We start from the raw sequence: 57,671 nt of genomic DNA, 5'->3' as shown, positions 1-57,671 counted from the left end.
GTACCCAAATGGTCGGTCCGAGGATCATCAGTACCACCGCCGTGATCAGCCCCAGCCAGCCACCCACCATTGCGCCGCGCGTAGTCAGCTTTGACCAGTACATCGACAGCAAAATGATCGGGAAGTTACAGCTGGCCGCAATCGAGAATGCCAGACCGACCATGAAGGCGATGTTCTGCTTCTCAAAGGCAATGCCCAGCACAATTGCCACCACACCAAGCACCAGCACGGTAATCTTCGATACCCGCAGTTCGTCTCGTTCTGTCGCCTGACCTTTACGGAGCACGCTGGCGTAAAGATCGTGCGAAACCGCCGAAGCCCCCGCCAACGTCAGACCCGCCACCACCGCCAGAATCGTGGCGAAGGCCACTGCCGAGATAAAGCCGAGGAACAGACTGCCGCCGACCGCGTTCGCCAGATGGACCGCCGCCATATTGGTGCCGCCAATCAGTACACCGCTGGCATCTTTAAAGGCGGGATTCGCTCCCACCAGCAGAATGGCGCCAAAGCCGATAATAAAGGTCAGGAAGTAGAAGTAACCCATAAAGCCGGTGGCCCAGAACACGCTTTTACGCGCTTCACGCGCATCCGCCACGGTGAAGAAACGCATCAAAATATGCGGTAAACCGGCGGTGCCGAACATCAACCCCAGGCCAAGCGACAGTGCAGAAATCGGATCTTTCACCAAACCACCGGGCTGCATAATCGCCGCGCCTTTCGGGTGGACAGCCATGGCTTCGGTGAACAGCGTATTGAAGCTAAATCCGGTGGCTTTCATCACCATAATGGCCATAAAACTGGCGCCAAACAGCAGCAATACTGCTTTGATGATCTGCACCCACGTGGTGGCCAGCATGCCGCCAAACAGCACATACATCACCATCAAAATACCGACCAGCACCACCGCGATGTGGTAATCCAGACCAAATAACAGTTGGATGAGCTTGCCCGCGCCGACCATCTGCGCAATCAGATACAGCGCCACAACGACTAGCGAGCCACAGGCGGAGAGGGTACGAATCGGTTTTTGCTGTAAGCGATACGAAGCCACATCGGCAAAGGTGTAGCGCCCAAGGTTACGCAAACGTTCTGCGATTAAGAACAGAATCATCGGCCAACCCACAAGGAAGCCAAGTGAGTAGATCAGCCCGTCGTAGCCAGAGGTATACACCAAGGCGGAAATGCCGAGGAAGGATGCCGCAGACATAAAGTCACCGGCCATCGCCAGGCCGTTCTGGAAGCCGGTGATGTTGCCACCCGCAGTGTAGTAATCACTGCGTGAGCGAGTGCGTTTTGAGGCCCAGTAGGTGATGCCGAGTGTTGCTGCGACAAACACCACGAACATGATGATGGCTTCATAGTTGGTCGCCTGTTTTTGCACCGCACCGGTAATGGCATCGGCGGCAAATACGCTGGCGGGCACAATCGCTAATAACGCAGAAAACAGGCGCTTCATGATTTCACCTCGCTCAGGATCTGCTTCGTCAGGCGGTCGAACTCGCCATTGGCACGCCAGACATAAATGCCCGTCAGCACGAATGACACTACGATTAAGCCGACACCAATCGGGATGCCGCGCGTGACATTGGTTCCTTCATGCAGTGGCGTTCCCAGCCAGCCGGGGGCGAAGGCAATCAGCAAAATAAAGCCGACGTACAACACCAACATGATGATACTGAGCAGCAGCGCAAAGGACTGGCGTTTGTGCACCAGCTCCTGAAAACGCGGATTGCTCTCGATTTGTTGCCAGACTGCTTCCTGTTGATTTAGGGCTTCGTTCATCACAGTTTCTCCAGAGGAAAGGCAGGCAGATAACTCACGGTTAAGTGATTTAAGTTTCTGAATTTTATAATTATATATACCCTTCATCTTTCGAGCAGCAGGTGCGTTGGCTGCGTATGTTCATCCCAGTCACTGACTTCAGTAAGCTCCTGGAATTCTCATTCTTGCCGCCTTCCTGCAGCTCGAATTATTTTGGGTACAGGGTTTTCTATGGTGAAAAGCGTACGGCGTAAGGAGGGGGTAACGGAGAGTAGCCTGCCGTGGACAGGCTGACACTCTCCGTCGCGTCGATGCCGGTTAAGGCATGGTGATGGATTGTTTCTCCTCCAGCAATTTCTCAACCACGCCCGGATCGGCCAGCGTTGAGGTATCGCCGAGATTACTGGTATCGCCTGCGGCGATTTTGCGCAGAATACGACGCATAATCTTGCCGGAGCGGGTTTTCGGCAGCGAGTCAGTCCAGTGCAGGACATCCGGCGTGGCAATCGGGCCAATCTCTTTACGTACCCAGTTGCGCACTTCGGTATACAGCTCTGGCGACGGCTCTTCGCCGTGGTTCAGCGTAATATAAGCATAGATTGCCTGGCCTTTAATGCTGTGGGGAATACCCACCACGGCAGCTTCTGCAATCTTCGGATGTGACACCAGCGCCGATTCAATCTCAGCGGTACCCAGACGGTGGCCAGAGACGTTCAACACGTCATCGACGCGGCCCGTAATCCAGTAATAGCCATCTTCATCACGGCGTGCGCCGTCACCGCTGAAGTAGCGATTTTTGAAGGTGGAGAAGTAGGTTTGTTCAAAGCGCTCGTGATCGCCAAACAGCGTACGCGCCTGACCTGGCCAGGAGTCGTTGATCACCAGGTTGCCTTCTGTGGCGCCTTCCAGCGGATTGCCTTCGTTATCCACCAGCGCGGGTTGCACGCCAAAGAACGGCTTGGTCGCGGAGCCGGCTTTCAGCTCAATCGCACCCGGCAGTGGGGTAATCATGAAGCCACCGGTTTCGGTCTGCCACCAGGTATCCACGATCGGGCAACGGCTGTCGCCAATCTTTTTGTAATACCACTCCCAGGCTTCCGGGTTAATCGGCTCGCCCACCGATCCCATGATGCGCAGGCTACTGCGGCTGGTACCTTCAATCGCTTTATCGCCTTCGGCCATCAGGGCGCGAATGGCGGTTGGCGCGGTGTACAGCAACGTCACTTTATGTTTGTCGACCACTTCCGCCATGCGGCTCGGCTTCGGCCAGTTCGGTACGCCTTCAAACATCAGGGTGGTGGCACCGCACGCTAACGGGCCGTAAATCAAATAGCTGTGACCGGTGATCCAGCCCACATCGGCGGTGCACCAGTACACATCATCTGGATGGTAATCAAACACATATTTGAAGGTGCTGGCCGCGTACACCAGATAGCCGCCAGTGGTGTGTAGCACCCCTTTCGGCTTACCGGTGGAACCTGAGGTATAAAGGATAAACAGCGGATGCTCGGCTTCGACCGCCACCGGTTCGTGCTGATCGCTGGCCTTGGCCACCAGATCATGCCACCACAGATCGCGTCCTTCGCGCCAGCCGGTGTCTTTACCGGTGCGTTTAAACACCACCACGTTTTTCACGCTGGTGACGCTTGGGTTATTCAGCGCATCGTCGACGTTTTTCTTCAGTGGAATGCTGCGTCCTGCGCGCACCCCTTCGTCGGCAGTGATCACCAGTTTGGCGTTGGAATCGACCACGCGACCGGCGACCGCTTCGGGTGAGAAGCCACCGAAGATCACCGAATGCACGGCACCAATGCGCGCACACGCCAGCATCGCTACTGCGGCTTCCGGCACCATCGGCATATAAATAGCGACCACGTCGCCTTTCTTCACGCCGAGGCTCAGCAGCACATTGGCAAAGCGGCATACATCGCCATGCAGTTCGCGGAACGTAATGGTTTTGCTTTCGCTGGCGTCATCGCCTTCCCAGATAATGGCGGGGTGATCGCCACGCGTCTGTAAATGGCGATCAAGGCAGTTGGCGGCGAGGTTCAGCGCACCGTCTTCATACCAGCGAATCGAAATATTGCCTGGGGCAAATGAGGTGTTTTTCACCTTGCTGTAGGGCTTAATCCAGTCAAGGATTTTGCCTTGTTCACCCCAAAAGGCGTCGGGATCGTCAACCGATTGTTGATACAGCGCCGCATACTGATCGGCGTTAATCAGGGCATTCGCTGCGACGGCAGCGGGTACAGGATGCTTATGTATTTGGCTCATGGCTGACCTCCTTGAAGATGTTAATCATATGTCAATCAAAGGTTAATTAAAGAGCGCGACCTGGCTTTGTTTCTGTTTTGTAGTCTGGATCACGACCTTTTGTATGCCTGAAAAGTGCCCGAATTCATACTGTTCATCACCGAAACAAATGAGACCCAATCTGTTGCTTTTCGCGGAATCAGACGTTGTTGCTGGTTAAATAATCAGCAAACGCGCCGGAGGGTTTTTTGCCCGATATTGAATAGCTATGCGGAAAATTATCGAATTAACACTTTTCATAACAGCGAGTTATGACTAAAAGTAAATGCCAGCATTTTATGCTACTCACCTGCACAGGAAATACGCTAAGCCCCCAGGGGTTGCAATTACCGCAGTGAAAATGGTACTTATCTCGCCCCTGTTCAGCAGGTATCCACTCAGGCTGCATCATCGCGCAGGCGCAAAATGCCGCGCACAGTGGTTAAGGATGCAGTCCAATATAACCCTCTATTTTATCGGGCTTTTGCTCACTTCCCTGTGTGTCAAATCTTCTGCACCATCGCAGCAGAGCAAAGGGGTTTTTACTGAGGAAAATAACGCGTTATGAAAGGTTTTAAGCTCACCCTTGCCTGGCAAATTTTGATTGCCCTGATTCTCGGCATCGTAATCGGAACCGTGCTGCATAATCAGCCAGACGATCGTGAATGGTTAATCACTAACATTCTTACTCCTGCAGGCGACATTTTCATTCATCTGATCAAGATGATTGTGGTGCCGATTGTGATTTCCTCCCTGATTGTCGGCATTGCTGGCGTCGGTGATGCGAAAAAGCTCGGACGTATTGGTGTCAAAACCATCATCTATTTTGAAGTGATCACCACCATTGCCATTGTGGTCGGCATCACGCTGGCCAACGTATTCCAACCCGGCAGCGGCATTGATATGTCAACGCTGGCAACGGTGGACATCTCTAAATACGAAGCCACAACCGAAGCGGTACAAGGTGCCCCTCACGGCCTGGTGACAACCATCCTGTCACTGATCCCGCAGAACATCTTTGCCTCATTGGTGAAGGGTGACATGCTGCCGATCATCTTCTTCTCGGTACTGTTTGGTATGGGCTTATCAGCGCTGCCATCTGAGCATCGCGATCCGCTGGTCACCGTGTTCCGTTCGATTTCTGAAACCATGTTTAAAGTGACGCACATGATCATGCGTTATGCGCCGGTGGGTGTATTTGCGCTGATCGCGGTGACCATTGCCAACTTTGGTTTTGCCTCGCTTTATCCGTTGGCCAAGCTGGTATTACTGGTTTACGTGGCGATTCTGTTCTTTGCCTTTGTGGTGCTGGGCGGCGTGGCGCGCTTCTGTAAGCTGCGAATTACCACGTTGATGCGCATTCTAAAAGATGAGCTGATTCTGGCTTACTCCACCTCCAGTTCTGAGACCGTGCTGCCACGCATCATGCAGAAAATGGAAGCCTACGGTGCGCCAAAAGCCATCACCAGTTTCGTGGTGCCAACCGGATATTCCTTCAACCTTGACGGTTCAACGCTGTATCAGAGCATCGCGGCGATCTTTATCGCACAGCTGTATGGTATCGACTTGTCACTGACCGATGAGATCATCTTGGTGCTGACGCTGATGGTGACCTCAAAAGGGATCGCTGGCGTGCCAGGCGTCTCATTTGTTGTGCTGTTGGCAACGCTGGGAAGCGTCGGTATTCCGCTGGAAGGTTTGGCGTTTATCGCCGGTGTTGACCGTATCATGGACATGGCGCGTACCGCACTGAACGTGATTGGTAATGCACTGGCAGTGCTGGTGATCGCGCGCTGGGAAAACCAGTTCGACACCCAGCAAGCCGAGGCTTACGAGCTGCAACTGCGCACGCAAAAAGCCAGTTAATGCCTTAGGTCGCCATTACGGTGTCATTATCTAAACCCGCCTTTTGGCGGGTTTTTTAATGCAATCCAAGCTCAATATTGGCGCACCAAACTAAACCCGCCTTTTGGCGTAATGCTTGCCAGTTAAGAACTCAGGCTGCTTATTAGAAAGTGGCCTGTCTTTTTAGTGCGGGCTCTGCCGCCACTACTGCCCCCTCTGGGCCGTCCTCGCGCCGCTAAAGCGGTGCCTTCGACTTCCACGTCGTGCCGGACGGACCGTTCGCGGATGACCATCCATGGTCTGCCGCGAACTGCCCCACGCCTCCCCGCGTGGGGCTCCTGGCCCAACGTAAAAGTCTCAGCGCTGCGGATAGCCCAGAGGGGGCAGCAGAGGCGTCATAGCCTCAGGCAATGTGCCCTTTTTGACAACACGCACTGAAGCTGATGAGCAGGCTGGGGCCGCACCGGGGCAGGCATCCGCAGCGCTGAACGGCGTGAGTATGCCAGGAGAGCCCGCAGGACGCGGGCGAAAGGTGGCGCTGGAACATGGATGTTCCATCGGCACCGGTCCGTAAGGCAGACGAGTGAAGTGAAGGTACCGCGCAGCGGCGCGAGGACCGCCAGCCCCGGTGCGGCTCCAGACGGCGTTAACGTCTGTCGCTTAACTGATAAGCATTAGCCGTTTGGCGGGTTTTTTATACCCGCTTGCGCAGAATCACAAAAATCGGTGTCACCCGGAAGGAATTAACAATTCTAAATGGTGTATAGTTTTCAGAATAAATTATTCTTTCACAGGAGTGCATGATGCAGATCGACCTCAGCCAGATGATCACCGAAGGCCGTAACCCCGCAAGCCAGAATATTGATGAACTCTCCACCGAAGCGATGCTACGCGTCATCAATGACGAAGATAAGAAAGTGGCGTTGGCGGTAGAAGCAATCGTCCCGCAGATTGCACAAGTGGTGGATGCCATCACACTGGCCTTCAGTAAAGGTGGCCGCTTGATCTATTGCGGTGCCGGCACATCTGGCCGTTTGGGCATTCTTGATGCCAGCGAATGCCCGCCCACGTTCGGCACGCCGCGCTCGCAGGTGGTGGGGCTGATTGCGGGTGGTCACACTGCGATTTTGCAGGCAGTGGAAAATGCGGAAGATAACCACGAACAGGGGGCGCAGGATCTCAAGGATATCGATTTCCATGCCCATGATGTGTTAGTCGGTATTGCTGCCAGCGGGCGCACGCCCTACGTGCTGGGTGCATTGGCCTATGCGAAACAGCAGGGCGCATTCAGCGCTGCTTTGACTTGCAACCCAAATAGCCCGATGTCACAAGCCGCCGATGTGGCACTGACGCCGGTGGTCGGGCCGGAAGTGGTGACGGGTTCATCGCGGATGAAAGCGGGCACGGCACAGAAGCTGGTGCTCAATATGCTGACCACCGGTGCGATGATCCGCAGCGGCAAGGTGTATGGCAATCTGATGGTGGATGTCGAAGCCACTAACCAGAAGCTGGTTCAGCGCCAGATCAATATCGTCAAACAAGCCACTGACTGCGATGATGCCACCGCACAGCAGGCGCTGACCGCGTGTCAGGGGCACTGTAAAACAGCAATTGTCATGGTGCTGGCGGGGCTGGAAGCCAGCGAAGCGAAGGCGCTGCTCAACCAGAACAGCGGCTTCATTCGTCGCGCGTTGCGTGAAGCAGGAGCCGAATAATGGCCGCCATCACCGAAGGTTTATTGCAGGATATCTTGCAGGCGGTAGGTGGCGCACCGAATGTGGTGCAGTGTGGTCATTGCATGACGCGTCTGCGTCTGACGCTTGCGGATGCCTCGCGAGTGGATCACGCGCGGTTGAAAACGCTGCCCGGTGTGCTGGGTGTCATTGACAGTAATGCGCAACTACAGATTGTGCTCGGCCCCGGCAAAGCACAAACGGGGGCAGAGAAAATGCAATTGCTATTGAATCGCAATGAGCCCGCTGCGCCAGGCGATTTGAGCCAGATTGCGGCGGCGCAGAAACAGCAAATGAAAGCGAAACAGACCAGCGCGCTGCACCGTTTTCTCTCCTGCTTTGCCACCATTTTTACTCCGCTCATTCCCGGCTTTATTGGCGCAGGTTTGCTGCTGGGGTTTGCTACGCTGATTGAGCAGATATTTCATCTCAATCAGCCGGGCGATCATGCGCAGTGGCTGCTGGATACCGTGGCCTACATGAAAGTGTTCGGCAAGGGGCTGTTCACCTTCCTGAGCATTCTGATTGGCTACAACGCGCAGAAAGCGTTTGGTGGCTCCGGTGTGAATGGCGCGATTATCGCCTCGCTGTTTGTGCTGGGTTATGTACCAAAAGCCACGGTAGGATATTACAGTGGCATGTCGGACTTTTTCGGCATGGCAATTGACCCACGAGGCAATATTATTGGCGTATTACTGGCTGCGATATTTGGAGCCTGGATAGAGAAACAGTTGCGTAAGATTATCCCGGATAATCTCGATATGATTCTGACATCATTACTCACGTTATTAATTACCGGTGCGGTGACCTTTATGGTGATTATGCCCATCGGCGGTGAGTTATTTAAGGGCATGTCGTGGCTGTTTATCCATCTGAATAACAATCCATTCGGTTGCGCCATTTTGGCCGGATTATTTTTAATTGCGGTCATGTTCGGTATTCATCAAGGCTTTATTCCGGTCTATTTCGCGCTGATGGAAACGCAGGGCTTCAACTCATTATTCCCTATTCTGGCGATGGCGGGAGCCGGGCAAGTAGGTGCATCCATCGCGTTGTGGTGTAAAGCTGATAAACACTCCTTACTGCGAAAACAGATCAAAGGCGCGATCGTCCCCGGCTTGTTAGGTGTCGGTGAGCCGCTGATTTATGGCGTCACGCTGCCGCGCTTGAAGCCGTTTATTACCGCCTGCTGTGGCGGTGCAATGGGCGGATTCTTCATTGGGCTGGTGGCATGGCTGGGCTTGCCAGTGGGGATGAATACCGTGTTTGGTCCATCAGGATTAGTGACGCTGCCTTTGATGACCTCGTCGCAAGGTATCTTTGCCGGGATGGCAGTGTATCTGGTGGGGTTAATCGTCGCGTGGGTGGGCGGCTTCGCCTTTACCTGGTGGGCGGGCAGCAAGGATGTGGATCTGAGTTAATCCCTTAGCGGTGCGAGTTATGGCGTAAGGTTTGTCAGTTAAGCGCTTTACGGCCGCCATCAATGGCAACCCTACGACGATCGTGCGCGGTTTTCGTAGGGTGCGCACTTTTGGCCTCGAAGAAAGGATGTGCGATAAATCATGCCGCTTCAGGAGTGCCTGATTTGCGCCAATGAAGTGTGATGCAGGTCACACTTTTGCATTTCGCCGTATCGTTTACCTTGGCACGATCGACCTGCGTCTTGCCGTGCCAATCGTAAATAAAACGCTAAGAAAAAATAAAGAAATTATTAACAACTTAGCGTGCTAACAGTTGATTATCTGCGGAATTAAATATTGCCAATAATTTATCCCGCCTCGCATTTATTTCCTCATTGTGACAATAGGTTAGCTTCAATTGCCTTTTGCTTCTCATGGCAGAAAAGTCTATACCTAAAGCCAATTAATCTATAACAACAGTTCTGTCTCTTTTTCGCTGCGCCGTACTTTCTTCACACAGTGGTTCTCAGAAATTAATTGCTCATCGGGGTTGGTGTTATTCCTGCCGCTTTATCCCCTCGCGATGAATTTAACGCTGTTGCAATAACAGCGTGGACGCTGCACGCCCACCGGAGGAAGTATGAAGTTCAAATTAAATCCGATCGCCATCGGAATATTAGCGGCACAGGCACTGTTTTATCCCTATATCAGTGCACAAGCCATAACATTGGGGAGCTATTCACCGCAGGTCAATGACAACCTCTTTGGTGAGCAGAATATTGATGTGAATGGCACGAGCGAAACCCTGACCGGTAACCCGGATTTTGCACCGGGTACCGACGGATCAGTGAGTTCAAGCCTGGCTCAGGTGAATATCACCTCGGGTGCGCAGTTCCTCAACCAGACGCGCCTCAATCCAGGGCCGCAGAACTTTGCCATTACGGTGCCTGACCCCACTACAGGCGGTAATACCACCTTCCAGGTTTACAACTCAGCCAGCCTGGTGGCACAAGCGCCCGTGACCTCAGACACTGCCGTGCCCGATGTGGTGAATGTGAACGGCGATCAATACATCAACGCACGGGTCGCGGATGTCTCTAATGGTGGTTCACTTGATGTGAACATCGGCCAGCCTAACGCTGCTAGCAGCGCCAGCACCAACAGTTGGAGCATGGCTGCCAAACAGACCACGCTGTTTCAGGTAGGTAGCGACAGCACGCTGAACTGGAATTCCAACAATCGCATCAGCTTCTTTGGCACTGCCGCCACCCCTGACGGCGCAGGGGCCACGCAAACGTTTCAGGTGCAAAATCTCGCGACGTACAACGGCAGTTTCAGCGTGCAAACGCTGGATGGCGCCAACCACACCTTCTCCGTCACCAGCGCCAGTGAGCTGCAAACCTATAACAACTGGCTGATCAGCCAACTGCAATCAGGCAATCTCGATAAAGCCAACTATCTGACTGACTTCAATAAGGCCGTCACCGTGACCAACGGCAGTATTGTTTATGACGTGAGTGCCACGCCCCCGGATGAGGTGACTCAGCCGATAGGCAATCGCATCGTAGTGAATGCCGATGGCGCAAACGCGCGCGTCAATCTGGCGGCGGGTAAAACGCTGGAGGTGGTCGGCTCGACGGGCGGCGCAATTAAAGCGTCAAATGGTGCGCAGGCGGTGATTGATGGCAAGCTCGCCAGTCGAGGCACTATAGCTAACAACGGTACAGCGCTGGTGCTGGCGGGCGGCAGCAACGGCAGCACCAGCGCCACTGGCGTGATTAACGGTGGTTTTCTGAATCGTCAGGATGGTACCGGCATTGGCTCTACCGGCTATGGCGCTAACGGCGTGCTGGTGCAGAGCGGCAGTGAGTTCAACAATAATGGCATCGTCAACCTGGCCACCATCGGTAGCAATTCGCAGTACGGTGTGGCGGGGATTCGATTGGAGGATAACGCCACATCCAACAACAGCGGCAACATCAACGTTGGCGTTAATGGTTCCAGTGCCAGCGGTACCGCCTCTGGGGTGTTGTTGACCACCCCAACGTCCACGTTTACCAATACGGCCGATGGGCAGATTTATATCGGCCGGGGTCCACAGAACAGCCTGACGGATAACGTCGCGGATACGGCGATGAATCAGAGCGGCCTGACCAGTGGCATCGCGTTGGTGGCCAACGGCAGCGCCACCAACAACGGCAACATTGTTATCGGTTCAAAAGTACAGAATGCAGCAGGCATGTCGGCCTCAGGTGCCAACAATGTCACGATGCTGAACAACGGCACCATTGATGTGAACGGTGCCGCAGCAACGGTACCGCGTGAAAACGTCGGCATGTCGGTGACCAATAGCAGCGGAAATATCGACAACAGCGGCACCATCAATCTCAACGGCGTCAACGGTACCGGCGTGAAAGTGGTGGCGACCAATGGCAACAGCGCATCGGCCAACTCCACGGGCACCATTAACGTTGCGGGTGGGGCCGATCCGGCGAGCGGAACGCGCAACTTTGGCGTCTGGGTTGAAGGTCAGGGAACCGGCCAAGCCAGCGCAGACATTGATGGTCCGGTGAACCTCAGTGGTAACGGCGCGATTGGCGTGCATGCGCGCGGCAATGCCACGGTGAACGTGGCGGCAAATGCCATTCCCTCCTTTAGCAATGGCAGCAATCAGATCGCCTTCTTCGCCTATGGCCCCAATGCGCTGATCAACGTCGCGGGCAATAATCCCTTCAATGTCACCACCGCCAATTCAACCCTGTTCCGCGTCGAGCAGGGTGCAGATTTTGATGGTACCGACCTGTCTCTCACCGCATCAGGCGCGGGTTCGGTGGCGGTGAATGGCAGCGGCACGGGGGGCACGGAGGTGAATACGCGCAACGCCACGCTTAATGTCAGCGGCGCGGGTGCCACGGGGGTCAATATCGAAGGCGGAGCCACCGGCACTATCGACAATGCCACCACCATCAATCTGACCGGCAACAATGCCATCGGCGCGATTGTGGATGGGCAAAAACATACCCTGGCGGGCAGTAACAGTGGTGCTCCCGTTACCGGCACCCGCCTGAGTTCAGCCGCCGCACTCAGCTCATCACAAACCGGATTGGTGGGTTATCTGGCGCGCAATCGTGCGCAACTCAATAACACCGGTGACATCAATTTCAGCGGGGCAAACGCCACCGGTATTCGGGTAGAGAGCGGTGCCACTGGCAGCAACAGCGGTAACATCAGCATCAATGATGGTGGTACTGGTATTGCGGTCAACAGCAGCGGCAGCACGGCGAATACCACCGCCAATAACAGCGGCAACATCAATGTCAACGGTGGCAGCACCACGAATCGTAGCCGGGGTGTCAGCGCCAGCGGCAGCCGGGCCATTGCCAATCTTAACAGCGGCACCTTGAACCTTAACGGCACGGGCGCGATAGGCGCAGAGGCGATCAATGGCGCGCAGGTGAATATTGCGGCAGGCTCCACGCCGATTTTCAATAATACCGATCAGATTGCTTATCACGCCGCAGGCAGTGGTTCACGCATCAACTCGGCTGCGAACGCACTGGATGTGAACACGCAAAACTCAACCGGATATCGCATTGATGATGGTGCAGCCTTGAGCTTTAGTAGCCCAACGGCACTGACCACCAGCGGCGTGAACAGCACGGGCGTGATTGTTTCGGGGAGTGGTAGCACCCTGAACAGCGCCAATGCCCGTTTCACCGCCAGCGGACAGGGCAGCACCGCGGTGCGGGTCGAAGGGGGCGCAGCTGCCACTCTGGCCAGCGGCAGCACGCTCAATCTCAGCGGCAGTAATACGGTGGGAGTGCTGGTGAATAATCTGCGCACTGACCTGAGCAATGCGCTGAATGGCAGCTCGGCACCCACTACCGTCACCAGCAATGGCAATCTGAGCGGCGCAGGCAGCAATGCCATCGGCTTTGATGTCACCAACGGTGCCGAGCTGGTGAACAATGGTGCGCTGAATCTCACCGGCAGCGATAACATCGGTATTCGCTCGCGTGCCGGCAGCACCTTAACCAACAACGGCACGGTGAATGTGGCGAGTGGCACCGGGCTGGATGTCTCCGGCAGCGGCAGCACCCTGGCTAAGGGCGGCGTAATCAACGTGGATAACGGTACAGCGGGCGTGCGCATCAGTGATGGCGCGCAGTTGGCGCTCACCGGCAGTGACACGGTGATCACGACACGCGGCAATGCGCACGGCATTTTGCTGGATACCGGTGCAACTGCACTGAGCGCCAGCGATGCCACGGTCAACGTGCTCGGCAGCGGCAACGGTATCGAAAACCGTGCAGAACTCAGCAATGTCAGCCTGAGCAATCTCACCCTCAACGTTGGCAACGGTAACGGGATCCGCACTGCCGTGGCCTTTGATCCCGCCTCCACCGTGACCACTAATGTGTCGGGCAGCGGCACCGGGCTGAACATCGCCAATGCGGATGGATCGACCACCCGTGGCGATTTAACGCTGGGATCGGGCTATCAGTTCAATGTGACCGGCGCAGGCGGCACAGGGATCCGTGCCAACACCAGCGGTAATGTGACCACCGCAGCTGACGTGAATATTGATAACCCGGCAGGTGGCTCGGCACTGGTTTCCAGCACGGCGGGCACCATCACCAATACCGGTACTTTTACCTCCAACAGCCTGACGTCTCCGGTGGTGGATTTGCGTGGCGGTAAAACCATATTTGAGAACTATGGATCGATCATTACGGCCAATCCCCAGACGGTGGCGGTGGCCGGAAGCAATGCCGATGATGAAGTGCTGTTGACCGAGGGGGAGGTGCGCGGCGATATCAATCCCGGCGGCGGATCTGATGTATTTCGTTGGACGGGGGGCACGCTTAACGGCAGCCTGACGATGGGGAATGACAACAACAACAGCGCGCAAGTCAGCAACGTTGATCTGGGTACGACTTATCACCTCACCAGCGGCAGCGGTACTGGCAACACCCTGACTTTCAACCAGATTGATTCACGCGGCGGCAGCTTTAGTGCAGACGATCTCAACAAAGGGGTGAATCTGGGCAGCGGCTGGAGCACTATCAACTTCGCCAACACCCAGTGGACGTTGACCGATAACCTCAATCTGGCACACAGCACCATCAATGTGGATGCGGATTCGACACTGTACGCCGGTAATAATGTGCACCCGACGCTGGCAGGTGGCACGGCGGACTCACTCACGGTGAATAATGCGGGGACGTTGGATCTGACTAACGGCGCAGGTTCGCCAGGCAACACGCTCAATATCAACGGTTCGCTGGCATCCAGCGGTGGTCAGCTTAACCTGATCACCGACCTCAACGAAGGGGGCGCACTGAGCAACCAGTTCACTGACCATCTCAACGTGACGGGTAACGCCAGCGGCACCACGCTGGTGAATGTGAAACTGACGGACAGCAGTACTGGGGCGCTTACCGATCTCAACCGCAACGGCGGGATTGAAGGCAACGAAGGGATATCCCTGGCCCAGGTGGCGGGTAACGCCAGTCCGGAGAGTTTTGCACTGAAAGACGGCTATCTCGGTGCCGGGCCGTGGCAGTATCGGCTCTACACCTTTGCGCCGGGCAGCACTGACCCCAGCCAGCGTTTGGTCAGCGGTAGTGGCAACAATTACTGGGATTATCGACTGGCAAATTATTACGTCTGCGAAGACGGCGCCAGCTGCCCATCGACCTTTATCACCGATGCGTTCGGTAGCGGTCAAAGCTACGATGCGCGTGCTGCCGTGGTGCCGCAGGTGCCTTCGTATATCTCTGCGCCGGTCGGGCTGGCGTATTACACCTCGGCGATCATTGACGATCTGCATAAACGTCTTGGCGAATTGCGCCATGAGCAGACGCGGCCAGAGGGCGAGGGCGGCGAGATGTTCCTGCGCTATATCGGTTCAAACCTGAAATACAAAAGTGACCAGCGTTTTACTGATTACGGTTACGACTTTGATTTGGATTACAGTGCGGTGCAGGTGGGCGGTAACCTCTTGCGCCTCGACGGGGAGAAAGACAGCCTGCGCGGTGGTTTGGCCTACACGCGCGGTAACACCCGTATTCGCCCAGATGCGGCGGATGGTTACAGCAGCACCACCTTTGACAGCGATAGCCTGGCGTTTTACGGCACCTGGCAGCGTCAAAGCGGTTTCTATCTGGACGGCGTGCTCTCGTTTGACTGGCATCGCGGCGAAACGGCTATTGCGCGACAGCAGCAAGAGGCGAAGTTGAAGGCGCACGGTTGGACCGCCTCACTGGAGAGCGGCTATCCGTTCGACCTGGGCGATGGCTATAAACTGGAGCCGCAGGCGCAGTTGATGTATATGAAGCTCAACATGAATGACTTTACCGATCAGGATGGCAATAAAGTGCGCTATGGCGATTACCACCAGACCATCGGACGTCTGGGCGCACGGCTCGATCGTACCTGGACGGATGACAGCCAACGTCAGTACACCCCCTATCTGCGCGCGAATTTCTATAAAGGCTGGGGCGGTACGGCAGAGACCAACGTCTCTTCAGTGGATAACCCTGCGTTGGGGGCAACCTTCACCAGCGGTCACTTTGGTCAGATGTGGGAAGTGGGCGCAGGCGGCACCGCCACGCTGCAAAAGGATGTGTCGCTGTATGCCGAAGCTGATTATCGCAAAGAGATTAACGGCAACGGGGCCAAAGGTTGGCGCTACAACGTGGGCGTAAGGTGGCAGTTTTAACCGAGTCTGATTATGTGGCCGTCATCAATGGCGTAATGTTTTTCAGTTAAGTACTCAGGCTGCTTATTGATAAGTGGCCTGTCTTTTCTGTGCGGGCTCTGCCGCCACTACTGCCCCCTCTGGGCCGTCCTCGCGCCGCTGAAGCGGTACCTTCGACTTCCACGTCGTGCCGGACGGACCGTTCGCGGATGACCATCCATGGTCGGCCGCGAACTGCCCCACGCCTCCCCGCGTGCGGCTCCAGACGGCGTTATCGTCAGTCGCTCAACTGACAAGCATTACGCGGCCCTACTGGGATGCTGCGGTTTTCATCGGGTGCGCACTCTGCTCATCAAGCTAAACAATGATTTCATTTACCCTAAATGAAATTTTATTGATTCTTTTCCACTATAAAAAACAGGGACATTACCCGTTTGGCCTTTAATTCAGGATGAAAATTAATTATTCGTGCTAAAGCCCGCTCCTTGCGCTGCCGAAAAGGTAAAAAAGTATTATCGATTTTTCCTTTAGCCTGCATCTTGCAAGGACAACACACATGCGGAACAACCAGCCCATCACTCAGCGTGAGTTTATTTTTGACGACGACGCCACGCTGATGTCGACCACCGATCTCAACAGTTACATCACCTATGCCAACGATGCTTTTATTGAGGTCAGCGGGTTCGAGCCGGATGAGGTCAATGGCCAACCGCATAATATGGTGCGTCATCCGGATATGCCGCCGGAAGCCTTCGCCGATATGTGGGCGACGCTGAAACAGGGTGAACCCTGGACCGCACTGGTTAAAAATCGCCGTAAGAACGGCGACCACTACTGGGTGCGTGCCAACGCGATTCCGGTGGTAAGAGAAGGCAAAGTTCAGGGCTTTATGTCTGTGCGCACTAAGCCATCCGTGGAAGAGATCCGCCAGACGGAAGCGCTGTACCGCGATTTCCGAGAAGGGCGTGCTAAAGGACGCCGTTTCCACAAAGGTTTGTTGATCGGCACCGGCTGGCGTCGGTTTGGCTCTCTGTTGAAAACCATGCCGCTGCGCTGGCGCATCCGCTCCACATTGCTGACACTGCTGCCGCTGTCGCTGGGTGGGGTGGCGCTGCTGGGAATGAACACTCTGCAACTCGGCTGCTTTGCCGGTGGCATGGCTGTCTTGCTGCTGTTGGCCAGCCTGTGGCTGGAGCAGCAAATTTCTCGCCCGATGGAGCGCATCTGCCGCCAGGCACTGAGTGTAGCGACCGGTGCCAGCCATAAAGTGGAGCAGCTGGATCGGGTCGACGAAATCGGCATCACCCTGCGCGCCATCGGCCAACTGGGCCTGATGTTCCGCTGGCTGGTGGATGATGTCAGCGGTCAGGCGATCAACGTCTTAAGTGCCAGTGATGCGATTGCCCGTAGCAATGATGAGTTGAGTCGTCGCACTGAACAAGCCGCAGCCAATGTGCAGCAAACGGCAGCCACCATGAACGAAATGACCGCCACGGTGAAAAGTAATACCGATACTGCCAGCGAAGTGAATAACCTGTCGGAGAACACCAGCCACGCGGCGTTGAAAGGCGGTGAAGTGATGCAGGAGATGGTGGGGATGATGGCGGAAATCGCTGACAGCTCCAAGCGTATCGCCAATATCACCAGCGTGATTGACGGGATCGCCTTCCAGACCAACATTCTGGCACTCAATGCCGCCGTAGAAGCGGCGCGAGCCGGTGAGCAGGGGAAAGGATTTGCCGTGGTCGCGGGTGAAGTGCGCAGTCTGGCACAACGCAGTGCCAAAGCCGCCAGCGAAATTAAAACCCTTGTCGAAACCAGCGCCAGCCGCGTGCAGTCCGGCAGCGATCACGCAGATGCGGCTGGCCGTACCATGCAGGAGATTGTTGGCCAGGTGCAAAACGTGACCGCGCTGATCGCACAAATCAGTTCGGCTACCGCTGAGCAATCCATCGCACTGAGCGAAGTCAGCACGGCGGTGGAAGATCTGGATGACATCACGCATCAAAACGCCGCCCGCGTGGCAGAGAGCGCCGAGGCTTCAGGAAGGATGGCGCGTCAAGCCAACCGCCTGGTGGAAGCCATCAGCGTATTTCGTTAAAGGGTTTCGCGCGCGGCACGTAACGCCCCGGGCGGCGAGCCGACAATACGCTTGAAGGCACGGCTAAACGCCGCCAGCGAGCCGTAACCGAGGTGGAAGGCCACGCTTTCCACCGCTTCACCCTCATTAACAATCCGTTCTACCGCCAAACGCATGCGCAACTCAGTGAGATAGCGCAGCGGCGTCATGCCGGTGGCGGACTGAAAGCGCGCGGCAAACACCGAGCGCGAGCTGCCTGATTCACGCGCCAGCCGCTCCACCGTCCAGTTTTCCCCGGGTGCGCGGTGCATGGCTGCCATTGCCTGGCTGAGTCGCGGATCGCGCAATGCCTGTACTAAACCACTGCCCTTGCCGCAGCCGTTTTCCACCCAGCCGCGAACGATTTGCGCGGCCACCACATCCGCCAGTCGGGACAAAATCCCGGCAAAACCGGCTTTACGATCGCGGGTTTCACGTTCCATGGCATCCAGAATCGGTTGGATTTCCGGGTACTGTGCCAGCAGGGTACTCACCAGCATCACATCCGGCATGGTATGCACCAGCGGCTGCATGCCACCGAGTTCAAATGCCATACAGGCGCTAAACAGGATGACATCGCTGTCGTCGGGGCAATCTTCGCCGCTGTCGCCTATCGAACAGACGCTGCCGCAAATCGGCTTACTGTTAAAGGTGCCGATCGGCTCGCAGATGGCGTCTTCAGATGAGATTAATGCATGCGCTTTGCCGTGGGGGATCAGCAGCGCATCGCCGGCTTGCAGTGGATAGATCACGCCAGATGCCGAGCGGATCAGCAACGATCCCCGGCCAACAAAGTGCAGTTGAGCTTTACCCGGCGCGTCATCGTACTGCAAACCAAACGGAGTATGTAAAGCAATACGCTGATACTTCACGCCATACAAGCGCATACCCATCAGCAGTTCACTGGTCAGATCTTCATAGCGGCTCATACGAATCCAGACGAATAATCAAAAAACAAAGTTTTTGTATCATAGATCGTCTTGCTTTGTCTCACTATGCTTACAACCTGAATTTTTGTGATGGGGATCGCAAATGAGTCTGGATACTGAAGTTGTCGAAACAAGTATAGCGGTGGATAAACCCGCATGGGGCGCGGTGTTTGCCATGGCCTTTGGCGTATTCGGCCTGATTACCGCCGAGTTTCTGCCGGTCAGTTTATTGACACCGATTGCCGACTCGCTGCAGGTGAGTGAAGGGCAGGCGGGGCAAACGGTGACGGTAACGGCGCTGGTGGCGCTGCTCACCAGTCTGGTGATCGGTAACGTTACGCGGCGCCTCGACCGTCGCATGGTGATGCTGGCCTTCACGCTGTTACTGATTGCGTCGGCACTGCTGGTGGCTTTTGCTGAAAACCTGCCGATGATCTTGCTGGCGCGCGTGCTGCTTGGCATGGCGATTGGCGGCTTCTGGACGCTCTCCACCGCCATCACCATGCGGTTGGTGCCACCAGAACAGGTGCCGCGCGCACTGTCGATTGTGTTTAGCGGGATTTCGCTGGCGACCATTATTGCCGCGCCCTTGGGCAGCTATCTGGGCGGTTTGATTGGCTGGCGCAACATCTTCCTGTTAACCGGCGTGCTAGGTGTGCTGGCGCTGTTCTGGCAATTCTTTACCTTGCCAGCCATGCCGCCAGAGAACAAAGCGCGCAGCGGTGGGGTGCTGGATCTGCTGCGTAACCGCCTGATGCGCTGGGGCATGCTGGCGGTGATCATGATGTTTACCGGTCACTTCGCTTTTTTTACCTATCTGCGCCCGTTCCTGGAGAGCAGTGCCCAGCTCAATATTAATCAGTTGTCGCTGGTGTTACTGGCATTCGGTGTGGCGAATTTCTTCGGCACTTCGCTGGCCGGTTTCCTGGTGACGCGCAGTGTGTCATTGACCTTGACCGGCATGGCGCTGGTAATGAGCGTCACCGCTGTGGTGCTGGTGAGTTTTGGCAATCTGCCTTGGCTGGTCGGTGCAGGTGTGGCGATGTGGGGTCTGGCATTCGGTTCGATGCCGACCGGCTGGTCAACGTGGATTTCCCGTGCAGTGCCGGATGATGCGGAGTCCGGTGGAGGTCTGCTGGTGGCGACGATTCAGTTGGCGATCACCGCAGGTGCAGCGGCAGGCGGCTGGATGTTTGACCTGCAAGGGGCTGGCGGCGTGTTCCTGGCCAGTGGTGTGTTGATGCTGTTAGCGGCCATCACCATTTTCACACGGGTGCGTCATCACGGTTAAATTCGTTTTAGCGGCTTTTCGGTCGCCATAAATGGCAACCCTACGACGATCGTGCGCGGTTTCGTAGGGTGCGCATTTAGGTACACCCGTATACGCAGTTTCGTAGTGTGCGCATTTATGCGCACCAGCATACGTATTCATTTTTGCTTGAGTGAGCGGCACTCCGTCATATATGGCGACCTTTTCCATTGCACCATACACAGTCATTCATCCCGCCCATTGATGAAAACTTGGTTTTTTAACCCTTTGCACAAGGGTTAATCCAAATGTGCCCTTGTCATTCAAATTAATCGAATAACTTTGGCAAATCTCTCCGCTTTTTACTTCTCAATGATCAGCCTACTATGTATCTCAACAAGGCGATGACGCCTTATCTGATAAAACATTGACTGAGGAATTGACCATGAAATCTATCAAAACTTTTGCTGCTGTTGTTGCCCTGTCTGTTCTGCCATTCGCCAGCTTCGCGCAAAGCGTGATTGCCTGTGCCTCAACGCTTGATGGTGCAGAAGCGCAAATCGCTGCTCAGGCGCATAAAGCTGGTGCTTCCTATAAAGTGACTGAAGCCAACTTCAACAACGGCGTGCACATGACTGCCGAACTGACCAAATAAGTCTGCGTTAACGTTCTGTGCTGACAGGGTGCCTCCGGGCGCCCTGGCGGCGTTGGTAACCTGATAAATTCCTGTCACTTTTCCCACGAAATGATTACTATTCTCAAAAAAAATCATCCTTCGTCAGCTCGCCTCGGGCTGTCTTTATAAAATTGGTTGCACTGTCGAGCTTTCACTTCACTGCCAAAAGGCGGTGGTTTTGCTATGGAGAAGTTATGAAAGCGAATAAAACAACGTGGGCGCTGCGTCCGCTGCTGCTGGCAACGGCCCTGTTGTCATCCTCTGCAGTACTGGCGGCCGAATCTCAGCCGCTGAACCAGGTGATCTCAAAAGGTGCTTACGAACTGGCGTTCAGCAACAGCGATAACGCGCTGTTCGTTGCCACGGCGCAAAATGCCAGCAGCAAAGGCGGCACTGTTTATCGTCTCGACCCGCAGGATCTGGCGGTGAAGCAGACGATCAGCACTGAACTGCCAACCTTTGGTGCCACCATCAACCAGAAAACCAATACTCTGTTCTTCGGTAATACCCGTGATGCTGCGGTCACCGCCGTGGATGCGACGAGCGGGAAAGAGATTAACTCGCTGGTGCTGGATGCACGTAAGCGCAGTGAGAGCGTACGCCCACTGCAGCCGCGTGAACTGGTGGCCGATGCCGCAACTGACCGCGTCTATATCACAGGTTTGGGTGAGCAGAGTGTAGTGTGGGTGGTGGATGGCAAAACCCTGAAGCTGGTCAGCACCGTGCCGAATACCGGCAAAATGGGCACTGGCCTGGCGCTCGACTCTGCTGCGCAGAAGCTGTACGTGACCAACGCTGATGGTGAGCTGGTCACCATCAATACGCGTCTGAACGCGATTGAAAAACGTCAGAAAATTGATGGCGAAAAAGATCACTTCTTCCTGAACATTGCGTTGGACACCAAAGGCCACCGCATCTTCCTGAGCGACTCCAAGCAGCCCCAGGTGCTGGTGCTGGATGCGCGCACTCAGCAAGTGATCCATAAGATTGATGTGCCAGAATCTCTGGCAGTGCTGTTCAATGCCGATCGTAACGAGCTGTATGTGACGCACCGTAAAGCAGGTGAGATCAGCATCATCGACGCCAGCACCTACAAAGTGAAGCGCACAGTTAAAGCCCCAGGCCTGCCAAACAGCCTGGCGCTGTCTGCCGATGGCAAAACCCTGTTTGTCAGCATTAAGCAGCCTGGCACCCGTAAAGAGCCACCGAAGAACCCAGATAGCGTACTGCGCATCGCGCTGTAAGCGGTAGTTATCTGAAACTCAAGGGCGGCGTGTGCCGCCCTTTGCATTTCCGCACTTTGCCCCGCCAATTCTCCCCGCACATACGCTACCTTTTACAACGACAACACCAATGGAGAGGAAGCAATGAGCCAGTTTTTTATGCATGAGAAGAGCGATCTGGTCAACGAAGCCATCGAAGGGGTTTTGCTGAGTACGCCGTGGCACAACTTACGCCGCCTCGATCTTGGTGATGAGATCCGCGTGGTGGTGCGTTCGGATTGGGATAAGAGCAAAGTGGCGCTGATCTCCGGTGGCGGATCGGGCCATGAACCCGCGCATGCCGGTTTCGTCGGTAAAGGCATGCTCACGGCGGCGGTGTGCGGCGATATCTTTGCCTCGCCGAGCGTGGATGCGGTATTGAACGCCATTATCAACGTCACCGGCGAGGCCGGTTGCCTGCTCATAGTGAAAAATTACACCGGCGACCGCCTCAACTTTGGCCTGGCTGCCGAGAAGGCGAAAAATCTCGGTTATAAAGTCGAAATCGTTATGGTTCAGGATGATATCGCGCTACCGGAAAATCCGCAGCCGCGCGGTATTGCCGGGACCGTGCTGGTACACAAAATCGCCGGGTTTGCCGCGGAGCAAGGGCACTCACTTGAAGAGGTTCAGGCGCTGGCACAACGCGCCATCGATGCGACCGCTTCGATTGGTCTGGCATTCGCGACGTGCCACATCCCGGGGGAAACGCGTGATGACCGTGTGGCGGCAGGCCACAGCGAGCTGGGGATGGGCATTCATGGCGAGCCTGGCGTAGTGACGCTGGACACACAAAACAGCCGCAAAATCAGCAGTATCATGACTGATAAACTGGCGCAGGCATTGCCTGACGGCAAACAGGCGCTGCTGCTGATCAACAACCTCGGCGGATTCTCACAGCTTGAGCTGGCGCTGCTGACGCGTGAAGTGTTGCAGTCACCGCTGGCGGCCCGCGTGACCCATCTGATTGGCCCGGCAACGCTGGTGAGCGCCCTGGATATGAAGGGCTTCTCGTTGTCGCTGCTGGCGCTGGAAGAGCCGTTCCTTGAAGCTTTGAATGCGCCAGTGCAAGTGCTCGGCTGGGTGCCGGTGTATGACTTCGCGCCGATCAGTTTGCAGAGTGCAGAGAAAGTGGGCAGCGTGCTGGATTTCGATCCATCCGAAAATGCTGAAGTGGCTGCGACCGTTGATCGTGTGACGCAAACGCTGATCGATCTGGAGAGCGAGCTGAACGCGTTGGATGCCAAAGTCGGCGACGGTGATACCGGTTCAACTTTTGCCGCAGGCGCGAAAAAAATCCAGCGGGGTTTGCGTGACAAGCAGCTGCCGCTGGATGAGTTGCCGACCTTGATGGCGCTGATCGGGGAGCAGCTTGCGACGGTGATGGGCGGATCGAGCGGTGTGTTGATGTCGATTCTGTTCACCAGCGCGGGCCAGCAGCTGGAAGAAGGTAGCACGCTACCGCAGGCGCTGATGCATGGGCTGGAGCGCATGAAGCACTATGGCGGCGCGCAGCCGGGGCATCGCACCTTAGTGGATGCGCTGCAACCGGCTCTGGAAGCGCTGGTGGCGGGTGAGTCGCTGGCAGCAGCGGCGAAAGCGGCACAGCAAGGTGCGGATGCCACGGCGCAAATGCAGAGCGCCAAAGCGGGCCGTTCGGCGTATCTGAATCAGCAGAGTCTGGATGGAGTGAAAGATCCTGGCGCGTATGCGATTGAGAGAGTGTTCGCGGTGCTGGCGGGTTAAGGGGGTGGGGTGCGGACATCAAACCGCACCCACTCACGCACTTACTCAGCTGCTTCGCGCATCATCTCATCATGCGGAATATCAGCCAGAATCTGCTCAAAACTGCGCAGACGTTTATAAATCGACATCAACTCCACCAGCGTCGACCAGGAGGAAATCAGGTACTGGAACGAAGAGCGCACCTGATCAAACACATTGGTAATCTGGTTGAGTAAACCCAGCGTAATCGTGCCTGCCACGATTGACGGAAACAGCAAAAACAGCCCGAACACGTTATCGACCTGCAGATAGAGAATGCGGGTGATGTTGAAGTACAAATAGTGGAAGTAGAGACGAAAATAGTTAAAGCGCACGCGACTAAACAGCTCATTGACCGTTGGCGGTGACGCGCGGTCAGCATTATCTTCACCGTACACCAGCTCTTTACGATAAGCGGCTTCCACGCGCTGATTACGGAACTCCAGCCCCGGCAATTTAATCCCCACTACTGCCAGCAGCCCGGTACCAAACACCGACCACAGCACCGCGGCAATCACCAGCGCGTAAGGGATGTTACCCAACAGCGGGATATCTTTGACGTGGTGTGACAGTGCAATCAGCACTGGCAGGAAGGCCACAAGCGTCATGATGGCTTGAATGAAACTTACGCCCCAGTCTTCCAGCGTGCTGGCAAAACGCATGGTGTCTTCCTGCACACGCTGTGCGGCACCTTCGACCTGACGCAGGCGCTGCCAGTTGTGCATGTAGTAGTTATTCATCGCAGTACGCCAGCGGAATACCCAGTGGCTGATGAAGAACGAATTCATGACGCCAATCACTACGGCAATGAGTGCAATACCCAAAAATGCCACAACTTGCTGGTAAAACTCGGTGATTTGCACCGATCCTGCCTTGGTTAAGGCTTTTTGGATCAGATCATAGAACGGGCCGTACCACGCATTGACTGCCACGCCAACTTGTACCCCGAACCAGGTGACGAAGATGATCAGGGCTGCGCCCCATACCGACCAGCGCTGCCACGGATGGTTATCAATCACCTTCCAGGCAAGGGCGAAAATGGACGCCATTATCCAATAGTAGGCATAGAACCAGAGCTGGGCCGGGTGAATAAAACGGGAAGCATTGGTGGGCAACGGCTGCTGTATTGCTGCATGTAGCGATGGCCACAGTGCAGGCAGATTATCGGCAAAGCCAAACCAGGCAAAAATCGCAATCAAACTCCAAATCGCCGCCGAGCTGAAAAACAGCGCTGGCCGCGGAAAATAGGACTTAAACATAGGCACTCCGCTGTTGTGTGTACTCTTTTATACCCTGATAGACATGATCTGTCTTTTGTAGGTTGTTTCTGACGATGACAGCATCGTCCCAGCGATGTAAAGCGCTGCCATCAGTTGTTAAGTATTTTGTGCGCATTTGTTTCGAGAAACTAAATTATTAACGGGGAAGGTGTTACACTACGCGCATTGTTACCGGTAACAGTAACGCTGTATCCCTTAAGTCACCCATAAAAAAACAATACAACGCAATCACTTAACTTTCATGCCGCATCATCTGCGGTACTGAGGCAATGTCATGTCAGAACAAAAAAATGGTCATAGTCGCAGGGATTTTCTGCTGAGAACCATCACCCTGGCACCCGCAATGGCGGTTGGCAGTTCGGCGATGGGCGCGCTGGTGGTGCCAATGGCCGCTGGGGCAGCAGAGCAACCTGTCGCACCGCAACAGGCACGTGATTACCAACCAAACTGGTTTACCGCAGAAGAGTACGCTTTCCTCAAAGCGGCCGTTGCGCGCCTGATCCCGAATGATGAACGCGGTCCTGGCGCACTGGAAGCCGGTGTGCCGGAGTTTATCGATCGTCAAATGAATACCCCTTACGCCACGGGTAGCAACTGGTATATGCAGGGGCCGTTCAATCCCGATCTGCCGAAAGAGCTGGGTTACCAGTCTCCGCTGGTGCCACAGCAGATTTATCGCCTCGGGCTGGCCGATGCGGACAGCTGGAGCAAAAAGCAGCATGGCAAAGTATTTGCCGAGTTAAGCGGTGAACAACAAGACGCGCTACTCACCGCCTTTGAGAGCGGTCAGGCCGAGTTCCCTCAGTTGGCGGCTAAAACCTTCTTCTCCTTCCTGCTGCAGAACACCCGCGAGGGGTACTTCAGCGATCCGATCCATGGCGGCAACCAAGGCATGGTGGGCTGGAAGCTGATTGGCTTCCCAGGCGCACGTGCCGACTTTATGGATTGGGTAGAGCGCGGCGAACGTTATCCGTTCCCGTCAGTGGATATTCGCGGGGAGAGGGCGTAACCGTGGCAAATGAATTGAAAAAAGTAGACGCAGTTGTGGTCGGTTTCGGCTGGGCCGGGGCGATCATGGCGAAAGAGCTGACTGAAGCCGGTCTTAACGTTGTCGCGCTGGAGCGTGGTCCGCATCGTGATACTTATCCCGATGGATCCTATCCGCAGTCAATTGATGAACTGACCTATAACATCCGTAAAAAGCTGTTCCAGGATTTGTCGAAAAGCACCGTAACTATCCGTCACGATGCGTCGCAAACCGCCGTACCTTATCGTCAACTGGCGGCGTTTCTGCCGGGCACCGGCACCGGCGGTGCGGGCCTGCACTGGTCGGGCGTACACTTCCGTGTCGATCCGGTTGAGCTGAACCTGCGTAGCCACTATGAGCAGCGCTATGGCAAAAGCTTCATCCCGGAAGGTATGACCATTCAGGATTTCGGTGTCAGCTACGATGAGCTGGAGCCGTTCTTTGACCAGGCGGAGAAAGTGTTTGGTACTTCCGGCAGCGCCTGGTCGATTAAAGGTAAGCTGCAGGGTAAAGAAAAGGGCGGAAACCCTTACGCGCCTGACCGCTCCAGCGATTTCCCGCTGCCCGCGCAGAAACGCACCTATTCGGCCCAACTGTTTGCTCAGGCTGCTGAATCAGTGGGTTATCACCCCTACGATATGCCGTCCGCTAACACTTCGGGTCCGTACACCAACACCTACGGCGCGCAGATGGGGCCGTGTAACTTCTGCGGTTACTGCAGCGGCTATGCCTGCTACATGTACTCCAAGGCGTCGCCGAACGTAAATATTCTGCCCGCACTGCGTCAGGAACCGAAATTCGAACTGCGTAACAACTCCTACGTGCTGCGTGTGAATCTGACCGATGACAAGAAGCGCGCCACCGGCGTGACCTATCTTGATGGTCAGGGCCGTGAAGTGGTGCAACCTGCGGACCTTGTGATCCTGTCGGCCTTCCAGTTCCACAACGTCCATTTGATGCTGCTGTCAGGCATCGGCAAGCCATATAACCCAATCAGCAACGAAGGTGTGGTGGGGCGTAACTTTGCCTACCAGAACATTTCGACTCTCAAGGCGCTGTTCGACAAGAACACTACCACCAACCCGTTCATCGGTGCGGGCGGTGCGGGTGTGGCGGTGGATGACTTCAACGCCGATAACTTCGACCACGGTCCGTATGGCTTTGTCGGCGGCTCGCCGTTCTGGGTTAACCAGGCGGGCACCAAGCCGATTTCTGGTTTGCCGACGCCGAAGGGCACGCCGAACTGGGGCAGCCAGTGGAAATCGGCGGTGGCGGATACCTACAACCATCACATCTCGATGGATGCACACGGTGCGCACCAGTCCTATCGCGCTAACTACCTCGATCTCGATCCGAACTACAAAGATGTTTACGGCCAGCCGCTGCTGCGTATGACCTTTGACTGGCAGGACAACGACATCAAGATGGCGCAGTTCATGGTCGGCAAGATGCGTAAGATCACTGAAGCGATGAACCCGAAAATGATCATCGGCGGCGCAAAAGGACCGGGCACCCACTTCGATACCACCGTGTACCAGACCACGCACATGAGTGGCGGGGCGATCATGGGTGAAGATCCGAAAACCAGTGCAGTGAACCGTTACCTGCAGAGCTGGGATGTGCCGAACGTGTTTGTGCCAGGTGCGTCTGCGTTCCCGCAGGGCCTCGGTTACAACCCGACCGGTATGGTGGCCGCGCTGAGTTACTGGTCAGCCAAAGCCATTCGTGAACAGTATCTGAAGAACCCCGGCCCGCTGGTACAGGCATAAGGAACAAGGCGATGATCAAAAGCATTTTAGCCCTGTTTCTGGGCACGATGACCTTCGTCGCGGTGGCGGACGAAGCAGGTTCCGACGCACTGGTGAAGCGCGGTGAATATCTGGCGCGCGCGGGTGACTGCGTCGCCTGTCACAGCACGGCGGGCGGCAAACCCTTTGCCGGTGGCTTACCGATGGCCACGCCGATTGGCACCATCTACTCCACCAACATCACACCGGATAAAACTACCGGGATTGGTGACTACAGCTATGAGGATTTCCAGAAAGCGGTGCGTCACGGCGTAGCGAAAAATGGCGATACGCTCTATCCCGCCATGCCATACCCATCCTATGCGGTGGTGAGCGATGACGACATGAAGGCGCTGTATGCCTACTTCATGCATGGCGTGCAGCCGGTGTCGCAGGCAAACAAAGACAGCGATATTCCGTGGCCGCTGTCGATGCGCTGGCCGCTCTCCATCTGGCGTGGCATGTTTGCGCCGGACGTGAAAGCGTTCCAGCCAGCCGCACAGGAAGCTCCCGCCCTGGCGCGCGGTCGCTATCTGGTGGAGGGCCTCGGACACTGCGGGGCTTGCCATACGCCACGTAGCATCACCATGCAGGAAAAAGCGCTGAATAACGGCGAAGGCAATGATTACCTGTCTGGCAGCAGCGCACCGATTGATGGCTGGACCGCAAGCAATCTGCGTGGGGACAACCGTGACGGTTTAGGCCGCTGGAGCGAAGATGACCTGAAGCAGTTCCTGCGCTTTGGCCGCAACGATCACACCGCGGTATTTGGTGGTATGACCGATGTGGTGCAGCACAGCCTGCAGTACCTCAATGACGAAGATATCAGTGCGATTGCTAAATATCTGAAGTCTCTCGGTGCGAAAGATGCCAGCCAGACGGTGTTCACCCAGGATGATGCGGTCGCCAAAGCGTTGTGGAAAGGTGATGACAGCCAGCCAGGCGCATCGGTGTATGTCGATAGCTGTGCGGCCTGTCATAAAACTGACGGCAGCGGCTACCAACGCTTCTATCCGGCGCTGCGTGGCAACCCGGTGGTGATGGCAGAAGACCCAACCTCGCTGATTCACATCGTGCTGGTGGGCGGCACCTTGCCTGGCGTGCAGGGCGCACCTTCGGCGATCACCATGCCGGCGTTCGGCTGGCGTCTGAACGACAACCAGGTTGCGGATGTGGTCAACTTTATCCGTGGCAGCTGGGGTAATGGCGTGAAGTCAACGGTGACGGCGAAGGATGTGGCGAAGCTACGTAAAGATGCGCCGCAGCAGGGCAGTGCCGATATTAAGGTGCTGGAAGGGCAGTAAGACCCCGCGCTGTGTTTAACTGAGCGATGAACTGCGCCGCTACCGATCGCAACGATTTGGTAGCGGCGCAATTTATTGCGCACACCAGCAGTGATGCTTCACCACTTCCACAAGCAATAAATCAACCCAAGCCCCGTCTCATTTTTCCTCCCTATGATTGCAAGAGCTAAGCCCAGCGAACATAATCTTGGTTTATGAAATTCATTAAATTAATTTTTTCGTAAACCACAGGAGGTCAGTGTGTTTGGAGAGCGTTTACTACGTGCGCGTTCCGCTGCGGGCTTTTCTATGAAGCAGCTTGCAGAAAAAGCAGGCGTCAGCGCAAATATGATTAAGAAATACGAGCACAACCTCAGTGTGCCGGGCTCTGCCGTATTAGTAAAAATGTCGCGCGCCTTGGGCGTACGTAATGAATATTTCTTCCGTCCGACCAAGGTAGAATTGAAGAATGTTGAGTACCGCAAACGTCATACGCTATCAGCCAAAATGCTGGCGCAGATTCATGCGGATGTGATTGATCAGGCTGAGCGGTGGCTTGAACTGGCGAACCTGTGGCCAAATTTTCCGGTCCCTGCTTTTACCCAACCGCAACTGCCTCTCGAGCAAATCGAGAATTACGGGCAGATTGAAAAGGTTGCAGAGCATATTCGTCAGCAGTGGGGATTAGGTTCTCAGCCGATAACGCATTTGATTGATGTGCTGGAAAGTCATGGGATTTTGGTCATTGTCACTGACGTTGATCACTCCGACAAATTCGATGGCTGCCAGGCGATGGTCGATGCCATTCCTGTCATCGTTATTTCAGCAAAATGGCCAGGTGACCGTCAGCGTTTTACTCTGGCACACGAACTTGGTCATTTGATTCTGCATCATTCTCTTCCATCTGATCTGGATGAAGAGAAAGCCTGCAATCGATTTGCCGGTGCCTTGCTTTTCCCTGCTGGCGCGGTATTGCAACATTTTGGCAAGCGGCGAACACGCCTTGAGGAACAAGAGCTTTACCTGCAAAAAATGGATTATGGTCTCAGCATGATGGCCTGTGTTTACCGCGCTGCCGATCTGGCCGTGATAACTGAGGGCAAGCGCAAAGATCTGATCATGATGTTTTCAGCGCGCAAATGGCGAAAGCAGGAACCTGGTGAACAAGTCGCACGCGAGAGCACCACGCTTTTTCCTCAGTTAATCTTTCGAGCGCTGGGAGAAGGGATTATCAGCGAAGGTAAAGCGGCTGAGCTGATGGGTGTCTCGTTAGTCGCCTTTCACCGCAAGCGACAGTTGGGGTGGTCGGATGATCATTCTCATCAGTGATGCCAATATTTTAATTGATATGGAAGAGGGCGATTTGTTAGATGCGCTCTTCGAGTTGCCCTATCAATTTACCGTGCCAGATTTACTCTATTTTGATGAGCTTGAAACGCACCATGCCGATTTGCTCGATAAAGGATTGGTTATTGGAGAATTGAGCCCAACCACTATGATGTACGCCATTGAGCTCATTGAACGTGTGCGTGGGCCAAGCCGTAATGATTGTTTTGCGTTAGCCTTGGCTAAACAGGAAATCTGCCCACTATTAACCGGTGACAGAGCGCTTAATCGAGTTGCCAGAGAGGAGGGGATAGACGTTCGAGGCACGCTTTGGGTTGTGAATGAAATGATTGAGCACCAGATCATTACAGTGGATGGCGCGCGCCGGGCTTATTGTCAGATGCAAGACAGTGGCAGGCGTTTGCCATGGGAAATTGCATTCGCGCAGTTAGAAAAATTCGCGAAATAGTGGGCGGCTTTATTTTCCGCCCACGACCTTTCGATAAATCAAATATTCTCTAAATCCAGCCCGCGCGTCTTCGGACCGTAAATCCCCACTGACAGCATCACCATCAACATACTCAGCACGATAAAGGCGATCACGCCCTGGCTGCCGGCGTACTGCAGAATAATGCCAATCAAAATACTGCTGAACACGGTCGACAGGCGGCTGAAGGAGTAGCAGAAGCCCACTGCACGCGCGCGAATATGGGTCGGGAAAATCTCGGTCTGATAAGCGTGATAGCTGAAGGTCAGCCACGCGTTGCTGTAGGTGATCAGGAATCCACAGATGATCATCAGCACCGGGTTGGTGACCAGCGCGAACAGCGTACCGAACACCACGGTCATCAATGAAGAGAGAACGATCTGCCATTTGTTCTCAATCTTGTCGGCGTAGCGGCTGCAAATCAGTGAACCCAGCGGGTAGGCCAGCGTGATGAAAAAGGCATACAGCAGGCTGTGGGTCACGGTCGCGCCTTTACCTGAAAGCAGCGCAGGCAGCCAGTTGCCGAAACCGAAGAAGCCAATCGCCTGGAAGAAGTTCATCACCACCAGCATCAGGGTACGTTTGCGATAAGCCGGTGCCCAAATTTCGCTGAAGCGGCCCTTTTTTGGCAGCTGTGCGGCGGCATCGCTGTTAGAGAAGTCTTCACCCGGCGCGATACCACAGCGTGTTTCCATCTCGCTCAGTACCTTATGCGCTTCCTGATGACGGCCCTGTTGTGCCAGCCACCGCGCAGATTCTGGCAGGTTTTTACGAATCAGCCAGATCACCAACGAGCAGACCGCACCGGCAATCACCACCCAACGCCAGCCTTCCAGACTCAGGATGGTTTGCGGCACCAGCCACCATGACATCAGTGCCACCGCTGGCACCGACAGGAACTGAATAAAGAACGAGAAGGCAAAGGCGCGGCTACGCAGGTGCGCGGGGACCCATTCGGACAGATAGGTATCGATGGTCACCAGCTCAACGCCGAGACCAATCCCGACCAGGAAGCGGAACAGGATGATCATCTCCGCACTCTGCTGGAACGCCATCAGCAGTGAGAATACGCCGTACCACGCGAGGGCACACATAAAGGTGAGACGGCGGCCAAAGCGGTCGGCATAAGGCGCAAGCAGGCTGGCACCGACAAACAGGCCGAGGAAGGTGGCAGAGGCAAACGCAGCCTGGTCAGCAAAACCAAATACCCCTTCAGACCCCGTGTGAAACACGCCAGCAGCGAGTAGGCCAGAACTGATATAGCCGGTTTCAAACAGATCGTAGAGCTCAAAAAATCCGCCCAGTGCCAGCAGCGTAATAAAACGCCACAGCCCTGCGGAAGAAGGCAGTGCATCAATGCGCCCGGCTAAGGTGCGGCGATCGGCTGCGATGTTGTTGTTCGCCATCCCTGTCGAAGTGATTGTTGTCATTATTGGATAAACCTCGGTGTTTGCAGAACTCGCGCGGTTTTATGGGTTTTAAAAATAATTAACCGTTAGCAAGCGAAGGAATAGCAGAATAATCAATTCATCGGAGGTTGCCGAGAGGCGTAACGGTGACATTTTCGCAATCTACGTTGCAGTTCACAGAAGTGTGATCGCCGTCCATGGCGATGCGCTTAGTGCAGGCTTGGATAGACGCCCGGACCAATCGGTAAGCCGAGTGCGTACCAGACCAGTAGCAGCACAATCCAGCTAATGAAGAACACTACAGGATAGGGGAAGATCAGCACATAATAGGTGCCAAGTTGTGCATCTTTTTGGTATCGCTGCAGGAAGCCAAGGAACAACGGCAGGAACGGCGACATCGGTGCCAGCGGCAAGACGGCAGAGTCAGCGATGCGGAAAATCATTTGCGCAAAGGCCGGATGGAAACCGAGCAGCATAAACATCGGCACGAATACCGGTGCCAGAATCGACCAGATAGCCGAGCCGCTGGCGATAAACATGCAGAGAAACGCTGACAGGAACATCAGGCCCAGGAAAGCGGGTGCGCCACTGATCCCGGCACTCTCCAGCATATCGGTCAGGCCGATAGCCATAAACTTGCCCATGTTGCTCCAGTTGAAGAAGGCGACGAATTGCGACAGCGGGAACACCATCACAATAAAGCCCGCCATGCTCTTCATCGGATCGACCAGCAACTGTGGGATGTCATCGGCTCGGCGAATCTGCTTCGTCACTGCGCCGTAAGCAATCGCTACCACAAAGAAGAACAGGATGATGATTGGCACAATACCCTGAATAAACGGCGAAGGAATAATGCCGCCAGTTTTCGGGTTGCGCAGCGGTGCGTGTTCCGGCACCACCAGCAGCGCCATCAACGCAATAAATACCAGTGCAGCAATACCAGCCGCTCTCAGGCCGCGATTTTCCAGTGCCGTCAGCGGCGGCAGGCGGTCTTGATGACCGCCGTTCCATGCGGGCAGGCGCGGCTCAACGAATTTATCGGTGAGGATCGCGCCCACTACCGTCAACACGATCACCGAACTGGCCATAAAGAACCAGTTATCGATCACGCTGACGTGCACGGTATCGCTCACCGCTTTCGCCGCTTCGGTACTGATACCCGACAGCAGGACGTCAGTGGTGACGATCAGCAGATTGGCCGTAAATCCAGACGCCACACCGGCAATTGCTGCCAGCAGACCCGCTACCGGATGACGACCCACCGCGAGGAAGATCAGTGCGCCGAGCGGTGGCATCACCACCAGCGCCGCATCCGATGAGATATGGCTGAAGAAGGCGATAAACAACACCATATAGCTGGCGTAACGACGGCTCACGCGTGAGGCCATTTTCACCATCAGCGATTGCAGCAGGCCGACTTTCTCGGCCAGGCCTGCACCAATCACCAGCGCCAGAATCGAGCCGAGTGGCGTAAAGCCACTGAAGTTTTTGATGATGTTAGGCAGGATCCACTGAATCCCTGCCACGCTCAGCAGGTTATTGACGCGTACCAGCTCGCCGTTAGTGGGATTTTTCACCGCCAGATCAAAGGCGCTGATAATGGCGGTGGCCACCATCAATACCACGATTAGATAGACAAACAGTAAGAATGGGTTCGGCACTTTATTGCCGATGCGCTCTATCCAGTTAAACAGCTTCCCTGGGCTGCGGTTCTCCGTAGTCACTTCCATCAGCTTTGCCTCATTGGTCGTCTTGTTGTATTTGCATGCCCGCGTTGGGGCTGTCATTTTTATAGTGTTTAGATATTTCTGGGCGCATAAATGCGCCCGCTACAACTGTGGTAAACCTTACAACTGCGCCTAAGCCCCGTAGTGTGCGCATTTATACGCACTTAGTCGGAACACCGCGCTTATTTCAGGATGACAACTTCGATGGTGTGACGTCTGCCGGTATCGGGCAAACATAAGGCTGTTCGCGGCGCACACGCTGAAACTCCTCACGACAGCGTGCCAGCGCGTCCTCGTCCTGTAACAAGGTCAGCGCGGTGGCGGCCATCACTTTGGCGGCCAGACACATGCCTTTGTGACCCAGCGAGGTGCGGCCCTGCGCCACCAGTTGCCAGGTGTGCAGCGGGGTACCGAAGGCAAAACAGGGCGCGAAGCACTGTGCCGTCGGCGTGACCCAACTGACATCGCCGACATCGGTTGAGCCGTACAGCAACTCGCGCGTGACGGCGTACGGCGCCACCTCATCCATCAAAATCTTGTCACCCAGCGCCTCTGTCCACGCCACGCCCGCTTCACCGCCGGTGCGTGCCGCATTCAGGCGCGCATTGCGCAGATCGTCTTTGGTTAGCGTGGCACGGATCTCGGCGGCAAACTGCTGCTCATCCGCGCTGTAAGCGGGCAGGCCAAACTGATGCAAATTGCGCTCCATGACCGCTTCCAACGCACGATTAGGCACATAGTTGGAGCAGGCTTTGTCGAATCGCACCGTCATGGTGGTGTCCGTCATCAGGGCCGCGCCTTTGGCGATGTTGATCACACGCTGATAGATATCCTGGGCCTGGTCGAGTTCCGGTGCGCGAATCAGATACAGCACTTCGGCATCGGCCTGCACCACATTGGGAGAGACGCCGCCGGTATTGGTTACGGCGTAGTGCACGCGGGCTTCCTGCACGATGTGCTCGCGTAAGAAGTTGGCACCGGTATTCATCAGGGTGACGGCATCTAAGGCGCTGCGGCCCAGATGCGGGGAGTTAGCGGCGTGCGCGGCGACGCCCTTGAAATGAAACGCGGCCTGAATGTTGGCAAGGGTGCTGAGGTTGAACATGCCGCTGAACCCTTCAGGATGCCAGGTGACAGCCGCATCGACATCATCAAACAGCCCTTCACGCACCATAAAGGTTTTGCCGGAACCGCCTTCTTCGCCCGGACAACCGTAAAAACGCAATGTGCCGCGTTGGCCGTTCTGCGCCCACCAGGCTTTGATGGCGAAGGCGGCAGCCAGTCCGGCGGTGCCTAATAAATTGTGCCCGCAGCCGTGTCCGTTGCCGTTCTCGACCAGCGGTTGTGGCGTGGCGCAGCCCGATTGCTGGCTTAAACCGGCCAGTGCATCGAACTCACCCAGAATCGCAATCACCGGCTTGCCGTTGCCGATGCTGGCGATAAAAGCGGTATCGATATTGCCGACGCCGCGTTCAACGCGAAAACCTTCCTGCTCCAGCGCATCGGCCAGAATGGCGGCAGACTGCGTCTCTTCAAAGCGGGTTTCCGGCACATCCCAGATGGCATCGCTGAGCGCAGTAAAGCGCGGCTGATTCTCGTTGATGTAATGATCGATAAAGTCGTGATGGCTCATCGCTGGCCTCCAAACTGCGCCTGATTCAGCGCCAGGGTGGCCAGCGTTTGCACCGCGGTGGCCATGATCGCTTCATCAAAATCGAATCTGGCGTTGTGATGGCCTGCTGCCAGATCGCAGCCGAAGATCACATACGAAGAGTGGCCGCCGCGCTGCTGCACACGCTCCAGCATGTAGGTGGCATCCTCTGAACCTGCCGCCTGCTGTTTGGTATCAATGACCGAGGTGAAAATGCCCATCGCATCGGCCTGCTGGTGGATGAAATCCACCCACGGCTGGCTCGGTGTACAGCTGCGAGCGCCGCCCATCAGTTTGATATCGTACTCAACGCCATACATCGCCGCCGCGCCAGCGATGACGCGCAAGGCCTGCTGATAGATATCGTCGTTAACCTGATTGCTGACGCCACGGGTTTCGACTTTCATCAGCGCGCAATCCGGTACCACGTTACGGCCCGTGCCCGCCTGCAATACGCCGACGTTAACGCGCGCCACGCCGCCGCTGTGTTGCGGCAGATTATGCAATGCCAGCGTAGCCTGTGCGGCGGCGAGCAGAGCATTGCGGCCCTCTTCTGGTTTACCGCCTGCATGTGCGCCGACGCCCGTAAAACTCACATCCAGTTTGGTGGTGGCGAGGAAGCTATCACTGCCGCAAACGATTTCGCCTGCGGGCACACCTGTGCCGAGGTGGATGGCGGTAAACAGATCCACATCATCCACCACGCCTGCAGCGACCATGGCTTTCGCACCGCGCACGCCTTCTTCGGCGGGTTGGAAGATGATCTTGATGGTGCCGCTGAGCTGATCTTTCATCTCCATCAACACGCCCGCCAGCGCCAGGCCGATGGTGGTGTGCCCGTCGTGACCGCAGGCATGCATCATGCCGGCATTGCAGGAGGCAAAGCCCTCGCGAGTTGGGATATGGTCGGCATCACGGCTTTCGTTCTGGTCCAGTGCATCCATATCGACCCGGAAGCCCATTACCGGGCCGGGACGACCGGTTTCCAGCGTGGCGACAACGCCACAGAAACCGCCAGAGAAATGGGAGATCCACTGCGGCAGTGCACCTTGCTCTAACGCGCGGGCTTCTTGCTGCGCCAGCACTTCGTCAGAGGGTAAGCCCATACGCGCATCCGCATCGATCACTTCACGGCCCAGCTTCAGCTGATAACCAAGACGATGCAGTTCTTCAGCGACTAAGGTTGCGGTACGGAACTCCAGCCAGCCCGATTCGGCAAAATGGTGCAGATCGCGACGCCAGATTTGCATCTGCGGTATCCGCGCGTTGACGAGGTCGGAGAGGGTTTTCATCGGCATATCCTTTGTGTTGGTTTTTTATGCATTAACCCGAATCTACACAATGGTATTGGTGCGCATAAGATGCGAATATCTTGTCACTGATAAACAACGGTTATCACAAAAATCATGCCTGCCAACCTCAAACTTCATCAGCTGCGTGCCTTTGTCGACGTGGCGCGTCAGGGTAGCATTCGGGCGGCCAGCCGCTTATCGGGGCTATCGCAGCCTGCACTCACCAAAGCGATCCAGGAACTGGAACTGGCGCTCGGCGCTCGCCTGTTTGAACGACGCCAGCAAGGGGTCACGCTCACCGATATCGGTGATAACTTTTTTCGACATGCCAGTCTGGTGCTGGAAGAGCTGCGCGTGGCACAGGAGGATATTCAGCAACGCCTGGGACTGGCCGGTGGCCGGGTCAATATTGGTGTGGGCGGCAGTATCGCGCGTACCATCATGCCGCAGGTGATCACTCAGTTTCATCGTGAATATCCGCTGGTGAAGGTGCGCATTGTTGAGGGGCAACTGGTGTCGATGGTGCATGAACTGCGTCAGGGCGCACTGGATTTCACCATCAATACCTACGATCAACACCATCTGGATCAGGAGCTGATTTTTGAACGCTTGATGCAGCGTGATTATCAGGTGGTGATGCGCAAAGGGCATCCCATGGCCCATGCGCGATCGCTCGCAGAGTTGCAGCACTGTGACTGGACCATGCCAACGCCGCAAGGTAGCTATTACCGACTGTTGCACGATTTGTTTGGTGAGCGCGGCATGGCACCGAAGATCGTCGTCACCTGTGAGACCTTTATGGCCTGTACCAGTCTGGTGGCGAAGAGCGATTTCGTCAGTATTATTTCGCGCGATGTGATTGAAGATCCTACCCACGGCGGGCAGTTAATCGCCCTTGATCTTGACGATCCGCTGCCGAAAGCCACGTTCTATTTGATTCAGCGAAAAGACACCGCGCTGACGCCGATGAGTGCCTATATGGCGCAATTATTCCGGCGTTACTGTCAACAAAGGTAAGAGTGCGGCCTGGCTCCCATCTGATTAAAAATTGCGCACTACACTTGCACTGGACGTTCCACTTCTGGAGAACTGACCATGCAAATTACTCCCTATGTGTTTTACAACGGCCGCTGCGAAGAGGCGATCGCCTTCTATCTTGAGGCGACCGACGGCGAACTGCTGTTCAAAATGACCTTTGGCGATATGCCAGACGAAACAACTGTCGAAGATGAAGGCTGCCCATCTGGCATGACGTTCTCACCCGAACAGATAATGCACGCGCACCTGCGGATCGGGCAGGGCGAACTGATGATGAGCGATGGCGCACCGCAGGCGAATTACGCAGGATTTTCCGTGAGCTTATCAACGCCGGATGAGGCACAAGGCAAGCGGTGGTTTGATGCGTTATCGGCAGGCGGAGAGGTGACGAAAAAGTGGGAACCGACCTTCTGGGCGCACGGCTTTGGCATGTTCACCGATAAGTTTGGCGTGCCCTGGATGGTGAATGCCTATAAACCACAGATTTGACAGGTGTTATTGCGATGCGTGGCGGCACAATTCATTGCGCCTATGTTACCAGGTGCGCATAAATGCGCACCCTACGAAAACCGCACACGATAGTCGTAGGGTCGCCATTTATGGCGACCTGGTCTTTGCAATCAGAAGTTGTAACCCACCACCAGGTAGTAACCCCAGCCGGTTGATTTCACTTCAAACGGACCGTTGCCGAAGTTCAGCTCCTGACCATCCGCCCACTGTCCGCCGTTGTGGAAGTAACGCGCCACGGTAGAAACGTGCCAGTGATCGTAGTTCAGCGACAGGATGTGGCTGGAGGCGATCGAGTTGCTGGTACGCGATGGACCGGTTTCGTCACGCAGATCCGAGCCCCAGTCGAAGTTGGTGAAGCCGATATAGCTCAGCTTACCGCCCCACAGATCGGTAATCGGCACAAAGTATTTCACCTTGAAGCGATAACCATCCCAGCTATTTTCGTTCGCCGCACCGTAGTTCTGCCACTGGTACTTGGCATACACGTTCAGTGACAGGCCGATATCGCTGTGGGTATCAATATCAGTACCCAGACCCATGTACCAGGTGTTTTGACGCTGTGACGCGTTGCGACCCATGTCATAGATATAGTTGTTCGCGAAGTACCACTCTTTAAACGGACCAAATGCCAGGCTGGTGCCGGTCAGTTTATCGATAGAGAAACGCGGCTCAATTTCCATGAACAGCGGCGAACCGTGGTCGAAAATGCCGTTAGCGTTGCTGTTGCCTGCACCAAAGAAGTTGGTCAGGTCGGCATAGCCGTAGAAATCGAACCAGTCCTTTTTGGCAAAGGCTTCGTATTCGAGATACACATCGTTGTTGAACTGAGGTCCGAAGCGCGTGTGATAGCTGCCCACCACGTTGACGCTCTGATGCCACCAGTCAGAAAGATACTGCGGATCGCTGTCTGCCGCTTGTGCCGCGCCGGTCCAGCTGCTGGCCAATAAGGCCCCTGCTATCAATGCTTTAAATTTCATTATTGTTATCCACATGCTTGTGATCGCCGCGAATGCGCCGCGATCGTGTCAAATCGATCCCAGGGGATGGGCAGTGTGTTGTTTTAAACGGTCTGAATCGCCGAATTTTCAAGTGCGCGTAATGTGCCTGTAACAGAGCGATAGGAAATAGATTTTGATCACGTTTGTCAAAATGTGTTGCATTTTGATTCATTTAAAATGTGACTATGATCACAAAAAAGGCGTGTTGCGAACGGAACCCCGCAACCGATTACGTTGTCGCGTACAGCGGTAATTTGATGGGATGTTGAAAAGGAGGGAGTGGCGCGATTTATCGCGCGGCCTGAAGACCGCGCTCTACCGAAAACGTTAGCATCCGTCGAATCAAGGCAAGGTCACACGTACCTGCAAGCCAGAAATCTCGCCTTGCGGATTATGACAGTTGGACAGCGCCACCTGCATTTGATGCTTTTGCGCCACGCTACGAACAATGGACAACCCCAAGCCGCTGCCTTGTGCCTGCACATCCGGCGAGCGTGTGAAGCGGTCAAAGGCGCGTTCAATAAAGGATTCCGGCATGCCTGGACCATTATCGACGATATCCACCACGGTGTGATTGCCCACGCGATGTAACAGCACATCCACCAGGCTGCCCTCTGGCGTGTGTAGCATGGCATTGCCTATCAGGTTATCGAACAGGCTGCGCAAATCAGAGCGGCTGGCGTGCAGGCGGTAATGCGTCGTGCCGTTAAAGCCAATATCAATCCCGCGTTTGTCTGCCACCACCATCAGTTGTTCAATACTCTCTTTGAGTAGATCGTCGATGTCGATGGTCTCGACGGAGGCCACCACCGACTGGTCTTCCTGCCGCGAGATGTTGAGCAGTTGCGTCACCAAATGGCGCGTGCGCGTGACGCCCGCTTCCAACTGGTCAAACTGTCGGCTGGCCTCGCCCGGTTGAATATGCTGACGCAGATTTTCCAGTTGGAGAGTGACGGCGGTCACCGGCGTGCGTAATTCATGCGCGGCATCTTCGAGGAACTGACGCTGTGAAGACCAGGCCGCACGCAGTTTATCCAGCAGCGAGTTATAAGCCGCGACCAGCGGCAGCACTTCATCGGGCAGGCTGTTGGGTGAAACAGCGTGCGGGTGCAGTGTTTCCTGGGCGGCAATTTGCCGCGACGCCACGCGTAAATCTCGGGTAATCGCGCGCACCACCAACCATATCACCAGCAGCGAGAGTGGCATCATTAGCATCAACGGAATGATGGCGGAAAGTACCCGCTTCACCATCAAGCTCTTCATGTAGCCAATGTTATGCAACACCTGAATATTGCCAATTTCACTGCCCAACTCACCGGGGCGGGTATAGACACGCCATTCACAGTCATCGCCGCAGTCGCCCACTTTCAAATCTGACCAGCCTTTTTTGGGCTGGAGCGGTGCCTGTAACGCAGGCCAGGAACTGGCGCGCAGGTGGTTGTGGTCATCCCACAACTGCACGATGTAGGTACTTTTTAGCTTCTCTTGCTGCATCACCATCGGCATCAGCGCGGGCATGCGTTGGCTGGATGACCAGGCATCGGCGATCTTCGCGAGTTGATCGTCCTTCATGGTGCCCATCATGTCGCCATAGCAGTGGTAGAAGTACCAGGTGACGCCGCCAATCATCGCCAGGTGCAACAGCACCAGGGTGAGCAGCAATTTGTTACGCAAGGAGCGCATAAAGGTGAAAGGTTTCATATTGCCGGTACTCGCCAGCCCAGGCCGCGTACGTTACGAATCACTTCGTTATCAAGCTTGCGGCGCATGCCGTGGATCAGCACATCAACGGCGTTACTGGTGACTTCTTCTCCCCAGCCGTAGATGCGGTTTTCTAATTGTTCACGCGATAAAATCGCGCCGGGACGTTCCAGCAGTGCATACAGCAGCGCATATTCACGGGCGGTGAGTTGTTCGCGCTGGCCTTTATACAATACCTCGCGCGTCATCATATCCAGCTGCACATCGCCGCTACCTAACAGGGAATCCGCCGCACCGTGACGACGTCGGGTGATTGCACGCATGCGCGCCAGTACCTCTTGCAAATCAAAGGGTTTGAGCAAATAGTCATCGGCACCGCTGTCAAGGCCTTGAATGCGCTGTTGTACGGTGTCACGCGCTGTCAGTACCAGCACCGGCGTCATATCGCCTCGGGTGCGAGCACGTTTCAAGACGTGGATGCCATCTTCACGCGGCAAGCCTAAATCAAGCAATACGCAGGTATAGCCGCCCTCAGACCAGGCATTGGTGGCATACACGCCATCGCGCACCCAGTCCACTGACCAGCCCGCCGCTTCCAGCGCCTGCTGCAAGTTGGTGCCAATCATTTCATCATCTTCTACCAGCAGCACGCGCATAGTGTTCTCCCAGACTGATGAACGCAGTTTACCTTCGGATTCTTAGTAGATAATTACACTGCTCTCCCTCCTTGCTAATTCTGCGCTAATTTTCTCCTAATTAAGGGATAAATTTAACGCGCTACAGTGACTGCACTGGACATATTGTCGAAGCAGGAGGTTCCCATGAATCAGAGCGAATTTATCCGTAGTTTGCTGGACTGGATAGAAGACAACTTAGGTCACGATCTGCATCTGGATGAAGTAGCACGCCGCTCGGGATACTCCCGCTGGCATCTACAACGTCTGTTCCGTCAACACACGGGCTTCTCTCTGGCAGAGTACATTCGCCAGCGCCGGTTGACTGAGTCAGCGCTCACGCTGATTAACAGTGATGAAGCGATTTTACAGGTGGCGATGAGCTACGGGTTTGATACCCAACAGGCCTACACCCGCACCTTTAAAAATTACTTTAGCGTCACGCCGGGCCAGTTACGCCGCCAGCGTCGCGTTGAACAGGAACGTTTGTTATTCCCGTTGGCGGTGGCCAGTTGAGCGCATCAGGATTATGTGCGCATCAATGCGCACCCTACAAAATGATGGGATGATTTTGTAGGGTTGCCATTAATGGCGACCAGTCGGACATTGTTATAATCTTCAGTTCTCACTTTCTTCACCTGCCTGAGAACATGGACAACAGCGATAATCTCACCGCTATGATGCTGTTTGCGCGCGTCGTAGAGCGGCAAAGTTTTAGTGAAGCTGCGCGAACCTTGGGTATCTCTAAATCGCATGTCAGCCGTGAAATTGCCCGGCTGGAAGTGCGGCTCGGCATCAAACTGCTGCAACGCACCACGCGCAAGGTGGTGCTGACCGAGCTGGGGCAGGCTTACTATCCGTTCTGTACTCGCATGCTGGAAGAGATGCATCGTGCCGATGCCTTTGTGCAGCAGGTGCATCAACTGCCTGCCGGGAATGTGCGCTTGCAGGCGCCCATCACCTTTGGTTGCCAGTGCGTGGTGCCCACCCTGAATGACTTTATCCGCCGTCATATTCACATCAACGTCGACCTTGAACTCACCACCAGTGACGACCCACAACCCAGTGCAGATGTCGCGATCGTGATCCGCGCCCGGCCGCCGGAAGTGGCCAATTTTCGGGAATTAAGCACGATTGAGTGGGGCTTGTATGCCACGCCCGATTATCTGGCGGCGCATCCTGCTATCGATCATCCTGAACGCCTGACCCGCCACGATTTGCTGCTGTTCCACGGCCCAGCGCATACCGCTGCACTGCCATTTCGTCGCGACAAACAGCGACTGGCGCTGGACGTGCACAGCCGCTTTCGCGCCAATAACAGCATGGCGCTGCTGAATGCGGCGCTGGCGGGCACAGGTATTGCTTATCTGCCTGCGTATATGACGCAAGAGGCGTTAGGGCGTGGGGAAATTCAACAGGTGTTACCGGAGTGGCAGATGGATCGCTTGCACAGCTATTTACTGCTTAAAGAGCAGCCACAGCCTTCATCACCGGTCACGCTGCTGTGTGATGCACTCATCAATACATTAGGTGAAGGTTGATTGTTGTTATCTGGCAACAATGTTGCGCTGGTTGGCAAATATCCCTCTCACCCTGTTTTCTCCGCTTCAGCGCTGTTAGCCTGCTAAAAAGCAAAAACAGGGAAATCACTATGTCGTCCTCTTCAACCGTGTTAGCGCCTGAGCAGCAACACTGGAAGCGTAACTTGTGTGTCTGCGTGCTGGGTTCGTTCAGTACCATCGTGGCGATGACGTTACTGTTACCTTTTTTACCACTCTACGTGCAGCAGCTTGGCGTGCAGGAACCTGCCGCGATTGCCCGTTGGTCTGGGGCCGCTTATGGCGCCACCTTCCTGAGCGCGGCGCTCACCGCACCATTGTGGGGTAAGTTGGCCGATCGCTATGGCCGTAAATTGATGCTGATCCGAGCCAGCCTTGGGATGGCGATAGCCATGTCACTGATTGGTATGGCGACCGCGCCGTGGCAGTTGGTGGCGCTGCGCTTGTTAGCCGGTTTATTAGGTGGCTATGCCTCTGGCTCAACCATTCTGGTGGCGTCGCAGACGCCTAAAGAGCAGACTGGCTGGGCGCTGGGGGTATTGTCATCCGGCATTATGGCGGGCAACGTGGTGGGGCCGCTGCTGGGCGGGATACTGCCACCCCTGATCGGGATTCGTCACACCTTCTGGCTGACCGGTGCGGTGATTTTCCTCGCCTTCCTTGCCACCACCTTTTTGTTAAAAGAAGCACCGCGTCAAGCCGGTAAAAAAGCGGCGCAGAGCAATATTGAGGAAGATAAATCGATTAATCTGCCGGTAGTCAGGCTGATGTGGTTATCAGGCATGTTGCTGATTTTCGCCAACATGTCGATTGAACCGATTATCACGCTGTATATCGGCCAGTTTGTCCAGGGTGAACATGCCATTACGGTCACGGCGGGGGTGGTGATGGCCGCCGCCGCATTGGGCAGCATTCTCTCTGCACCGCGTTTGGGCCGACTGGCGGATCGGGTCGGGCATGGACGGGTGTTGGTTTATGGCCTGATTGCCTGTGCCGTGCTGCTGATTCCCCAGGCGTTTATTACCCAAGCCTGGCAACTGGTGGTATTGCGTTTCCTGATGGGGATGGCGCTGGGCGGGTTGATGCCCTGTGTGACGGCGTTGATTCGCCATAACGTGCCGCAAGGGCAGGTGGGGAAAATGCTGGGCTATTCGACTTCGGCTCAATATGTCGGCCAGGTGTCGGGCCCGCTGTTTGGTGGATTTGTCGGCGGCGCATTCGGCATGCAGCCCGTGTTTCTGGCGACCTGTGTGATCATGGCGCTATGCGCATTGTTAAATGCACGAGTGTTAAAAAAACCGTAGCGGCGCAATTCATTGCGCATCTGTTAGCTGCAGAACGTGAAGCAATAAAAAGGCGGGCTTCTCAGCCCGCCTTTGTCATTTTAACCCAGAGGCTTACTTCGCATCTGGCAGTGCATAAGCAATCACATAATCGCCCAGCTTAGTCCCAAACGAACCGTGACCGCCTGCCGCGATGACAACATACTGCTTGCCATCCACTTCATAGGTCATCGGTGTTGCCTGGCCACCGGCTGGCAGACGTGCTTGCCACAGCATTTCCCCGGTGTTGGTATCGAACGCGCGCAGATAGTTATCGGCAGTCGCACCAATGAAGAACACGTTACCGGCGGTGGTGATTGGGCCGCCCAGCATTGGCATACCCATCTTGAACGGCACTGGAACCGGTGCGCTGTCGCGAACGGTACCGATACGTTTCTTCCACACGGTTTCGTTGGTTTTCAGGTCAACAGCAGAGACATAGCCCCATGCTGGCTGTTTACACGGCAGACCGAACGGAGACAGGAACGGATTCAGCTCCACACCATAAGGCACGCCATACTGTGGCTGGATACCGGTTTCGGTACCTGAACCACCTTTGTCATCAGCTGGGGGTTCGATCGGGTTACCCGGACCGCGTGGCACCAGTTTAGAGACAAACGGCAGCGCCATTGGGTTAGCAATCGCGATCTGACGATGTGGATCAACCGCGATACCACCCCACTCAAACATGCCGAGGTTACCTGGGAATACCAACGTACCCTGCTCAGACGGCGGCGTGAACGGACCTTCATAGCGCAGACGCTTGAAGATCACGCGGCACACCAGCTGGTCGTACATAGTCGCGCCCCACATGTCCTTGTCCGTCAGATTGTTTTTCGGACGGAAGGTCAGTTCGGAGTACGGCTGAGTAGGAGAAACGTGGTCACCTTTCGCAGCACCCTGCGGCACTGGCGTCTCTGGTGCTGGCACGACAGGCTTACCGGTACGGCGATCCAATACAAAGATGTTACCGGTTTTCGCCGGGGCATAAATCACCGGTACGGTGTTGCCCTCTTTGTCGGTGATATCGGCCAGCGTCGGCTGTGACGGCAGGTCCATATCCCACAGATCGTGATGCACCGTCTGATATGACCATACCAGCTTACCGGTAGTGGCATTCAGGGCCAGCACGCTGCTCGCATAACGCTCTTGATCAGGTGTACGGTTGCCGCCCCAGATATCTGGAGTGGAAACGCCCATCGGCAGGTAAACGGTATCCAGTTTTGGATCGTACACCGCCGGTGCCCAAGAGTTAGGCGAGTTCATGGTGAAGCTGTGTTCGTCATCTGGAATCGCGTTAGGATCTTTCGCGCCCGGATCAAACACCCACAGCAGCTTACCGGTGTTGACGTCAAAGCCACGGATGGCGCCTGACGGCTCACGGGTTGAATAGTTATCGGTGACCGCACCGGCAATCACAATAGTGGTATCAGTGATGATCGGTGGGGAAGTCGGCTCATACTGACCTGGGGTCAGCACCGGCTGTTTGTGCTGCAGATCCAGCTCACCGTTGTTACCGAATGATGGGCAACGCTCACCGGTTTCGGCATCCAGTGCGAACAGACGACCGTCGTTTACCGGCAGGTAAATACGGCGCGAGCACAGCGCAGGCTGTGTGTTGGCTGCATCAGCGGCAGCAGGCATTTCATGATAAGAAACACCACGGCAGGTAACGTGCTGGAAAGTTGGATTCGGCTTCAAGCCCGGATCGAATTTCCATTTCTGCTTACCGGTGGTCGCATCCAGCGCAAACAGAATCTGGTGCGGTGAACACAGATACAAGGTGTCGCGGATTTTAATCGGCGTTACTTCGTCGGTGATTTCACCCGGATCGTTCGGGGTCTTGAGATCGCCGGTCTGGAACTGCCAGGCCACCTGCAGATCTTTCACGTTGCCGCTGTTGATTTGCTTTAATGGTGAGAAGCGGGTGCCTTGCTGGTCACGCGCATAGGCTGGCCAGTCAGCATCCTTGATGTTGCTCAATGGCTGCGCTTGCGGGGCATTATCCGCCGCCGCAGGGATTTCACCATTCAGCTCCTGCGGATCGTGGAATACCGCCCACGCCAGAACCAGTACGCTGGCAATCAATGCAACGGCCATCAGACCGAGAGCACCTTTACCCGCATGGTTCAGGCCGCGATAGACAAACGGCAGAATCAACCAGATGCCGAAGATCACCAGCACATCGGTACGTGGTGCCAGCGCCCAGAAGTCGAAACCGACTTCCCAGACACCCCACACCAGCGTAGCCAACAGCAGTAAGGCATACAGCATGATTGCTGCGCCGCTACGACGCCACAGCAGGACAGCGGTGATCAACATAATCACACCGCCAATAACGTAGTACCAGGAACCTCCAATGGCGGCTAACCAAACGCCGCCAACCAGCATAAATGCGCCCGTGAGCAGCGCGAACAGCACTGTCAGGAAACGAATCACGCCAAAAGATGAGGAAGCTTTCCCCATAATATTAACCTCTTTCTTTGCCATAAACTTAAAAGAAAACAACGCATTGGGTTGTTTTCCGACATAGAGTACGAAGTGACTTAAGATGTACGATCGGCGCGCTTCCATGACGCCAGATGATCCCTTTGCGTTAAATTTTATCTTAAAAACGTTAACGGGTTTGATTTTTTTAGTGCATTGCACTTCTGGAATGGTAGTAGTGCGACATTTTATGAGGAAATTAAAGCGTTATCCCCGAAGAGATCGGGCCTTAACGCCAAGGTGCGGAGTTTTGTGTAACCGTTTACACTTCAATCAGGACGCTGCTGGTGCGTTGTTCCTGCCAGCCAGAAAGCTGTAAGTCTTCATACTTCGCCAGCGGCAGGGATAGCTGCGGCGTGCGTAATATCACTTCTGCTTCTCTTTCCCGGCATGAGCCAAGCAGAAATGGAAAGCTAAACTTGAGATAATTATCGTTGAAGAATTCATCAGTCAGAACTATTCCACTAAAGGGAAATGAAGCAATATTCTTCCAGCAAGTACCCGGTGGCGCCAAATCATAAAGCCAGAAAGAAAAATGCTGAGCTGCTTCCCGCAAGGCCTTATCCTGCTGAAGTAAACCGGTATAGTTGATTGCCAGACGCACATTCTCTGACTGCAGGCTGGAATAAATTTCCGGTGCCTGTAAAAAGCGCGTCAGTATATTTCCCGCTAAAGGGATGATTATTAATTCAGGCGTATCGGGCAACTGATTGTGCAGTGAAATTATGTTGCATCCGTTAAGTAATCTCGGGCTTTCCTGTTCACAATGCATAAAGGGTGCTGAATAACAGACACCGGTCAGTGCGCCGTCGAAGCGACGGATACGCTCAGTAACATAAGGATTGTATGAACTGTTTTCCATTTATCTCTGCGAATAAATTAATTAATTGGAGCGTCTTAATTATTATAAGGACGGCAAGACTGCTGTGATTTTTACACTTCCAATATAGACCGATTTGTTTGAAAAGATCACGTTTTTTAGCTGTCTCTGATAAAGAGATAATTGCCAGCGAAGCGGTAATAATTAAATAGTTATTGGAACTTTCGGAATGATTTGGATATTTTCGGTTGAAAACAATCAGCCTGCTAATATTCAGAACTCTATGCTTAGCAGAATTTAAGATAAGCAACTGTTTTTAAAGCGCACGGCTAGCCATTGCCTGTACCTGCAAGATGCCGCACTCTGTGGCCGGAAAAACATAAAGAGAGCCAGCAAAGGGCTTTTCACCAGGTTGGTGCAATGACGCCAGCCGGAACAGTGATTGAGGATGGGATAAAAACTATGGGTTCACAGGTATCCGCAGCAGAAGATTCGCTGTTGCGGCACAGGTCGTTTGTCGCCTTCTGGTTGGCACGCACCTGTTCATCGTTTGGTTTTCAGATGTTCTCCGTTGCGGTCAGCTGGCAAATCTATGCCATCACCCACAGTGCGATGGCGCTTGGCATGATAGGACTGATGCAATTCTTGCCTTCTGTACTATTGGCTCTGCCTGCAGGCCATCTGGCTGACCAGTTTGATCGTCGTCGCATTGTCTTATTGGGGCAGTTGATTGAGTGTCTGGCCTTGTTGGGACTGGTGGTGCTGACGCTACTGCACTGGGCGGACAAAATCGAAATATGGGGATTGGTCTTTCTGATCTCCGTTGCTAAAGCCCTTGAGTGGCCTTCCATTACCTCTATGCTGCCAGCGTTGGTGCCGCCGTCGATTCTGGCGCGAGCGATGGCCGCCAGCTCCGTCGGCGGTCAGGCGGCGGTAATTATCGGACCGACCCTCGGTGGCCTACTGTATGTTGCGGGCCCCGATGTGGTGTATGGCGTCGCGGCATTGTTTTACCTGATTTCTCTCGTGCTGGTCAGTCGATTGCGGTACGAGCGCCCACCGCAGGTGCGTATGCCGATGAACCTCACCAATATGTTTGCGGGTGTACGGTTTATTCGCGAGCGTAAGGACGTGCTCGGGGTGATTTCCCTCGATCTGTTTGCCGTATTGCTCGGTGGAGCAACTGCACTGCTGCCTATTTTTGCCCAGGACATTCTGCATACCGGTCCTTGGGGATTGGGCATGCTGCGCGGTGCACCTTCTGTCGGGGCATTGCTGGTGGGCGTATGGTTGAGCCGTCATAAACTGGAAAAGCACGTCGGCATGATCATGTTCGGCTCGGTTGCTGGTTTTGGCGTCGCGACACTGGTGTTTGCGCTCTCGACCCAATTGTGGCTGTCGCTGCTGGCGCTGGCGGCACTCGGCGGTTTCGATATGGTAAGTATGGTGATCCGTGGGGCGCTGGTGCAGTTGGATACGCCGGATGACATGCGTGGACGTGTTAATGCGGTCAATGCCATCTTCATTAATACCTCAAACCAGCTGGGCGAGTTTGAATCAGGCATGTTGGCGGCTTGGATGGGGGCGGTGCCAGCGGCAGCGCTCGGCGGTATCGGCACGCTGGTGGTGGTGGCGGTGTGGATGACAATTTTCCCGCACCTGCGCAAACGGCAGAAGCTGGAGAATGAAACGGTTTAAACCTGTCGGGCGCACCAAGGTGCGCCCGACATCATTACTCTCTGCGGTCTGTAGGATGCGATTGGTAAGGTGCGGCCCTCAGGCCGCCCGTCGCTGCCCACCCATACTCGCGCTGATTAAACGGTCGCGGTTTTCCCCAGGCTGGCGTCAAATTGTTTCCAGCTCTCTGTCATATCCACCACGGTTTTCGATTTTCGCGCTTCATCGATTTTAATCGCAGTAAGACCCGCTTCCAGGGCATCCACGACTGAGACTTTCAGCGGGGTGCCCTGTTTAATGTGTTTGACGATCTCTTCTGCCATCAGCGCATCGGCACCGTAGTGGCCATCATAGGCATTGCCACTGTAGGTGGTATCCACTTCGCGTTCGCCAGTGCGGGCGTTGTGTACGCGGAAGTAGTTACGCACAAAATCCCCCTCAGCCATGCCATCAGTGCCCATGACGCAGAAGCGGCGGAACTCATCCGGGACGTTGAGGTTGGCGTGGAAGGCGAGGGTGGCGCCGTTGGCGTACTCAATCAGTGCGGTTTGATAATCCACAATATCCGCATCGCCATCAAACACCGCATCGGTGCTCGACCAGCCGCTAGGTTTGACGTGATACACCTCCGACTGCGGCGTGACCGCGCCGGTAGGCGCATGCTGTGGCGTGAAGTTTTTACGTCCGCCAAAACTGGCCACCCGTATTGGGCGCTCACCCACTAACCCCTGATAGAGATCGATATCGTGGCAGCATTTTTCCAGAATGTAAGGGCCGGCATACTTCTCCAGACGACGCCAGTCGCGCTGGAAGAAGGCACCGTGATAGGGCTTGATGTGCTCAGTGGCTTCAATGGAGGTGATTTCACCCAGACGATGCTCATCACGTGCGTTCAGCAAATCGTGATACAGCGGGGAATAACGCAGCACCAGACCCACCAGAATCCGCTCATGGCCATATTGTTGCACCAGTTGCGCCATCGCCATGGTCTGCTCTTCATTAATCACCACCGGCTTTTCCGTGAAGACGGTGTAACCCGCAGCCAGACCCTGACGAATGTGTTCAAGGTGCATGAAATTCGGTGAACCCACCAGCAGTAGGTCAAAGCCACCATGCTGTAACAGGGCGTCAACGCTGTCGAATGCCACGCCTGCATCAATGCCAAAGGTGTGAAGATTCGGCAAGCCAGCAGGCGCTGGATCGACGTAACCCACTACGGAGAACTCTGCGTCGGCTTTGTTGAACTCTTTCACCACATGGGAAAGACGAAAGCCCAGACCAATAATACCCACTTTCATGTTGTACCCCTGAAGCCCGTTGCCTGTTAGCTGCCCGACCCATCAGGCTGCTGATAATCTGACCGTTAACTTATTACGCCAGAAAAACTAATGTCAATCAGTAACCCAGGTATCAAACTGTTAAATTTAATTATCTTTATGATTTATATGAAAATTAATTAACTATAGGGAATGCGTATTTATTTGTGATTGCGATTTAAGTTTTTTTCCCCTATCTTTCGCACATCTATAAGCGTCATGCCGTGTGCGGCAGGCAGGAGGAAACGCGTGCAATCACTTTTGCTGGGAATTGATGGCGGTGGTACGCACTGTCGTGGACGCCTGACAGATAGCGCCGGTCGTGTGCTGGCTGAAGCCACAGGCGGGCCTGCCAATGTCTGGTCGCAGTTTGATGGGGCTATTCAGGCGGTTGAAAACGTTATTGATGAGCTGTTTCTGCAAGCTGGCTTAGCCGCTGAGGCACGTGATCGCACCACCCTGGTGGCGGGGCTGGCGGGTGTTAATGTGGCATCGGTCCACGCCCGCCTACAGAGCTGGCAGCCACGCTCACAGGCACGTTACTTGTTTACCGATGTTGAGATCGCCTGCGCGGGCGCACATGCTGGTGCGCCGGGGGCGGTGTTTATTGTCGGGACGGGCAGCCAGGGGGCCGCCTGGGATGGCACACAGTTTACCTTGCTGGGCGGTTGGGGTTTTGCCTTGTCCGATGACGGCTCAGGTGCGATTCTCGGGCGACGCGCACGGCGATTAGCGCTGCTGGCACAGGAAGGTATTGTGCCCGCGTCACCGCTGACCGAACGCATCATGGCACTTCATCAACACAGCCCGGAACAGATGCTCATTTGGTCACAGCAGGCAACGCCCGCTGACTGGGGCCGGGTGGTGCCAGAGATTTTCGCCACTGCGCAGCAGGGCGATGAACACGCCGTGGCACTGCTGCAACAAACGGCAGCCGAGATTGAGCAGATGGTGCAGCCGCTGTTGGCCCGCAGCCATGGCAAGCTGGCGCTGATGGGCGGCTTAGCCGTACCGATTCAACCCTGGCTGCCGGCCGCGATTGTGGCTCAGTTGGTGCCGCCACAGGAGGATGCGCTTAGCGGCGCGTTACGTTTGGCGAGCCAGTTCAGTCAGCAACCGGCTTAACCCTTCACTAGCAGATAAAGAGATCCATGACCGCTCCCAACGTCACTGCCCGCATCTTGCGACTGATTGTCGAAAATGCGCCAATCAGCCAATCCGATCTTAAAGTGCGAAGCGGCCTGAGTATGTCGACGGTTTCTCAGGCCACGAATCGCCTGCTCTCCGGTGGCATTGTGCAGGAGCTGGGGCTGCGTCGCGTTTCAATGGGTCGACCCAAAACGTTGCTGGGTTTGAATCCAGATCACGCCAGCGTGGTCGGCATTCAGCTCAACGCCGAACGTAACCTGATTGTCTTAACCGATCTCAGCGGCAATATTATCGGCGAGCAGCAAATCCCTTCCGGCGCCATGACGCCTAAACAGCTGGGTGATGCACTGGCAAAGTTTCTGCGTGGTGTGGAAGGCAAAAAAAGTCGGCGCTATTGGTCTGGCGCTCTCCGGACTGGTGGATGCCAGTAACGGTGTTTGCGTATTATCCCGCGCGCTGGGCTGGAACAATGTACCGATTGCACGCCTGTTGGAAGAGCGTTTTTCGCTGCCGGTATTTATTGAAAATGATGCCAACGCGCTGGCGATGGCGGCGCTGGTGTTTGGTCAGTTGGGGCATGCACAGTCAGCGGTGATTGCCACATTCGGTAAAGGCATCGGTGCGGGGATCTTGCTTGACCGTCAACTCTATCGCGGTCGCCATGGTAAAGCCGGAGAAATTGGCGTCTCGCTGCTGGGTGATGGCTCTGAACGGTTGCTGGAGGATGTTGCCTCATCCCAGGCTATTTTGCAGCGCGTGGCTGTGACGATGAAAGAGGCGGCGCCACAGACACTGCGCGATCTGGACCTGCAGCCCACGCCTGAGGTATTAACCATACTGGCGGAGGCAGGGCAGCATCTGGGCATATCCCTGGCAAACCTTTCCGTGGCGTACGATCCCGATGTGGTGTATCTGGCGATGGAACCGCAAATGGCATCACGCATTTTGCTCGATCACATCACCCAGAGTTTCCAGACTTACCGTCTGAAGCTGACGCCACACATGACACCGCTGCAGTTCCTCACTGAGTCCAATCGTATGTGGGCGCAAGGTGCGGCAGGGTTCGCGGTGAATAAGTTGCTGGATTTACTGGCGGCGAAGGCGGATGAGGAAGTCGTTTAGTCTCAGGTCGCCATAAATGGCAACCCTATGGCAATCGTAAGCGGTTTTCGTAGGGTGCGCATTGATGCGCACCGGAGAACATCAACGCAACCGCAATCCCTGCTCATCAAACAGCATGCCGCGCTCAGCGCAAATCTGATAACTCACACGTTCGCCAATCTCATGCTCCGCCGCGTTACGCTCCTCAATTACTAACAACTTCTCTTCGCCAATATCCAGATAGAGGTAATTGGTGTGCCCAAGCATCTCGCTAAAGGACAAATCCGCGCTAAAGCTCAGGGCCTCAGCGTCGTGGCTGGCCGGTGCAAAATGCTCAGGACGCACGCCAAGCGTGACCTTTTGCCCCTCGCGGCAAGCGGCATCAATCTTCATGGTCAGCGAGTGAATGCCCAAAGCGGGTACACGCAACTGCACCGCACCAGGCGCAACTGCCGCGACTTCTGCCTGCAGGAAGTTCATCTTCGGTGAACCGATAAACCCGGCGACGAACAGGTTATCAGGATCGTGATACAGCGCCATCGGCGCACCCACTTGCTCGATGCGGCCCTGGCGCAGTACCACGATGCGATCGGCTAAGGTCATCGCTTCCAGCTGATCGTGCGTAACATAAATCATGGTGTTACCCAGCGAGCTATGCAGGCGCGCGATTTCGATGCGCATCTGTAAACGCAGCTCGGCGTCCAGGTTCGACAGCGGTTCATCGAACAGGAAAATACGCGGATGACGAATAATGGCGCGACCAATGGCGACACGCTGGCGTTGGCCGCCAGAGAGGGCGCGCGGCAGACGGTCCAGCAGTTCAGTCAGGTGCAGGCTCGCTGCCGTCTTGTTAATCGCCTGCTCAATCTCAGCTTTGGATTTTTTCATCACCTCCAGCGGATAAGCCAGATTGCCGCGCACCGTCATGTTGGGATAAAGGGCATAAGACTGAAATACCATGGCAATCCCGCGTTCAGTGGCGGGTTGCTGAGTCATATCTGCACCTTCAATCAGCAACTTACCGTCACTGATCTCTTCCAGCCCGGCAATCATGCGCAACAGGGTTGATTTACCACAGCCGGATGGGCCCACAAACACCACGAACTCACCGCTGTTAATGGTGAGATCGATGCCGTGGATGACGTTGACATGGTCATAGGACTTCTTCACGTTTTGCAGGTGCAGGCTAGTCATGCGGTGCCTCAATCAGAGTAATTGGCCCATGTAGATGGCGTTGCTGCGCAGAATCGGCGTGAAGCCGAGGCGCTGATAAAAGCCACAGACTTTCTCATTTTGCAGGCTGACACCAAGGTAAACCCCGGGTACGCCTGCTGCCCGCAGCTCGTGCAGCAACTGTTCAATCAATTTACGTCCCCAGCCACCTTGTTGTGCCGCGGGCAACAGGTTGATGTGCAGATGTGCGGGCCACTGGCTCACCAGCTGTTCTGCGGCTTCATCGGGTTGGTGAATCGCATCCAGCACTTTGCTATCCAGCGGGGCGCGAGGCGTGTAATCGCGGTACTGCTGTTGCAGGCGAGGCCACCACGATGTGTTTAGCTCAGCCTCAAATGCGCGCGTATCGGGTGTAGCGACGGCATAGCCCACCACCTCACTTTGTTGTTCCAGTACGTAAGCAAACTCAGGTGCAAAGCGCGCGTACGGAATAACAAAACGCAGGCCGGGCAGCGCCGGGTCGGAGTAGAGCGCCGTGGCGTCGGTTCCGGCGTTGGCGGTTTCTAAGCAAATACGCGACAGGGCGGGAAAATCAGCCTCGTTCGCGCGACGAATAACACCTTCGGCCGTCATGGGGTGCCTCTGTGGTCAGGAGATGAACAGATTTCACGGTAAAGAAAGCTGACTTAGTTTTCAAGGTGTAATAATTGACCTGGCGCACAAAGCAGACATCAACCCTAATTTACGGTTATGACCTTTGAAGCTTTGATAGCCGCATCCGCCCACGCTATGCGGTAATCCGTGCTGCCTGTCCCTGTAGGGCCCAGTGATTGACTCGATAACTATAGAATTTTCATATGATATGTCAGTGGTTTAATTGTATTGGTGGTTTATGCTGATGCACAAGGCTGATGCTCGTTTAATGTGCGATATCTGCACGAAACCACAGGGTTCTCTGCTGTTTAAGCCGCTTTTCTTCTCACTTTTTGCACTGCATCACAGAGCAAAAATTCCACATTGGCGATGTTTGACTTTCTTTTGCTCATAAAGTAAGTATGAGTTAACGGTGTTATTGCAGCTGAATCAACCTGTCAGGACAGGCAGGTGTCGAGATGAAGGGATGCCAGTCATCTGTTGGAGAAACCGAGCATGATGTGTGATTCAACCCAGCGTTCGTCCCGTATGAAAAGCTCACTGCGCGGCCTGTCGCGTCTGGTTTCAGCCGGGATCGTGCTCGGCGCAACCATGGCGGCAGCCCAGGCGGTGACGCTGAATGAATGGGATATTTACAACTATCCGCAGCAGACCGAAGCGGTGGATGAAGCGGTTAAAGTGTTCGAGCAAAAAAATCCGGGCATCACGATCCAGCGCTCGGTGCACTCGTTTGAAGATACGCGCATCCCACTCAAACTGGCGCTGACCGCCGGTGATGGTCCGCAAATCGCTCAGGTCAATCAGGGCGGTGGGGATATGGGATCGCTGGTGAAAGATAAGTTGCTGTGGCCGATGGATGATTACGCCAAGACCTACGGCTGGACCACACGCTTCCCGGACTCGATTCTCAAACGCAACCGCTGGTCTGATAAGCAGGATTTTGGCAGCGGTAACCTGTATGGCGTGGCGAGCCTGGGTGAAATGGTCGGGCTCTACTACAACAAAGCGTTGTTAGACAAAGCGGGTGTCGCCGTTCCTAAAACCTTGCCGGAACTGGAAGCAGCAATGGCGAAGCTGAAAGCAGCGGGTACGCCGCCGATGATGCTTGGTCTGCTGGATGGCAACATGGGGCAGCAGTTGCTGAGTACCGTTTGGGAAGCCCAGATCGAGAGTAAAGACCGCAAGGCGCTGGACGATCTGATCTACGACGTCGGGGGGACTTTCAAAGACGATAAGCTGGTGAAAGCGGCGACCATGATGAAGAGCTGGAAAGACAAAGGCTACTTCTTCCCGGGTTTCGAAGGTATTGGGCATGATGATGCTGCCACGCTGTTCCAGAATGGTCAGGCAGCGTTCCTGGTGAGCGGAACCTGGTATCTCGGCCAGTTTAAAGACAACAAAGATCTGCACTTTGCCGCGATGCCGATGGGCGAGGGGGTGCAGCATGCATTGATGGTCGGCGGGACTGACCTGGCGTTCTCGATCACCAGCACCGCAAAAACCAAAGAGCAGCAAGATGCGGCCGCCAAATTCATCGATTACATCGTCTCGGATGAGATGGCTAACCGCTGGTTGAAAGTCGGCTTCCTGCCAGCGGGCACCAGCAAAAACGCCCAGATCCCAGCGGACAACCCACTGCTGGCTGAAGCCTATCAGGTTTGGGTGACCCTCAACGATCATGATGGTCTTGGCCATTATCTTGACTGGGCCACGCCGACCATGAACGCGGAGTTGAATCAGAATGTTCAGCTGTTGCTGGCAGGACGGCAGACGCCAGATCAAATGGTGATTAATTTCGATAACAACTATCAACGTTACCTGAAAACCCTGAAGCACTGATGACGCCCGGCCCCGCCACCATGCCGGGCCGTGAACAGGCCCGCAAGCGAGTAAGGTTATGCTGAACAAATCTGCCTGGCGCAATGCGCTCTATCTTCTGCCCGCCGTGCTGGTGTACGCGGTGTTTTTACTTCTGCCGCTGCTGGCATCGCTTGGCATCAGTTTCACCGAGTGGGATGGCACCTCCTGGCCGATTTTCACGGGCATGAGCAACTATATGCGCATGTTCCAGGATCCGGTGTTCTGGGTGGCACTGGGCAACAATGCGCTGCTGATGCTGTTTTACACCCTGCTGCCGATTGGCGTGGGTCTGCTGCTGTGCAGCTTCCTGTATGACACGCGCAATGCCAAAGAGCGTAGCGTATTGCGCATCCTCTTTTTCCTGCCGTATATCATGCCCATGGCAGTGCTGGGCGTGGTATGGCGCTGGTTGTACAACCCGGCGTTTGGCCCCATCGATCAGTTTCTGCGCGCTATCGGTTTACCGCAGTTGGCGCTCTCCTGGCTGGGCGATTTTACCTGGGCGCTGCCAGCGGTCGGGCTGGTGGCGACCTGGTACTTCTTCGGTTTCTGCCTGGTGCTGTTTATGGCCGGTTTGCAGCGCATGGATCCGTCGCTGCTTGAGGCAGCCGATTTAGATGGCTCCTCACG

Annotated in this window: 41 protein-coding genes and 1 pseudogene (1 of these 42 running past the window's edge); 25 read left to right on the top strand and 17 right to left on the bottom strand. The window is 55.2% G+C overall.

Annotated features, from left to right (window positions below):
• The 3 genes from actP to acs form a co-directional block, all read right to left on the bottom strand.
• Positions 1-1,456 carry the 5' portion of a cation/acetate symporter ActP gene (gene actP, locus PSSD_RS04375; RefSeq protein WP_058969652.1) on the bottom strand. The gene continues 197 nt to the left of window position 1, outside the view, so only the first 1,456 of its 1,653 coding nucleotides appear in the window; it begins with the start codon at positions 1,454-1,456; the stop codon falls past the left edge of the window.
• The gene (locus tag PSSD_RS04370) at positions 1,453-1,782 is read right to left on the bottom strand and encodes a DUF485 domain-containing protein (RefSeq protein ID WP_058969649.1); all 330 of its coding nucleotides are present in this window, start codon (positions 1,780-1,782) and stop codon (positions 1,453-1,455) included. The genes actP and PSSD_RS04370 overlap by 4 nt, the downstream gene beginning before the upstream one ends.
• Before the next feature lie 297 nt (positions 1,783-2,079).
• Positions 2,080-4,035, bottom strand: coding sequence for an acetate--CoA ligase (gene acs, locus PSSD_RS04365; protein ID WP_058969647.1), 1,956 nt, complete (start codon positions 4,033-4,035; stop codon positions 2,080-2,082).
• 582 nt (positions 4,036-4,617) lie between these two features.
• Here acs and gltP point away from each other — a divergent pair.
• The 6 genes from gltP to PSSD_RS04340 all read left to right on the top strand — a co-directional run bounded on the left by gltP (position 4,618) and on the right by PSSD_RS04340 (position 17,835).
• Positions 4,618-5,919, top strand: a complete 1,302-nt coding sequence (gene gltP, locus PSSD_RS04360) for a glutamate/aspartate:proton symporter GltP (protein ID WP_058969644.1) — start codon at positions 4,618-4,620, stop codon at positions 5,917-5,919.
• A gap of 400 nt (positions 5,920-6,319) precedes the next feature.
• The gene (locus PSSD_RS27710; protein WP_167347656.1) at positions 6,320-6,472 is read left to right on the top strand and encodes a hypothetical protein; all 153 of its coding nucleotides are present in this window, start codon (positions 6,320-6,322) and stop codon (positions 6,470-6,472) included.
• A 229-nt stretch (positions 6,473-6,701) separates the two neighbouring features.
• Positions 6,702-7,613: an N-acetylmuramic acid 6-phosphate etherase gene (gene murQ, locus PSSD_RS04355; protein WP_058969642.1), complete on the top strand. Its 912-nt coding sequence runs from the start codon at positions 6,702-6,704 to the stop codon at positions 7,611-7,613.
• Complete coding sequence (gene murP / locus PSSD_RS04350; protein WP_058969640.1) at positions 7,613-9,052, top strand: PTS N-acetylmuramic acid transporter subunit IIBC; 1,440 nt, start codon at positions 7,613-7,615, stop codon at positions 9,050-9,052. Before murQ ends, murP begins: the two co-directional genes overlap by 1 nt.
• Positions 9,053-9,671: 619 nt before the next feature.
• Positions 9,672-15,755: an autotransporter outer membrane beta-barrel domain-containing protein gene (locus tag PSSD_RS04345; protein WP_058969638.1), complete on the top strand. Its 6,084-nt coding sequence runs from the start codon at positions 9,672-9,674 to the stop codon at positions 15,753-15,755.
• A 535-nt stretch (positions 15,756-16,290) separates the two neighbouring features.
• Positions 16,291-17,835 carry a methyl-accepting chemotaxis protein gene (locus tag PSSD_RS04340; RefSeq protein WP_058969635.1) on the top strand — a complete coding sequence of 515 codons (1,545 nt, stop codon included), beginning with the start codon at positions 16,291-16,293 and terminating at the stop codon, positions 17,833-17,835.
• Here PSSD_RS04340 and PSSD_RS04335 read toward each other — a convergent pair.
• Positions 17,832-18,782, bottom strand: a complete 951-nt coding sequence (locus PSSD_RS04335; protein WP_039330389.1) for an AraC family transcriptional regulator — start codon at positions 18,780-18,782, stop codon at positions 17,832-17,834. The two genes, PSSD_RS04340 and PSSD_RS04335, sit on opposite strands and share 4 nt — an antisense overlap.
• A gap of 103 nt (positions 18,783-18,885) precedes the next feature.
• Here PSSD_RS04335 and PSSD_RS04330 point away from each other — a divergent pair, with 103 nt between their 5' ends.
• From PSSD_RS04330 to PSSD_RS04315, 4 genes are all read left to right on the top strand, one after another.
• Positions 18,886-20,073: an MFS transporter gene (locus PSSD_RS04330; RefSeq protein WP_058969633.1), complete on the top strand. Its 1,188-nt coding sequence runs from the start codon at positions 18,886-18,888 to the stop codon at positions 20,071-20,073.
• 403 nt (positions 20,074-20,476) lie between these two features.
• Positions 20,477-20,686 (top strand): YdgH/BhsA/McbA family protein, encoded by a 210-nt coding sequence (locus PSSD_RS04325; RefSeq protein ID WP_058969631.1) that lies wholly within the window; start codon positions 20,477-20,479, stop codon positions 20,684-20,686.
• Between the two features lie 215 nt (positions 20,687-20,901).
• Complete coding sequence (yncE, locus tag PSSD_RS04320) at positions 20,902-21,951, top strand: 7-bladed beta-propeller protein YncE (protein ID WP_039330384.1); 1,050 nt, start codon at positions 20,902-20,904, stop codon at positions 21,949-21,951.
• A gap of 123 nt (positions 21,952-22,074) precedes the next feature.
• Entirely contained in the window at positions 22,075-23,715 is a 1,641-nt protein-coding gene (locus PSSD_RS04315; RefSeq protein ID WP_058969629.1) for a dihydroxyacetone kinase subunit DhaK, read from the top strand.
• A 41-nt stretch (positions 23,716-23,756) separates the two neighbouring features.
• Here the strand turns inward: PSSD_RS04315 and sbmA are convergent, their stop codons facing one another.
• Positions 23,757-24,992, bottom strand: coding sequence for a peptide antibiotic transporter SbmA (gene sbmA, locus PSSD_RS04310; RefSeq protein WP_058969628.1), 1,236 nt, complete (start codon positions 24,990-24,992; stop codon positions 23,757-23,759).
• Between the two features lie 295 nt (positions 24,993-25,287).
• Here sbmA and PSSD_RS04305 point away from each other — a divergent pair, with 295 nt between their 5' ends.
• The 5 genes from PSSD_RS04305 (at position 25,288) to PSSD_RS04285 (ending at position 30,905) form a co-directional block, all read left to right on the top strand.
• Positions 25,288-26,022: a gluconate 2-dehydrogenase subunit 3 family protein gene (locus PSSD_RS04305; protein WP_039330378.1), complete on the top strand. Its 735-nt coding sequence runs from the start codon at positions 25,288-25,290 to the stop codon at positions 26,020-26,022.
• Between the two features lie 2 nt (positions 26,023-26,024).
• Positions 26,025-27,809 carry a GMC family oxidoreductase gene (locus tag PSSD_RS04300; RefSeq protein WP_058969626.1) on the top strand — a complete coding sequence of 595 codons (1,785 nt, stop codon included), beginning with the start codon at positions 26,025-26,027 and terminating at the stop codon, positions 27,807-27,809.
• Positions 27,810-27,820: 11 nt separating this feature from the next.
• Entirely contained in the window at positions 27,821-29,131 is a 1,311-nt protein-coding gene (locus PSSD_RS04295; protein ID WP_058969625.1) for a c-type cytochrome, read from the top strand.
• Between the two features lie 240 nt (positions 29,132-29,371).
• A complete protein-coding gene (locus tag PSSD_RS04290) occupies positions 29,372-30,439 on the top strand; it encodes a helix-turn-helix domain-containing protein (protein ID WP_058969623.1) in 1,068 nt (355 codons plus the stop codon).
• Complete coding sequence (locus PSSD_RS04285) at positions 30,420-30,905, top strand: PIN domain-containing protein (RefSeq protein ID WP_058969621.1); 486 nt, start codon at positions 30,420-30,422, stop codon at positions 30,903-30,905. Before PSSD_RS04290 ends, PSSD_RS04285 begins: the two co-directional genes overlap by 20 nt.
• A gap of 38 nt (positions 30,906-30,943) precedes the next feature.
• Here PSSD_RS04285 and PSSD_RS04280 read toward each other — a convergent pair whose 3' ends face one another.
• The 4 genes from PSSD_RS04280 to PSSD_RS04265 all read right to left on the bottom strand — a co-directional run bounded on the left by PSSD_RS04280 (position 30,944) and on the right by PSSD_RS04265 (position 37,002).
• Entirely contained in the window at positions 30,944-32,353 is a 1,410-nt protein-coding gene (locus PSSD_RS04280) for an MFS transporter (protein ID WP_058969620.1), read from the bottom strand.
• A gap of 188 nt (positions 32,354-32,541) precedes the next feature.
• A complete protein-coding gene (gene abgT / locus PSSD_RS04275; RefSeq protein ID WP_058969617.1) occupies positions 32,542-34,062 on the bottom strand; it encodes a p-aminobenzoyl-glutamate transporter in 1,521 nt (506 codons plus the stop codon).
• Positions 34,063-34,246: 184 nt separating this feature from the next.
• Positions 34,247-35,692 (bottom strand): M20 family metallopeptidase, encoded by a 1,446-nt coding sequence (locus PSSD_RS04270; protein ID WP_039335844.1) that lies wholly within the window; start codon positions 35,690-35,692, stop codon positions 34,247-34,249.
• Positions 35,689-37,002 (bottom strand): amidohydrolase, encoded by a 1,314-nt coding sequence (locus tag PSSD_RS04265; protein WP_058969616.1) that lies wholly within the window; start codon positions 37,000-37,002, stop codon positions 35,689-35,691. The genes PSSD_RS04270 and PSSD_RS04265 overlap by 4 nt, the downstream gene beginning before the upstream one ends.
• A gap of 114 nt (positions 37,003-37,116) precedes the next feature.
• On the opposite strand from PSSD_RS04265, the gene PSSD_RS04260 reads away from it, so the two are divergent.
• Positions 37,117-38,019 carry a LysR family transcriptional regulator gene (locus PSSD_RS04260; RefSeq protein WP_038643576.1) on the top strand — a complete coding sequence of 301 codons (903 nt, stop codon included), beginning with the start codon at positions 37,117-37,119 and terminating at the stop codon, positions 38,017-38,019.
• Between the two features lie 78 nt (positions 38,020-38,097).
• Complete coding sequence (gene yjdN, locus PSSD_RS04255) at positions 38,098-38,529, top strand: VOC family metalloprotein YjdN (RefSeq protein WP_039335847.1); 432 nt, start codon at positions 38,098-38,100, stop codon at positions 38,527-38,529.
• Positions 38,530-38,660: 131 nt separating this feature from the next.
• Here yjdN and PSSD_RS04250 read toward each other — a convergent pair whose 3' ends face one another.
• The 3 genes from PSSD_RS04250 to PSSD_RS04240 all read right to left on the bottom strand — a co-directional run bounded on the left by PSSD_RS04250 (position 38,661) and on the right by PSSD_RS04240 (position 41,905).
• Positions 38,661-39,527 carry a nucleoside-specific channel-forming protein Tsx gene (locus tag PSSD_RS04250; protein ID WP_039335850.1) on the bottom strand — a complete coding sequence of 289 codons (867 nt, stop codon included), beginning with the start codon at positions 39,525-39,527 and terminating at the stop codon, positions 38,661-38,663.
• 363 nt (positions 39,528-39,890) lie between these two features.
• On the bottom strand, positions 39,891-41,249 hold the full coding sequence (locus tag PSSD_RS04245) for a sensor histidine kinase (RefSeq protein WP_058969614.1): 1,359 nt from the start codon (positions 41,247-41,249) through the stop codon (positions 39,891-39,893).
• Positions 41,246-41,905 (bottom strand): response regulator, encoded by a 660-nt coding sequence (locus PSSD_RS04240; RefSeq protein WP_039335853.1) that lies wholly within the window; start codon positions 41,903-41,905, stop codon positions 41,246-41,248. Before PSSD_RS04240 ends, PSSD_RS04245 begins: the two co-directional genes overlap by 4 nt.
• A gap of 165 nt (positions 41,906-42,070) precedes the next feature.
• On the opposite strand from PSSD_RS04240, the gene PSSD_RS04235 reads away from it, so the two are divergent.
• The 3 genes from PSSD_RS04235 to PSSD_RS04225 all read left to right on the top strand — a co-directional run bounded on the left by PSSD_RS04235 (position 42,071) and on the right by PSSD_RS04225 (position 44,786).
• Entirely contained in the window at positions 42,071-42,439 is a 369-nt protein-coding gene (locus PSSD_RS04235; protein ID WP_039335855.1) for a helix-turn-helix domain-containing protein, read from the top strand.
• Between the two features lie 134 nt (positions 42,440-42,573).
• Positions 42,574-43,464: a LysR family transcriptional regulator gene (locus PSSD_RS04230; RefSeq protein ID WP_058969612.1), complete on the top strand. Its 891-nt coding sequence runs from the start codon at positions 42,574-42,576 to the stop codon at positions 43,462-43,464.
• A gap of 110 nt (positions 43,465-43,574) precedes the next feature.
• The gene (locus tag PSSD_RS04225) at positions 43,575-44,786 is read left to right on the top strand and encodes an MFS transporter (RefSeq protein WP_058969610.1); all 1,212 of its coding nucleotides are present in this window, start codon (positions 43,575-43,577) and stop codon (positions 44,784-44,786) included.
• A 93-nt stretch (positions 44,787-44,879) separates the two neighbouring features.
• Here PSSD_RS04225 and PSSD_RS04220 read toward each other — a convergent pair whose 3' ends face one another.
• Positions 44,880-47,270 carry a glucose/quinate/shikimate family membrane-bound PQQ-dependent dehydrogenase gene (locus PSSD_RS04220; RefSeq protein ID WP_058969700.1) on the bottom strand — a complete coding sequence of 797 codons (2,391 nt, stop codon included), beginning with the start codon at positions 47,268-47,270 and terminating at the stop codon, positions 44,880-44,882.
• 283 nt (positions 47,271-47,553) lie between these two features.
• The gene (locus PSSD_RS04215; protein ID WP_039335861.1) at positions 47,554-48,153 is read right to left on the bottom strand and encodes a hypothetical protein; all 600 of its coding nucleotides are present in this window, start codon (positions 48,151-48,153) and stop codon (positions 47,554-47,556) included.
• Positions 48,154-48,573: 420 nt separating this feature from the next.
• Between PSSD_RS04215 and PSSD_RS04210 the strand changes: the two genes are divergently transcribed.
• Positions 48,574-49,809: an MFS transporter gene (locus PSSD_RS04210; protein WP_058969609.1), complete on the top strand. Its 1,236-nt coding sequence runs from the start codon at positions 48,574-48,576 to the stop codon at positions 49,807-49,809.
• A 116-nt stretch (positions 49,810-49,925) separates the two neighbouring features.
• On the opposite strand, the gene PSSD_RS04205 is transcribed toward PSSD_RS04210, so the two are convergent.
• A complete protein-coding gene (locus PSSD_RS04205; protein WP_058969606.1) occupies positions 49,926-51,086 on the bottom strand; it encodes a Gfo/Idh/MocA family protein in 1,161 nt (386 codons plus the stop codon).
• A gap of 267 nt (positions 51,087-51,353) precedes the next feature.
• Between PSSD_RS04205 and PSSD_RS04200 the strand changes: the two genes are divergently transcribed.
• Both PSSD_RS04200 and PSSD_RS04195 read left to right on the top strand, forming a co-directional pair.
• A complete protein-coding gene (locus PSSD_RS04200; RefSeq protein ID WP_058969605.1) occupies positions 51,354-52,229 on the top strand; it encodes a glucosamine kinase nucleotide-binding domain-containing protein in 876 nt (291 codons plus the stop codon).
• Between the two features lie 26 nt (positions 52,230-52,255).
• Positions 52,256-53,375 (top strand): annotated as a pseudogene (locus PSSD_RS04195) (ROK family transcriptional regulator).
• An 81-nt stretch (positions 53,376-53,456) separates the two neighbouring features.
• Here the strand turns inward: PSSD_RS04195 and PSSD_RS04190 are convergent.
• Both PSSD_RS04190 and PSSD_RS04185 read right to left on the bottom strand, forming a co-directional pair.
• The gene (locus PSSD_RS04190; protein WP_058969603.1) at positions 53,457-54,548 is read right to left on the bottom strand and encodes an ABC transporter ATP-binding protein; all 1,092 of its coding nucleotides are present in this window, start codon (positions 54,546-54,548) and stop codon (positions 53,457-53,459) included.
• 12 nt (positions 54,549-54,560) lie between these two features.
• The gene (locus PSSD_RS04185; RefSeq protein ID WP_058969601.1) at positions 54,561-55,160 is read right to left on the bottom strand and encodes a GNAT family N-acetyltransferase; all 600 of its coding nucleotides are present in this window, start codon (positions 55,158-55,160) and stop codon (positions 54,561-54,563) included.
• Positions 55,161-55,679: 519 nt separating this feature from the next.
• Between PSSD_RS04185 and PSSD_RS04180 the strand changes: the two genes are divergently transcribed.
• Complete coding sequence (locus PSSD_RS04180; protein WP_058969698.1) at positions 55,680-57,020, top strand: ABC transporter substrate-binding protein; 1,341 nt, start codon at positions 55,680-55,682, stop codon at positions 57,018-57,020.
• 58 nt (positions 57,021-57,078) lie between these two features.
• A partial coding sequence (locus PSSD_RS04175) for a carbohydrate ABC transporter permease (protein ID WP_058969599.1) occupies positions 57,079-57,671 on the top strand: 593 nt, incomplete at its 3' end.

The organism is Type-D symbiont of Plautia stali (genome assembly GCF_001485335.1).
Taxonomy (GTDB): Bacteria; Pseudomonadota; Gammaproteobacteria; order Enterobacterales; family Enterobacteriaceae; genus Pantoea; species Pantoea vagans_C.
The sequence above is the reverse complement of the archived record's forward strand: the minus strand, read 5'-3'. Positions and strand labels throughout refer to the sequence as shown.

What these genes read in the sequence shown, in the direction of transcription:
- PSSD_RS04370 (WP_058969649.1), bottom strand. Translation starts at nt 1,782, where the DNA reads ATGAACGAAGCCCTAAATCAACAGGAAGCAGTCTGGCAACAAATCGAG.
- acs (WP_058969647.1), bottom strand. Translation starts at nt 4,035, where the DNA reads ATGAGCCAAATACATAAGCATCCTGTACCCGCTGCCGTCGCAGCGAAT.
- gltP (WP_058969644.1), top strand. Translation starts at nt 4,618, where the DNA reads ATGAAAGGTTTTAAGCTCACCCTTGCCTGGCAAATTTTGATTGCCCTG.
- murQ (WP_058969642.1), top strand. Translation starts at nt 6,702, where the DNA reads ATGCAGATCGACCTCAGCCAGATGATCACCGAAGGCCGTAACCCCGCA.
- murP (WP_058969640.1), top strand. Translation starts at nt 7,613, where the DNA reads ATGGCCGCCATCACCGAAGGTTTATTGCAGGATATCTTGCAGGCGGTA.
- PSSD_RS04345 (WP_058969638.1), top strand. Translation starts at nt 9,672, where the DNA reads ATGAAGTTCAAATTAAATCCGATCGCCATCGGAATATTAGCGGCACAG.
- PSSD_RS04340 (WP_058969635.1), top strand. Translation starts at nt 16,291, where the DNA reads ATGCGGAACAACCAGCCCATCACTCAGCGTGAGTTTATTTTTGACGAC.
- PSSD_RS04335 (WP_039330389.1), bottom strand. Translation starts at nt 18,782, where the DNA reads ATGAGCCGCTATGAAGATCTGACCAGTGAACTGCTGATGGGTATGCGC.
- PSSD_RS04330 (WP_058969633.1), top strand. Translation starts at nt 18,886, where the DNA reads ATGAGTCTGGATACTGAAGTTGTCGAAACAAGTATAGCGGTGGATAAA.
- PSSD_RS04325 (WP_058969631.1), top strand. Translation starts at nt 20,477, where the DNA reads ATGAAATCTATCAAAACTTTTGCTGCTGTTGTTGCCCTGTCTGTTCTG.
- yncE (WP_039330384.1), top strand. Translation starts at nt 20,902, where the DNA reads ATGAAAGCGAATAAAACAACGTGGGCGCTGCGTCCGCTGCTGCTGGCA.
- PSSD_RS04315 (WP_058969629.1), top strand. Translation starts at nt 22,075, where the DNA reads ATGAGCCAGTTTTTTATGCATGAGAAGAGCGATCTGGTCAACGAAGCC.
- sbmA (WP_058969628.1), bottom strand. Translation starts at nt 24,992, where the DNA reads ATGTTTAAGTCCTATTTTCCGCGGCCAGCGCTGTTTTTCAGCTCGGCG.
- PSSD_RS04305 (WP_039330378.1), top strand. Translation starts at nt 25,288, where the DNA reads ATGTCAGAACAAAAAAATGGTCATAGTCGCAGGGATTTTCTGCTGAGA.
- PSSD_RS04295 (WP_058969625.1), top strand. Translation starts at nt 27,821, where the DNA reads ATGATCAAAAGCATTTTAGCCCTGTTTCTGGGCACGATGACCTTCGTC.
- PSSD_RS04285 (WP_058969621.1), top strand. Translation starts at nt 30,420, where the DNA reads ATGATCATTCTCATCAGTGATGCCAATATTTTAATTGATATGGAAGAG.
- PSSD_RS04280 (WP_058969620.1), bottom strand. Translation starts at nt 32,353, where the DNA reads ATGACAACAATCACTTCGACAGGGATGGCGAACAACAACATCGCAGCC.
- abgT (WP_058969617.1), bottom strand. Translation starts at nt 34,062, where the DNA reads ATGGAAGTGACTACGGAGAACCGCAGCCCAGGGAAGCTGTTTAACTGG.
- PSSD_RS04270 (WP_039335844.1), bottom strand. Translation starts at nt 35,692, where the DNA reads ATGAGCCATCACGACTTTATCGATCATTACATCAACGAGAATCAGCCG.
- PSSD_RS04265 (WP_058969616.1), bottom strand. Translation starts at nt 37,002, where the DNA reads ATGAAAACCCTCTCCGACCTCGTCAACGCGCGGATACCGCAGATGCAA.
- PSSD_RS04260 (WP_038643576.1), top strand. Translation starts at nt 37,117, where the DNA reads ATGCCTGCCAACCTCAAACTTCATCAGCTGCGTGCCTTTGTCGACGTG.
- yjdN (WP_039335847.1), top strand. Translation starts at nt 38,098, where the DNA reads ATGCAAATTACTCCCTATGTGTTTTACAACGGCCGCTGCGAAGAGGCG.
- PSSD_RS04250 (WP_039335850.1), bottom strand. Translation starts at nt 39,527, where the DNA reads ATGAAATTTAAAGCATTGATAGCAGGGGCCTTATTGGCCAGCAGCTGG.
- PSSD_RS04245 (WP_058969614.1), bottom strand. Translation starts at nt 41,249, where the DNA reads ATGAAACCTTTCACCTTTATGCGCTCCTTGCGTAACAAATTGCTGCTC.
- PSSD_RS04240 (WP_039335853.1), bottom strand. Translation starts at nt 41,905, where the DNA reads ATGCGCGTGCTGCTGGTAGAAGATGATGAAATGATTGGCACCAACTTG.
- PSSD_RS04235 (WP_039335855.1), top strand. Translation starts at nt 42,071, where the DNA reads ATGAATCAGAGCGAATTTATCCGTAGTTTGCTGGACTGGATAGAAGAC.
- PSSD_RS04230 (WP_058969612.1), top strand. Translation starts at nt 42,574, where the DNA reads ATGGACAACAGCGATAATCTCACCGCTATGATGCTGTTTGCGCGCGTC.
- PSSD_RS04225 (WP_058969610.1), top strand. Translation starts at nt 43,575, where the DNA reads ATGTCGTCCTCTTCAACCGTGTTAGCGCCTGAGCAGCAACACTGGAAG.
- PSSD_RS04220 (WP_058969700.1), bottom strand. Translation starts at nt 47,270, where the DNA reads ATGGGGAAAGCTTCCTCATCTTTTGGCGTGATTCGTTTCCTGACAGTG.
- PSSD_RS04215 (WP_039335861.1), bottom strand. Translation starts at nt 48,153, where the DNA reads ATGGAAAACAGTTCATACAATCCTTATGTTACTGAGCGTATCCGTCGC.
- PSSD_RS04210 (WP_058969609.1), top strand. Translation starts at nt 48,574, where the DNA reads ATGGGTTCACAGGTATCCGCAGCAGAAGATTCGCTGTTGCGGCACAGG.
- PSSD_RS04205 (WP_058969606.1), bottom strand. Translation starts at nt 51,086, where the DNA reads ATGAAAGTGGGTATTATTGGTCTGGGCTTTCGTCTTTCCCATGTGGTG.
- PSSD_RS04190 (WP_058969603.1), bottom strand. Translation starts at nt 54,548, where the DNA reads ATGACTAGCCTGCACCTGCAAAACGTGAAGAAGTCCTATGACCATGTC.
- PSSD_RS04185 (WP_058969601.1), bottom strand. Translation starts at nt 55,160, where the DNA reads ATGACGGCCGAAGGTGTTATTCGTCGCGCGAACGAGGCTGATTTTCCC.
- PSSD_RS04180 (WP_058969698.1), top strand. Translation starts at nt 55,680, where the DNA reads ATGTGTGATTCAACCCAGCGTTCGTCCCGTATGAAAAGCTCACTGCGC.